This window comes from Saprospiraceae bacterium (assembly GCA_016716185.1).
In the GTDB taxonomy this organism is placed as follows: Bacteria; Bacteroidota; Bacteroidia; order Chitinophagales; family Saprospiraceae; genus Vicinibacter.
The window spans coordinates 2,887,843-2,931,614 of record JADJWV010000002.1; the positions used below are offsets into that span (position 1 = coordinate 2,887,843).

Sequence of the window (43,772 nt, forward strand, 5' to 3'; positions counted from 1 at the left end):
TGACAAAATAGTTTTCCGCTTCCTGAGTATGCCCTGTTTTCATAGCAATACTACCTAAGCCTTGCAAAGCAAAAGGCATGGCAAAGGACCGTGGAAACTTAAGCGCATTTTGATAACTTTCCTTGGCCTTTTCAAGTTCGCCCGATTTAAAATACATATTTCCAAGGTTCACCCAGCTTGGAGCGTATTCCGGATATTGTTTCAAAATTTCTTTATATTGATTTAGAGCATTTTCTTTACGTCCGGTTTCCTGATAAACCAATCCAAGACCATTCATGGCATCCAGATCATCAGGTTTTATTCCCAGCACTTTGAGATAATAATATTCTGCTTTTACAAATTCACCTTGAGACTGGAACAACCTGCCTAAGCCAAAATACGCACTTGAATGTAGTGAATCAATAAGTAGTGCTTGTTTATAATAATCGACGGACTTTTCTAATCTGCCGGTCATGGAAAATATATTTGCAAGGTTTATTAAAACTGAAACTTGTTTAGATTTGATTTTTAATGCTTTAAGTAATACTTCCTCGGCTTTATCGAATTGATGTTGCTGGCCATAAACAGATCCAAGATTCACAAGAGCTAAATGAAAAGTAGAGTCTAATTCTAATGCCTTCCATAAACTTGCTTCTGCTTTATCAAATTGCATCAGAACGTTGTAAAGATGTCCAAGACCCTGATGAGTACACGGAAAACAAACATTATCATCTGTTGATGCAATGGCATTCAAAAATTCCTTTTCTGCGCGGACATAATCCTTTTGCTGAAACAAGATCCCTGCCCTTGTATAATGAATAAGGGCTGAGTTAGAATCAACTCTGGCTGCTAAATCCAAAGCTTCTAATGCTTTATCGAATTGTTTTGCTGACACATAAAACCTAGCCAAGGATACATTGGGTTCCACCCAGGAAGGTACCAGCTCCATGGCTTTATTTGTACACCATATGGCTGAGTCAGCCTGATCAGACTCAAAACTGGGTATAAGATAGGCAATGGCGTGTGGCATATCGGTTTGCCATTCGAGTGCTTTGTAAAATGCCATTCGTTTTTTTGTTTTTTCTGATTGCATGACTCCTTCAAAAAACAGCTTTCGTGCCTGGAGCTGCTTAAACATATAATGATCTTCGCCTAATAGCTGAGCTGCTCTTTCAATATAGGTCGGATAGTTTTTATAAATCACTTCTACGCTGTCGCCTTTCAATACTTGCTGGGTCAACCCTGTTTTGAGCATGGTATTCATAACTTGCTGGGCATCCTCCTGAAGGGCCACTGCGTAACCGCGTCGCATTGTGGAATGTAATTTTACCAATTGAGGATGATCTTTCAATTGATTGTAAAAAAATTCAGCGCAATCATCAACAGGCTCGATAAAATGTTTCTTTGCAAGGGTTCTCTTAAATGAGAGATATAGTTTCACAATCGTGGAGTCTGCTTTGGCAAGCACATCTTCTTCTATACCCTTGCTCTCGGTATTTGTCAGAATTTTCATTTTTCCAATTCTACCTTTTTTAACTCTTCCAAAATATCAGGGAAGACACCTGTCATTATTTCGCTTACATTCCCAACAAATAAGGGATTTTGTTTTTGTGGCGCTACTTCTTCGCTCACTTTGTCTTCGAGATAACGGCCCAATTCTTTCAAACTAACCAAATTATCCAAATTTCCGTCTGCCATTCCATACAGGCCATCTATCAGATGGTAACTAAATGCACCCCTCCCTCCTCCCCATTGCTGGCCTTCAATACTGTACTCGTCAGGCTGACAGGACAAGATCTTAATTTCGTTTTGAAATTGTCTGGCAAGGTTTTGACCTGTCAATTGCGCACCATTAATTTCACTGCCGGATAATTTTCCGGACCGACATGCATCTGTGATGAGTACAACTCTGGCTTTTTTTTCAACCGAAAGTGTAGAAATGATATCCTGAAGGTCCCGAACATTTATTGATCCTCCAGCCATATATACCCTTGATGGTGAATCCCAGCCAAGTAAATATCCGGGATTTGAAATTCTTTTTGATTCCACATCACCGTGACCTGAAAAGTAGATATATACCTGATCTCCCTCTCCTGTAACTTCTACAAGCCAATCAAGGGTATTTGCTATCTGAGCACCGGTTGCCGCTTCATTGACCAACATTTTTATGTGATCGTCATCCAGTGATCCTCCTGCTTTAGAACGAAAAAAATTGGCAAAGGCTTCCGCATCCTTGTCGGCATAACGCAAGTCGGGAATATTTGGATCTTGGTAATCGGAGATTCCAATAACCACAGCCCACGTATTTGAAGCTGGCCGATTGTCGCTGGATGACAGTGGAGATACACCTTTGGATTGGCTAGCCGCTGTTTCATACATAGTCCACAAAACAACCAGTGTTAAAAGATACTTAAACATATTTAATAATTTTTCATGTAACATTCACATCTAAAGAATAGTAAATTTCAAAACCCAATTTCAGTTTAAGAACTCATAAAATTTTATTAAGAAAAATAAGGATGCAAAGATGCAAAAAATTTAGGATTAAATTGCAAAAGGACTAAGAGATTAACTGTTTATAATTGTTCTTTTTTTGCAAAGTTACCACCTGAATCGTGGCCGATTACAATTTATGAGCGAACCGACCCCATCAGTACTGATGGCGCAAGTGAGCTCCGCCGAACTTGATTTTGAGGCTTACGTAAAGTCTATTCTATCAAAACAAATCCAGCCCACTGATATGGATCAAATCCTAAATCCTGCAATTCCTTTTGCGCAGCACGAAATGCTTCCAGAATGGATAACTTTTTTTCGCCGGTTGGCGAACCTTCGGCTTCCAGCCATTTTTTATAAAATGTTGTCATCAATAAGGAAGTTTGCTTATCGGGTACTTGCCACAAACTCATGATCAAATATTTTGCTCCTGCGATTTTGAATGCGCGTTGTAATCCATACACCCCTTCGTTGCCTTGTATATCTCCGAGTCCGGTTTCACATGCAGATAACACCACCAATTCTGTATTGGATAAATTCATTTGAGATATTTCGTAAGCGGTGAGTACTCCATCTTCTCTGCCTTCTGGTGTTTGCTTTCCTTGCCATGCAGCATTTCCACCGGACATGATGAGCCCTGAACGGAGCATCGGGTGATCGGATATTTTAAACACGGGTTCTGTTTGATTACTGACTAGTGACTGCTGACTAATCTTTTTGGGATCCGGAAAGAAGAAGCCATGTGTTGCGATGTGCAAAATTCGAGGAGAAGCAGCATTATTTACACCAATCTGTTTGAATGCCTCCTCCGTTGCGGTGTATCCCTTTTTTAAAGTTGTTTTCATACCCGCAGTCTGCAAAATCTTTTCAATCGCATTCACTTCCTGTTCTGTGCCGACAAGGTAATTCCATGTGCCCCCTCTGAGTGTAGAATCAACCAATTCGAAATATAGTTCGCCTCCGGATTGTGAAACTAGCAAGTGTTCAGTATTCTGGGGGGCGCTGTCTTTTTCAAACTGTATTCCACCAAATAATATAACGTCGTTGTTGGCAATTTTTATTTGAGTGGGAATGACCAACTGTCGGGTGCTGCCCATTTCAACCAGTTCGAAACGGTCTGACAACGTGTTGCCGCCGGCCGTCGGGATGGCGTTGAAATTCAGGCGATGCAAAATTCCTGATGGGGAGAAATAGATTCTTTTCACCCCATTAAGATGCGTTTCCAGCGGTTTCCAGAGCAGGTCGTATAAGTTGGAGAGGTTATGCGCGTGAAGGGGTTTCACACCTCGACTGGCATACAAGTTCGGAACAGTAGGTGAATTGTCAGTTGCTGTGTTACGCTGAAGCAGCGTGGCGGCCTCCTTTTCCTCAAAGAGGGCCACGAAAACAGGTTGGCTGGTGCCCGGCTGGAGTAGCAGGGCAGCATACATGATACTGTCAGTCAAACTATTGCGATGATAGCGGAACCTTACGAACTCCACAACTGCCTCGTTTGATTTGAGTTCTTGCCGGACTTCCTGCCAACGCACCTGTTTTTTTTGCTCGGAATAACCGGTAGCAATGCTGGAGAGTGCTTTTTCAAGTGTATTGGCTTTTTGTGTCAATTTGGCAACAAATTGGCTGTCAGCCTCTTCGATTGGTTTTGATAACTGAGCTGCCAGCATACGTTGACAATTTCGCAGTTCAAGGTAAGTATTTCGGGCCAATGTATCTGACAACGCTATCTGTTTGATCCAGTCGGATGCATACAACAAAATTCCTTTGTAAAACAGACTGTTATCGAAGCATGCAGACTGAATCCGCTTTCCTCCATGTTGAAACGCGAAAGACAAGATCAGATCGTTGTGAATAACATACAGATCGATATATTTTCCCAGTTCCTGTTCTGAAAGATAGGTCAATGCATTTTCCGCCATTAATTTATTGATATCGGAAAGTTCGGCATAAAGTGAGTCCGCCAGCTCTGTTTGTCCAGTCTGTTTATAAAGGTTCGCAATATATTGTAACGTCGTAGAATAATTGGATGAGATCCTGCCCTGTGTTGTTCCAAAGATGCGCAACGAGGTCAAAAGCCCGTTTCAGCACGCTGAAAATCTTCTGTTGACTGATAAAAAAGCGACAGGTTGCACAGCGTTAAAGCATAAAAGGGATGATTTTTTCCATGAACCGCTTCTGTGATTTTCAGCGACTCTAAAAAAAGGGGCAAGGCCTTGTCGAAATTCTTACGGTATGTGTACAGATTTGCAAGGTTTTCTAAAGTGCTCGCATAATCCGATTGATCTTTGCCGGCGTTTTTTTCCAGAATTGCCAAAACCTGTTTATAGAGCAGCACGGCGGTATCGAGTTCATTACGGGCGTAATAGGCAATATTTGCCAGGACATTCAAGGATTTCACATAGGCAGATGTTTCGGTCAACTCATACCTGCGGTAGAATGCCGCTACCTGCTGAATATTGTGCCAAGCGTTTTCATAATTCCCCATGTAAAAATACATCAATCCAAGGTCGTACAGATTGGAAATATATTGTACATGGTCCTTACCCAAGGTACTTTCACTAATTTGAAGTGCTTGCAAGAAAAGAGGTTCAGCTTTTTTATAGTCGGCCATGTTGGCGTAAACGCTTGCGAGCCTATTCAGCGCGTTTGCATATTCAGGAAGATTTGTCTTGTTATGGTTCTCGAGTATGCCTTTCAACTCAAGGTAATATTGTTCTGATATAGTGTACTGTCCGGTTTTGCTATAAAGCAAACCTAGGTTTATCAGGCTGCCCTGATAGTCTGGATGCAGACTGTCTAATAATCTTCTTCGGTGTTCCATCGCTTCTAGCAACAGTGGTTCTGCATCATGTAGTTTTCCGATTTTTAGGTAAAACAAACCCAGATTATTCAGGCTGACACTGTACCCCTGATGATTCGCTCCAAGTGTAATGCGACGCAATTCAAGGGATTCCCTGTAATACTGCTCTGCTTTCAGGTTTTGTCCCATGTCTTCATACAGTATTGCCAGATTGCCCAGTGTCATTGAAAAATCAGGGTGCAACCTCCCCAACACTTTTTCCCTGATCACTTTTGATTCCAGATACCATTTTTCGGCTTCCAGATAATCTCCTTTGGCATAAGAAATCCTTCCACAGTTGTAGCTAGTGCTTCCATACGCTGCGGACTCCTTACCAAGTTTTTCGAGGGTGATTTTTTCAGCTGCGGCATTCACTTCGAGGGCTTTATCAAAATCGTTCTTGGCGGTAAGCGAACGTGAAACTTTGATTAGGCTGTCAATTTGTTTTATTGCAATCGAATCAACCGATTGGGCAGAAACACAAGTTAAGGTTGATACCAGTAAATATAGAAAAGCGTATTTCATAAAGCGAGGCAACTAGTTTGTAAAAATAATTTTTTTAATAATTACAACGCTAAAATGAATATAGCCTGAATCAGGCATGAGGTTGGTTTCTTTGTGTTTATTCCACCAACACAAACCCAGCCCTAATTCAGCATGAGTGTGAGTGTGAGTGTGGGTGTGTGATTATTCGATTAATACAAATCCTGCCCTAATTCAGCATGAGTGTGAGTGTGAGTGTGAGTGTGTAATTATTCGATTAATACAAATCCTGCCCTAATTCAGCATGAGTGTGAGTGTGAGTGTGGGTGTGTGATTACTCGATCAACACAAATCCAGCCCACTGATAAGGATCCAAACCAATCTCCCGCAATTCTTTCTGCGCCGCATGAAATGCATCAGGAATCGACATCTTCTTTTCTCCGGTTGCCGAACCTTCGGCATCCAGCCATTTCTTGTAAAAAGTAGTCATCAACATTGACGTTTGCTTATCCGGCACTTGCCATAAAGACATGATTAAATATTTAACACCCGCGATTTTAAATGCGCGTTGCAATCCGTACACTCCTTCGTTGCCTTGTATATCGCCAAGGCCTGTTTCACAGGCGGAAAGAACGACTAATTCAGTATTCGATAAATTCATTTGCGATATTTCATAGGCCGTAAGTATTCCGTCTTCTCTTCCATCAAAAGTTTGCTTTCCCTGCCAGGCTGCATTGCCGCCCGCCATAATCAATCCAGAGCGTAACATAGGATGATCACTTATTTTAAATACAGACTCCTGACTGCCAACTGGCGACTGTGAACTGCCAACTTTTCCTTTAGGATCTGGAAAAAAATAACCATGGGTGGCGAGATGAATGACTCTTGGTGATAGTTGTCCGCCGGTTCCGAAATTTTTAAACAACTCCTCTGTTGCTGCAGACCCTTTTACTAAAGTTGGCTGAATACTGTATGCACGCATCATTTTTTCAATTGCATTTACTTCCCGCTCTGTACCAGACAGATAATTCCAACTGCCTCCGCGGGTAGTACCCTGAGCTCCATTGAATTCGACATCTGACTTTGATCGGCTCGCCAACATAGAGCCCGTCATAACTTCTGTACTATCCTGGTTCATAGTTGATTCCACCCAATAAGATTGCATTGTTATGCTTAAAATTCCATTGATCTATCACCACTTTCTGTCTGGAGCTGGTCATTTGAAACAATTGATAGCGATCCGCTAACGTTTCAGTATCGGACACAGGAATCGCCGCAAAACTGATGCGATGCAGCAATCCCGATGGTGAAAAAAATATGGATTTCACATCTGACAATTCGCGCTCCAAGGGCTTCCAAATAATTTCATAGAGAGATCTACGTTCAGGCTCTAATGCACTCGCTCCTCTGTCCGAAAGGGTGTATAATTGATTCACGTAATTGGCCTTACGCCCTTCGTTCGATTTCATCAAAGAATCGAGAGCCGCTTCCTCAAATAAGCGAATAGTTTTAGGAGTTGTAAGATCCGGTTTTAGCACCAAAGCTGCATAAAAATGATCGCCAACTGATTTTCGATCCAAATTTTCGAATCGAACAAATTCAATTACGGCTTCTCCCGGGTTTAAAGCTTTTTGTACATCCTTCCATTTAACCTGGCTTAATGCGCTTTCAAATCCATCAATCTGTCTTGCCAGCTTTTTTTCAAGATCGTTTATTTGTATTTCCAGCATTGAAATCTCCGTAACATTCTGCTCCTGAAGAGGAACACTATATTTTTGGATGAGTAACCGTTCCATGGATTTAAGATTTTCAAACATCTCGGAAGTTTCCGGATGACCTAAGGCCAATCTCCTTGTCTGATTCACCGCATACAATAAAAATCCTTTGTAAAACAAACTATTGTCAAAAATGACCTGATCCGTTAATGGGTTTGATGTTTGAATGGCATAAGACAAGAGTTTAGATTGTTTAACATCAAAATTGATCAGATATTTTTGCAATTCACGTTCAGAAAGATGATGAAGGGATTTCAATAAAATTTGACGGTCAATTTCCGAAGATTCTTCAAAACAAAACGCGGCTTTATCTCCCCGTTTCATTTCTGCATGATGAACTCCAAGGCTTAACATGATATGAGAATAATAATCAGTTTTTCGACCGAGGTACTTTAAACAAAGTTCTTTGTACTCATTTAAAACCAATTCCACTTTTTCGTTCTCCCCTTTCTGTTGGTAGAGATCCGCCATAAAAGCGAGGTTCGCGAGCAATGTAGTAGGGCTGGATTGAGTGTTCTTACGCAATATTTGATCGGCATGAACTATCAATTCTTCAGCAGATTTTAAATTGTCCTTTTCCAAATATAAAGAAGCCAGCTTTGTCAACAGACCGGCATAGTGCTCACTCTCAAGTCCAAACAATTTCTCCGTGATCCGTAGTGCCCTTTTCCAGGTGAATTCCGCCCGTTCCGCTTCTTCTTTTAGTTTATATATTTCCGCCACATTTGCTAATGTGAATGTATACTCGGGATTCATGGTATCTCCGGATTCCTGAAAACGATTCAATTGCTGCTCCCAACCCGATTCTGCCTTCTCATAAGAACCTATTAAAAAATAAAAAGCAGAAAGATTGTTGAGGCAATTTATATAATACGGGTGATCGAAATTCTTCAGACTATCTTCGAAAATCGTTTTAGCCTCAAGCCATAGTGGCTCTGACAAATCATTCTTTCCCATATCAGAATACAATCCTCCGAGATTGATAAGTGCCCCACAATATTCCGGATTATTTTTCCCAAGTAAAATTTCGCGAAGAGCCAATGTTTTTAAATAAAGTCCTTCTGCCTTCTCATACTTTCCTCCAAAAAAATAAGTTATAGCCAGGTTATTGAGCGTACTGGTATAACTCATACTTAAGGTATCTCCATTCTTTTCATGAAGGGCCTTTTTCTCAAGATGAAGTATTTCTGCTTTATCCAGATTTCCTGCGGTGGTATGGACATAAGCAAGATTATTAAGTATAGTCATACATTGTTGATGTTCTTTTCCTTTCGAGGTCGTACACAAATCAAGCGCCTCGAGAAAGGTATGTTCCGCATTTTCATAATCATGGGTTTTAAAATAAATATTTCCTAAATGTTGCAAACTATAAATAAGCCTGTTTGATCTAGGGCCAAATTTTTCGAGTATAAGTTGATGCGCCTCTTTTTGTTTGGCGAATGCTCTGTTGCGATCGTCATTTTTTAAATAAAATTTTGAGGAGTCGATAAGGGATGTTACCCGACTTTCAATCTGAATTGAATCCAAATTTTGTGAAAACAAGCAGCATTCAAACAAAAAACAAGCAACGAATAGAATATTCCGCATGATAAATACTTATGGTCGTATGGAAATTGACAACTATTTTTCTGGCCAACCAGGGTTGAGGTCAAAATTAAAAAATAATTTAAAGCGCTCATATAACTTTTCATAAATGAATAGATCATACACAACGGATTCATCATTCTTTTATCACAAATCCTACGCGAATTATGCCCCATAAATACTGGTCGAGAATTTAAGCACAAAGAAAGGCAAACAAAGCTGCTTTCGATTTGAGCAAGGAGAAAGCCACACAAAATGGCTTTCGACACAGCGAACCGAGAATCCAGCATGAGAGTGGGTGTGGGTGTGAGCAAGGAGAAAGCCACACGAAGTGGCTTTCGACGCAAGGAACCGACCCCATCAGTACTGATGGGGCAAGCGAGCTCCGCCGAGCTTGATTTTGAGGCTTACGTAAAGTCTATTCGATAATAACAAACCCCACCCGAATTCAGCCCCATCAGTACTGATGGGGCAAGCGAGCTCCGCCGAACTTGATTTTGAGGCTTACTTGAAGTCTATTCGATCAAAACAATTCCAGCCCGAATCCGGCATGTGTGTGGGTGTGAGTGTGTGATTATTCAATTAATACAAATCCAGCCCATTGGTATGGGTCAAAACCCATGTCGCGTAATTCTTTCTGTGCGGCACGAAATGCTTCCGGAATGGTCATCTTATGTTCTAACCATTTCTTATAAAAAGTGGTCATCAATAATGATGTTTGCTTGTCGGGCACCTGCCACAAACTCATGATGATGTATTTGGCTCCGGCGATTTTAAAAGCACGCTGCAAACCATACACGCCTTCGTTGCCCTGGATGTCTCCAAGACCTGTTTCGCATGCCGATAATACAACGAGCTCCGTATTACTTAAATTCATTTGGCTGATCTCGTAAGCGGTTAACACTCCATCTTCGCCGGAAACTAACGAACGCTCGCTATGCCATCCGGCATTACCACCAGCTAAAATTAACCCGGATCTCAACATGGAATGCTCACTCATTTTGAATGGTGATTCATGGCTTCCCATTGATGACAGCAAATAATCATTTCTTCTTTTCACGTCAGGATAAAAATATCCGTGTGTAGCCAGATGAATGATATGGGGAGAATGCGCACCCATTTCACCCAACTTCTTAAATTGATGTTCAGATCCACTGGTATCGATTTTTAAATCAGGAATTAATCCTGCACTTTTTAGAATGTTTTCAATTGCCATGACTTCGCGTTCGCTTCCTGGTAAATAATTCCAAAAACTTTCGTATGAAGTCTTTTGGTTTGTGTTGATATCTTGTTTCGATCTCAAAGCCAGATTTTGTTTCCAATCTGTTGAAAACGTATCGGGATCGTAACGAATTCCTCCAAACAATACTGCCGTTAGACTTTCCTCTTTTACGGATTGGAAAAACCAATTGTCTGCTGCTGTTTAAACGTATCAAATCAAACCGATCTCCCAGACTTTCCTGATCAGTTATGGGTAGTGCATCCATATTGATCCGATGTAATAAACCTACCGGAGAATAATATATTTTCTTAATGTCCTGAAGATGATGCTCCATCGGTTTCCACAAGATGTCATATAAACTTATTGGTCGCTGATCATTTGCACGAGCACCCCTGTCTGTCAGATTATACAATCGATTCACATAATCTGCTTTCTTTTCTGAATGAGTATTTAACAGATTCAAGATCATTGTTTCATTAAAAGAGGCACAAATTTCGGAAATGAATTGCCGGGTAAAAGAATCAACGCTGCGTAAAACGAACTATCAGAATTTTCGTTCGCTTGATTAAATTCATATTGAATAAATTCGAGTGCGGCTTCGTTTGGTTTTAATTTCTGCTGCACATGCTGCCACTTGATCTGTTTGGTTACATTTCCATAATCTTTCATAGATCTGGCTAATTCCTTTTCTCTAAGTTCAATCTGACTTTCAATTTGAGCAATCTGGTTGGAGTCCCGCTCTGCAAGAGGTTGCAAATAAAGGTCGCCGAGGGATCTGTGCATAGCTCTGAGTTCGGATATCGATTCGGAATAGGTTCCATCTGAATCGGATAATTTTCTTAAATGAGCGGCAGCTTGCATCAGAAAACCTTTCTGAAATATAATATTGTCAAAACTTACAGCATTTATGTGTTCCGAGGGTGCGATCTGATTAAAACAAAATTGATCGTTTACACTTTTAGAAAAAATATTCATATAATTAGCTAACTCCCGTTCTGACAAGTGATATACAGCTTTGCCCAATAGTTTAGAATCCAATATTGATATTTCCGCATATACTGCTTCAGCTTTTTCAGTTTTATTTGTTTTTGTATAAAGTTCAGCGATCATACGGAGAGTCTGAACATAATCAGGGTGTTCATTTCCCAATACTTTTCTTCTGATCATCTGCGTTTTTAATAAGCTGGCCTCACATTTTTCAAACTCGCCCATTGCCAGATAGAGCGTCGAAAGGGTATATAAACTATTTGCAAATTGTGGGTGTTCGGGACCCAATTTCTTTTCTTCAATACTTTGAGCTTCTAAGAATAATAATTCGGCCCGTTGATATTTATTTTGCCGAGCAAGTGCTAAAGCCAGATTATTAAGGCTTGCCGCATAATCCGGATGATCAGACCAAGAGCTTTTTTAAAAAGTGTCGTCACTTCCTCCAGGAGAGATTCAGCCTTTTCCAGTTGCCCGGTATGAGAATATAACAAAGCCATATTGTGAAGGCTTTGAACATATTCCGGATGTTCTTTCCCAAAAACCTGGAGTCTGATTTGTCCAGACTCTTGATAAAGACTCTCTGCATTTACAAAATTAGCCATAGCCTCATATAATATAGCCAAATTGTTCAGACTTTGAGCATACTCCAGATGTTGCTTCCCAAAGACTTGTTCTCTGATCTGAATAGCTTCCCTGTATAATTTTTCAGCTTCTTCATAATTACCCAGATGTTTGTGCAAAACTGCCAGATTGTTAATACAGGAAGCGTAGTATGGGTGATTTGTACCGAACAATTTTACCCAAATAGATTTTGACTCCTGATACAGGATTTGTGCTTTTTCCAAATGGCCCATCGAAAAATACAGAGCCGCCATATTGTTCAGAGTTGAGGCATAATCCGGGTGTTCCTTTCCAAAATAATTTTCCCTAATAGTTTTCGCTTCCAGATGCAATTTTTCAGCTTCTCTATATCTCCCCATTTCCTTATAAATTGCAGCCAGATTATTCAGACTCCACGCATAATCCGGATGTTCTTTCCCCAATACTTTTTCGCGAATGGTTTTAGATCTCAAATACCATTCCTCCGCTTCAATAAACTTTCCCATAAAATCCAAGATCCTGCCCTTATTAAAACAAGAAGCAGCATAACCTGCTGAATGTTCTCCCAAAAAATTGTGTGCCAAAGAATCTGCCTGTTGATGTACGCTCCAGGCATTGTCAAAATCCCCTTTCCCGGTAAATCCCCGGCTCACCTTAATGAGGCTATCTATTTGTTTAACGATGAAGGTGTCCTGCTCTTGTGTGTAAGCCCAAATTGGGGTCGTCAGAAAAATAACTAAAAATTTATTGATCATTATAATTCTTGTAATTGTTTTGTAAATATACTTTGCATCTCAAGACTCTCTGGAACTTGAAAATAAAAGATAAACGAAATTTAAAAGTTTAAGATTTATTCAAATATTTGAATAAAATTAATCATAAGTTTTAATTTTTCACAAAAACGGAGTTTATTCAATTCATACAAAACCGGCCCGAATCCAGCATGAGAGTGGGTGTGGGTGTGAGTGTGCGGATTTAACAGTAGTTTTTTGCATTGTTTAGACATACCAAATTTTCCACAGCGAGCTCCGCCGAGCTTGATTTTGAGGCTTACGTAAAGTCTATTCTATCAAAACAAACCCAGCCCACTGATATGGATCAAATCCTAAGTCCCGCAATTCCTTTTGTGCCGCATGAAATGCATCCGGTATCGACATCTTCTTTTCGCCGGTTGGCGAACCTTCGGCTTCCAGCCATTTCTTGTAAAATGTGATCATCAGCATCGAAGTTTGTTTGTCGGGGACCTGCCACAGACTCATAATAATGTATTTGGCTCCGGCGATTTTAAAAGCACGCTGCAAACCGTACACGCCTTCGTTGCCCTGGATGTCTCCCAGTCCGGTTTCGCAGGCAGAGAGCACAACAAGTTCGGTATTTGATAAATTCATCTGACTGATCTCATAGGCAGTTAACACTCCATCTTCACCTTCACCTAACGGTCGTTTGCCTTGCCATCCAGCATTACCTCCGGATAAAATCAAGCCTGAACGCAACATTGGATGCTCGCTCATTTTAAATATGGGCTCATTATTGCCAACTTCCTTTTGGGCATCCGGAAAGAAATATCCATGTGTCGCTATATGAAGAAAATTAGGTGATGGACTTTGAATTCCCAAAGTTTTGAAATAAGCCTCCGTAGCTTCATTTTTGGTTTTTAATTGTGCTTGCATTCCTACACCTAAAAAAATCTGATGTATGGCTTTTACTTCTTTTTCAGTTCCCGGCAAGGAATTCCAGCTTCCCCCTCTCAGAGTGGAATCTATATTGGCAAATCGATTGGATGTATTGCTATGACTTACAATCAAGTTTTTTGAACTAAACTGCAAAGAATCCAGATCAAATATTAATCCACCCAACAACAAGGCCGTTTGTCCTGTTCGGTTTTTTAACTCAGGGATAACCAATTGACGGGTACTGTTCATACTCCTTAATTGATAGCGGTCAGCCAGCATTTCATTTTCATTGATAGAGATCGCTCCCATTTGAATGCGATGTAAAAGTCCAGTAACAGAAAAATAAATTGTCTTTTCCCCTTCCAATTCTTTTTCAAGGGGTTTCCAGATGAGTTCGTACAAAGACCGACCGCGTTCTTGATTGGTATGCGCACCGCGATTGGCAAGAGTATAAATTTGATTCACGTAATCAGCTTTACGACTAGCTTTACTTTGAAACAGGCTGTCCAGTGAACTTTCTTCAAACAATGGAACAAAAATCGGTTGATTTTCTGTTTTGTTTTTTGCCTTTAAAACAATAGCCGCATACATGATTTTATCGGTTAAATTACCTCTTTCATAATACGGATACTTCACAAATTCTATCGATACCTCGCCCGGCGCCAAGGCCTCTTGAACTGCCTGCCATCCGGTCTGCTGGATGGCCAGATCATATTCCTTCAAATGTCTTGAAATAGCTTTTTCCAATTCATTGGATTGTGCTTCCAAAACATCTACATTTGTTCTGGCAAGAATAGGTTTGGCATATTCAGCTGAAAGCTGGCGACCTATTACTTTGAGTTTATTCAATATTTCACTTATCGTAGAATCCGATTGCGCTAATCGGCTTATATGTAATTTTGCGTTTAATAAAAATCCCTTAAAAAACAACAAACGGTCATAAGCCAAACCTGAAACTGTTGATTGTCTGCCAGTTTTTTCACAATGTTGCTGTAAAAACGATAGCATTTGTGCCTGATGATTCCCATTTTTTATAAGAAATTTATTGAGTTCGCTTTCAGATAGATGGTGCATTGCTTTGATCGCCATTACTTTATCTAGCTCAAGCAACATGTCTGAGTAATCTACTGCTTTAGAATACTTATTCCAATTCCAATACAGGTGAACCAGACTTTTTATACAAGATCCCATTTCCGGATGCTGCTTCCCAAATACTGCTTCAAAAATTCTTTTAACTTCGATTAAATAAGCCTCTGCTTTTTCATATTTTCCTCTTTTAATACTAACCAAAGCAAGATTTTTTAACCCTGTTGCAAAATCCGGATGTTCTATACCCAGAATTTTTTCTCTGATTTTATTGCATTCTAAAAAGAGATTTTCTGCCTCATCCAATTCATTTAGTTGAAGGTGAAAATTTGCAAGACTACTCAAACTGGATGCATAATCCAAATGTTTCTTTCCTAACACTTTTTCCCTTAATATTTTCGATTCCAGGAAAAAAGCTTTCGCTTGCTTGAAATCTCTTTTATCCTGATACAAAAGGGCTAGATTATTAAGACAGCTGGCATAATCCGGATGATGCTTTCCAAGCATTTTCTCCCGAATGGATTTGACTTCAATATATAATTCCTCAGCCCTTTCATAATTGGTCATCTCCCAATAAATGGCCGCCAGATTATTTAGGCTTACATTCAACTCAGCCTGCTCTTTAGAAGACCATTTTCTCAATATTGAAATCGCCTCCTGGTAAAAGGCCTCGGCTTTATCGTAATTGCCCATTACCATGTGTAAATTTGCAAGGTTGTTTAATACACTTGCAAAAGCAGTGCTTTGTGCTCCTGATGTTTGTTTTCTTATTTCCTTGGATTCCAAATATAACTTTTCGGCTTTTTCAAATTGCGCCATTTTGACATACAGGTTTGCCAAATTATTGAGACTTCCACTATAATCAGGATGCCAGGAGCCAAGAACACTTTCGCGAATACTTTTCGCTCGTAAGTAGTACTCCTCCGCTAAATCGAATCTGCCCAGTTCAAGATATATAGCGCCCAAATTATTCAAACTCCATGCATAATCCGGATGGTTTTCTCCCAGCAAACTACCCCGGATATTTTTCGATAAAATATAGCAGGACTCTGCCTCAATGTAATTTCCTTTAAATCGATTTATCCGTCCTTTTTGAAAATATACATTTCCATAAGCGATGGAATGTTTTCCTAAGTATTTTTCAGCATAATCCTCTGCCCTTTTACAATCCTGCAAGGCCTGGTCATACTCCATATGGGAAACATGATCCCTGGTTTTTATTAACAAACTATCTATTCTCTGGACAATGCTTAATGTATCGATAGTCTGACACGCTAATCCGGAACAGAAACAAAATATAATAACCACAAGTGCTTTTGAAATATTCATACTCAATTCTCTTCAACATGTTGAAACCCCTTTCATTTCAGGTTAAATGGAGTTTACATGATCTCCAAATATAATCAAGTAGCCAAAAAACATATTTTCATTTAAAGGCAGCTTTACTCTGATTACTCATCACCGATATATCCTAAAGTAACGCAGGGAGCAATGTTGTTACTGTTTGAGTTATCCGGAAAATCAGGACATCCTGTGATACCACAAGGCATTTCATTAAAGGAAATTATTTGGATATTTCCAACAATTCTCGGGAATATGATCGCTGAAAAATCTGCATTTCTAACTTTATAAAATGCATCCGCAACAATACTTATCCCATAATCTCTTCCAGGGAATATACGCTGATCGTTCACTGGTATATAATACTCCTGATGCTTCGATTTGGATTCAATGTCCAATTCTGTAATTAAACTCTTTGAATACAGATTATAAAACTTCACCCGGAAATGACCAACACGAGGCAATTTAATTCCAATTTTGCTGATGACTCCCGGTTTCAATGGAGTAAATCTGAAGCCATATTCCCATACATTAGTAGCCATTTCGATGGTATCGATTTTTGTCCCTTCCAGTTCCAGCAAACTTAATATCGGATTTTCTTCCACGCTGTGGTAATCCTTTTGGTCACAAGCCCAACTACTGATCAATATAACCAGAAGAAGGATTGATGTGTTTATTTTAATATCACTGCTATATTCCATTAAACGAAATATTAGTTTCTATCATGTTTTATTATTAAGGGGACTTCTATTTATTAAAAAAGTTCGTTTCATTTGTTCAAATGATATTCATTTAAACTTCAAAGGCTACAATGGAGCTTTTGCAAGCAAGGTTTTTCAACAATTTCGATTCGGTTTTCAACAATTTCGTGAATTTATTTGTGATTTTTCAGTTCCAGGGCACACTATGCCCATGCTACTTTTCTTTTTAGTTGGATAATCCGGAATAAATTATATGTTATGTTTGTCAGTCCAATTTGAAAAGAAGATCTTACTTTACCTATGCATCGTAATTTCATTTTTCCAAACATCGTGGTGATACAACCAAATACATGTTCAACTCGTGCACGTGTTCTTGATAAGTTCGTATTTCTGTCTTGCTCCCTGTCGTTTAATGGACGGTTTCTTCTTCCTTTCTGATTTATACAAGGTATCATCCCTTTCTTCCGGATTCGTTCTCGGAAATCCCAGCTTGCCGAATCTCCATATAAGCGTTTTCCTTTATCCCGTTTTTCTATCAATACATCCGTCATTTCACCATCATAAACATTCGCAGGGGTTATTTCATAGTTGGTAATCAGTTTGGTGTTTTTATCGATCTTCACATGATCTTTATAGCCGTAGGCTTTGCGATTATGGTGCTTTACCCAGCGGGCATCGGAATCTTTTTGTCTTCCAATATTTGGGTTGTCCTCCCATTCTTGTGGTATTTGCCCATTCTTTATTAAGTCATTATCCTCTTTACTATTGCGGTTAATTTCGCTTTCTACAATATGAGCATCTACAATACTACCCTTATTTATTATTACCCTATTCTGGTGTAATAGTTGATCCAGTTTTTTGAATAACCTTTTATCCGCCTTCTTTAAACTCAATTCATTCTTGAACGACCAGATTGTTCTTGCGTCAGGAATCTGATCCGTTCCTCGTATTCCTAAAAATAATTTAAAACTTGTCCTGTCTGCTATTTGGAATTCCATTGATTCATCACTTAAATCATATATTCTTTGAACAATTAATAACTTGAACATCATCACTACATCATAAGATGGCCTGCCGGGACCTTCTCCCGTTCTTTTAACAATTTTTTCCAGCTCCTTTCGAAAATATTCAAATCTGATGTAATCGTTAAGCTTAGCTAATGGATCTTTATCAAAAGAACGAAGTTTTTCAACAAGCGCATCCCACTCAAATAGCTCAAGTTGTTGCTTTGGTGTAATGATTTTGGCCATATAGAATTTTTCCCAAAAGATAGGTATTTTTATGAATATTTAGAAGTCCCCTTAACATCTTGTTGCAACTAAGCAACGAAATCTTATTCACTCAAGACAGTACTATAAACTTCAAAATATTTCAGGTATAATAATCAACAGATGCAAATCAAAAGCTGTAAAATATAACAGGATCATCGCATGATACAAGAAACGCTTACCACTGGAATGATATTCTCCAATTTTCTATCCTCATTGAAAGAAGCCCGCATGGCATAATTAAGTATGACATTCCTGCTAAAACGCCAATCCCCCCCAAAAGAAATGAAACTGCTATTACGTAGAACATGACGAGTAAAATTTACAGGTGCAAAGACTTCAGTGAAAAAATTATATCTTGAATTGCCGTAGCGAAAGTTTATTCCGCAATCAAATTGGTATACACTTTCATTTATTAAAATATTTCGCTCACTTGTTAGCCTTGCTATCCCGCTCATAAGTATATTCTTTCCGAATCCTTTACTTCCATTTAACCAAATTCCCCAAGTTGTCCGAACTTTACTTAAATTTTTGAATTTGAGTAAACTGCTATCTCTACTATCATAATCAAATGCTTGCCCAAAAGCTAAATCAATATAGCTGCTGTTCCATTTCTCAGCCTTATACAAATCGACAATCTTCTTCATGCGCTCGATATAGGAATGATCCAAATTGTTGAGTTCAATGTCCAAAGCTTTAATGTCATCTTTTAACTGATATTTTTCCTCTAAATCTTTAGTTTCAGCCATTTTCTTTTTTTGCTGCTTGATTTGATCTTTCAATTTGCTTTTGTCATCATCGTACTCTTTAATGACATTTTTGAAAATATTCTTATCTTCGAGAGGCTCGAATTGCCTGTATAAATTAATTTTAACAGCGTATGCAAAACTGCGTATGCGCCAATTATTTTCCAGATTTACAACAGAGTCTTTTCCTTCCGAATCCATGAAATGAATGGTTTTGGTTTCCAGCTCATTATTTCCGTCAACTGTTCCGAAGGAGAGGTCCAATCCGGACAAAAGTTTCAAAAAGTCAGAACGTTTGTAATAATTCTTTAATTTTCTTGGTGTATTAAAATATATTTCATTGAAAGGTTGGGTTTGGATTGCTAAATTTGGAGTAAGGCCATAACTTTTAAAAGACCAATCCACTTTAAAATTACGAAGATTAGAAGGCTTAGGTACCAAGCTGGGATTGACACCCAATAAATCGAAAGCAGGGGAGACCGGTATGGAAAATTCAGGAGCATAACTGATGTAATTTGCCGTTTGTTCCTCCATCTGACTTTCTGCCTGCGACTGTCCAGTGTTAACTGAAAGGAAGATTGCGAATGCCTGCAACAGTATGACAGGCATTCGCTTCTTATTTTTGAAAGGAATTTTGATTACATCCACCGATAAACTATAAATAGATTTAGTAAACGAATACATAATCAGCTTTTCTTTTGAGTTCCACCCGGCAAAATGGTTTTAATATCCTTTGATTTATTCTTTGGCGGAGCTACAGGCATCGGTACACAATGGTCTTTAAAATCACATGCATAGCGTTTGCAACCAATTGTAAGTTGTTGATTCGTGCATTTGATGCAAATCATGGTATCCAGGTTTAAGGTGTCGCATGATTTGGTGTAGAGTTTTTGTTTGTTTATAGATTGGTTAAAACCGCTTGTAAGAAATGTAATTTGGATAAAAAAAGTAAAGAATAATTGTTTCATTAAATTTAGGGGACTTCTATTTATTAAAAAAGTTCGTTTCATTTGTTCAAATGATATTCATTTAAACTTCAAAGGCTACAATGGAGCTTTTGCAAGCAAGGTTTTTCAACAATTTCGATCCGGTTTTCAACAATTTCGTGAATTTATTTGTGATTTTTCAGTTCCGGGCACACTATGCCCATGCTACTTTTCTTTTTAGTTGGATAATCCGGAATAAATTATATGTTATGTTTGTCAGTCCAATTTGAAAAGAAGATCTTACTTTACCTATGCATCGTAATTTCATTTTTCCAAACATCGTGGTGATACAACCAAATACATGTTCAACTCGTGCACGTGTTCTTGATAAGTTCGTATTTCTGTCTTGCTCCCTGTCGTTTAATGGACGGTTTCTTCTTCCTTTCTGATTTATACAAGGTATCATCCCTTTCTTGGATTCGTTCTCGGAAATCCCAGCTTGCCGAATCTCCATATAAGCGTTTTCCTTTATCCCGTTTTTCTATCAATACATCCGTCATTTCACCATCATAAACATTCGCAGGGGTTATTTCATAGTTGGTAATCAGTTTGGTGTTTTTATCGATCTTCACATGATCTTTATAGCCGTAGGCTTTGCGATTATGGTGCTTTACCCAGCGGGCATCGGAATCTTTTTGTCTTCCAATATTTGGGTTGTCCTCCCATTCTTGTGGTATTTGCCCATTCTTTATTAAGTCATTATCCTCTTTACTATTGCGGTTAATTTCGCTTTCTACAATATGAGCATCTACAATACTACCCTTATTTATTATTACCCTATTCTGGTGTAATAGTTGATCCAGTTTTTTGAATAACCTTTTATCCGCCTTCTTTAAACTCAATTCATTCTTGAACGACCAGATTGTTCTTGCGTCAGGAATCTGATCCGTTCCTCGTATTCCTAAAAATAATTTAAAACTTGTCCAGTCTGCTATTTGGAATTCCATTGATTCATCACTTAAATCATATATTCTTTGAACAATTAATAACTTGAACATCATCACTACATCATAAGATGGCCTGCCGGGACCTTCTCCCGTTCTTTTAACAATTTTTTCCAGCTCCTTTCGAAAATATTCAAATCTGATGTAATCGTTAAGCTTAGCTAATGGATCTTTATCAAAAGAACGAAGTTTTTCAACAAGAGCATCCCACTCAAATAGCTCAAGTTGTTGCTTTGGTGTAATGATTTTGGCCATATAGAATTTTTCCCAAAAGATAGGTATTTTTATGAATATTTAGAAGTCCCCTTTATGATAATTATTATTTTTGAAATCTAATTTAAAATTGTAGAAACTGTAAATCCTGACATCGGCGGAATTTTTGCTGTTGTTTTAATAATTCCTCTGCATTGCAACCAGCATCTGTCCCATTTTTCTTGTTTTCGTAAACAGTCATCGCTTTTGAGATCCCCACTTCTACAAAAAGGTAATTTTGCACACTTTTCGCATGGATCTGGTTTCTTTGGATTTGGGTTAGGTTTTGGCTTAGGTCCAGTAATTCTTGCTAAAATGAACACATCATTTGAACTATGAACTGGAAAAAAGGATAGTTCAGATTCACTTGACATTGCAATGTATGTTCTGTATTGACCGGATTGTAAATAATTTAATTCAATATTTTCATGAATTTCAGATTTTAACCCGCTTATTTTATTAAAATTGTGTGCGTTCGCTATGCATGAATTAATTTGAGAATTGCTAATTGGTAAGAATTGATAATTGTTATTTGACCCTAAATAATAATTTGCACAATTTTTAATCAATTTCTTATCTTGACAAAATGTAAAAATTGAAAACTCTTTTATTATATTATCAGTTTTTTTTAAATATTGATTTTTCCCTTCAACAGTGATAGGGCTTTGACTGAATAATAGTTTTGCAAATGCAAAAAGTATAAAAGTTAGATAATATTGTTTCATATTCTTAGTTTATATTTTAATTGAAATTGGTTTTACAAGAATTCCCTTAAGTTCAATTTGAATTTTTTTAACATATTTATCACATATGGCAGCACAACCTATATAGCTAATATTGCAACCATCCCAGCATTCATTACCAATTTGGGATGCCTTAATACAGTCATCCCAACACATTATTTTAGTTTCATAGCAGTCCCCTCTGCATGCAATGTTTTCTGGCGAAGATGATCTTCCAATAGACTTAATTGGGGCGGTGTATTCTATTATATTTAAATTTTTTCCATGACCAATGAAATATGCAACCGAATTATTTCTATACAGCACAGGAGTGATTGAAGTTTTTCCAATTTTTTCGGTAGAAATATTTTTTATTTGCCCTACACCTTTTGTTTTTATGATTGAGTTTATATCGGTTTGTGTTATTATTGTAGATGTATATTCATTTTCACTACTGTTAAAATAATTTTGACAATTTTTGGACAATTTTAAGTCACTGCAAACTGTAAAGTGTTTTAATTGTGTATTAACATTTGTGGTGCTTTTTACATATAGTTTTTTATTATTAATTATTATGGACTTTTGAGTAATCCCTAATTGTATAGTTAATAAAGAAGTAATTAAAGTACATAGAATATATTTCATTTGATTTAATGATTTATTGATTAAGTAATTGTAATTTATTTTGTCCATTGCCATTAATTGAAATATTAATAATTGCTTTGGGAACCCTTTTGTAACATATATTTCTACCACAAGCCATATAACTGTCTTTGCATTCTTGTTCACAAGTTTTATTTCCATTGCATTTGTCTTTACAGAGTAGCGCAACATCTACGCAATCTTTAATACATTTTTTTCTTTCTTCAGAAAGTTCATTTGCGCTTTTAGCCATAACTTTATTCCTGGGGTCAACAGGTTTACTGGTATAACTTTCGATTTTGAGAATATTGTTTGACATTGAAAAATAACTTATTTCATTACCATTTTGGATATAATAATCAGTCTCTAATCCCATTTTTTCCTTTTGTATGCCTTTTATGCTATTAAGATTTTTTACTTGTAGAAGGGATTTTAATGAGTTGTTCCCCAAATTGAATTGAGCGCATTGACCTCCGTCGTCGCATGTATAGGTTTTGCAATTCTTTTTAAATAATTTGTCTTCGCACAATGAGAATGATGTGATTCCAGATGTTACTCGTTCTTTCGATTTAACATACAACCCATTTTTTATTTCAATTTCTTTCTTTTGTGCAAAAGTTCCTAGAAATATTATAAATACTAAGAATGTACTAATTTTAAATTTTTTATTTTTCATATAATTTATTTGTTGCAAAGGTGAATTAATTATTAATTTGATAAAATAGCTAAATAGTATGAAATTTATATACACAAAATTGACTTACTGATTAGCAAATGTTCTCATGTTAAAATTAGATTTCATGTATGCTTTTAAACAGTGTATCGCACCATAAAATCTTGTATTAGTTCCAGATTCACATACACAGCTTACAAATGGATGGATTGAATGTGTTTCAAAATATGGTTTAGTAGTGCATTCTCTAAGAATTTTACAACATCTATAATCTAACAATATATGTTTTCTTACTAACTGCCCGTTTTCTCGCTTTAATCCAATATAAGATTTGTATTTAGTACTATTAGGATACAAGAATTCATAATCTGGCAATAAAACAAATGAGCTGGAGATTGAATCGTATTTATAAAATTTGGCAATTACATTTTCTGGTTCAGGGTTAATTGGTTTATCTTCTGATATAATCGTGCTTGATAAAGTAATTAGTGAAAATACGGTTAAATAAATAATAGGATTTGTCATTTAACTAAATTTTAGTCAAATGTATTTTGGTATAAGGTAGTTTAAAATCGCTATTACGTATGAAATAAGTAAAGATTGATTGCTAATATTTATTATGAAACTTGTTCAATGCCTCTGTCCGAGTATGTACATGCAGTTTTTCATAAATACTGCGTACCTGGGATCGCACAGTGTGTTCTGAAACGAATCGCTCGGCAGCGATTTCTTTATAAGCTAACCCGCGTTCAAGACGTATTAGGACTTCCCATTCCTGGGGTGTGAGTTTTTCAAAATCCGGATGTTTCTTTTCGTTGGTTTTAAACGAACTGGCAACCATGCGAGAGATTTGCCGGGACATAGGGGAGCCACCCTGGTACATGTCCCGTATTGCTTCTGCTAATTTTTCTGGAGTTGTTCCTTTTAATACATAGCCATTGGCACCTGCTGCTAATGCATCATACACTTCCCGGGAATCCTGGTGGTCGGAATAAACCAAATATTGAATGGTTTCTTTCATAGAGCTGCAATCGCGTATGCATTCAATCCCTGATTTACCTGGTAAACCAATATCCATTAAGACTATGTCCGGATTGACTGTATGAAGATTGTTTTCAAATTCTTCTGCAGAGTTAAATGATCCAATGCATTCTAAATCAGGATAAATGTTGATCAGGCTTGCTGTCAATTTACGGATGTCGGCATCGTCCTCGACAAGTGCTACTTTAATTATATCCTTAAATTGTTTCAAGCTGCAAGATTCAAAAAAATAATGAAAAGTTAAAATACCACATTCGTATGAAAGCAGCAAATTCACTTAATATCCATTCGTAAATTTTAAGGGTCCAAAAAGCTGAATACAGGTACCGGAACCCGGACTGCTGTTTAAGCATAAGCTAGCTGAAATAGACTCAGCTCGTTGCATCATACCACGAAGGCCATTGCTAGTCTTGCCTGCATGTACTGAATCAAATCCTTTGCCATCATCTTTAATTTCAAAATGGTAGGTTTTGTTAGGCAATTCTTCCAGACGAATCCAAACCTGCTTAGCCAGGGCATGTTTTATTATGTTATTCAGGATTTCCTTAAATATTAAAAGCAATTGTCTTTTGATATCAGGATGTACCAAATCATTGGACTTGCTTTTGGGAAGTGTGAAGGAAAGCTGAATCCCGGAATCTTCTAAGTACTGCCTGGCATGTTCCTGAAAATAAGCCTGCATGTCGTCAAAGTGATCAAAATCAGGATTAATCGAAAAGACCAATTCGCGCAATTGAGAGGAAGCTATTTTCGCGTCATCTGCTACATGACGCAATCTGAGTTTTAAATCGTCTTGGGATAAGTTGCTAATTCGAGATGAAACTTGTGCAGATAATGCTATTTTAGTAAGACTTGATCCCACTTCATCATGAATATCCTGGGCAATTTTATTTCGTAGAATCTCTTTGTCCCGATCTTTTTCAATTTCTGAAATCTTAAGCCGGTAGTCGTAAATAAAAATTGAGAATAATAAACTAACAAATATTAAAATTAAAATTCCGTAATACCATGGACTTTTCCAGTAGGGTCTATTGATTTTAAAATCGATCAAATTTTTATGGAAACAAATTGATCCATTTTGGCATATTTTTAATTGAACTTTATAGTTACCATAACCGATTCCGGATAGTCTTAAAATGGGTTCTTTCCCAATTGAAATCCAATTACTGTCTTTGCCAAAAAAACGGAAATAATAAGTATTTAAAAAACCATCCAATAAATTAGGTGTTGCAAATTGAATTTCTAAATTGTTTTGATCATAGCCTAGAGCTGATAATTGGTCAATGGATACATCCTGATTATTTGCTTTAATAGAACGTATAATAAGGGTGGTGTCAGGTATTGGATATTGAAATTCTTTGTGATGCACATAAATGTATCCTTTTGGATTGATTAAATAGTGGAGATTGGGATTTCCGGTAACTTTATGGGTTGTAATGCCATCTGAAGGTAAACCATAATACGAATTGAATTCATAACATTGAAAGGTCTTTGGGTCTATTCTAATTAATTTATTGATGTTTGTTGTCCATAATATCCCATTTTCGTCACAATTAATTGTGTTTATATAATTATCAGTGAGCTTAAATTTATCTTTATAGTCTGTAATTTTTAAATTATCAACATTAAATTTAAATATTCCATAGCCTTGTGTTCCAAACCAAATGGAACCATCGGGATCTAAAGCTGATGATGAAATATTTGGATTGAAATAGGATCCGGGATTTTGATTGGGGTAAATGATTTCAAATTGATTTGCATTCCGTTTCCAATGTAAAAGTCCGGGACCCAAAACAGATCCGAACCATAAATTCATATTTTTATCTTCACGAATTGTATTAAACAATCGAAACAGTTGATTCTTATCAAAGAGTTCTAATGGATAGTGAATTACAGTATTTGAATCTATATTATACTTATAGATACCTCTTCGATTGATGGTCCCAAACCAGATATTATTTTTAGAATCTTTTAATACTGAACTTGAGAATAGTTCAAATGGATAGGCACTTTTGATATCCTTGCTAAAGCTCCAGGATTTATTTAAAATTGGATTGTACCAAAAGCTTACATTTCCACAAATTAACCAGCGAGAACTGTCGATGATAAAGATTTTAGATATCTGTGTCCGTGGTTCATATGGCGAAATGGGCTTGACCAGGCTGCAGGTTTGATTTCTTTTGTCATAAATAATAACACCGGAATACAGATAGGTAGATATAATTAAACTGTCATTCTCTAAAACACTCTTGGGGTATTTTGATTCATTTGGAAAAATATCTTTGCATTCACTATATGAAAACAGTTTATTAATTGTTGTAGACTTTAATAAGCCCTTATCAGTCGCAGCGAAGTAATTTGATTTATATTTTACTAGATTTTTAATAAGGATCTCGGGGGACATCCGGTGAAATACCAGATTGTTGGTTGTCGCATTGTAGATTTGATATTCTTTTCCGGTGCCGCAGGTGATCCCGATTTCATCATCTGAAATTTTACACAAGAAAGGAGTCATTTCATAATATTGAAACGGTTTGTGTTGGATTGGTCTAAAAGTATTTGATTTTAGATTGTAATGTATGATTTGTACATTTTTGCAAAAATCTTCATACAGTATTACCGCAACCGAATCATTTATTTGTTGAAATGAAAGAAACCGGTTATATTCTTTAAAAGGTAATGGTTTTATTTCATGATAAAACTTATTCTGTGGATCTATTTCAAATAAACAGGTTTGATCGTTGTCACCCAGTTCACTCAATCGAGGACCAGTTACCCAAATTTTTCCATTTGGAAATTCCAGGATTCTGTTGGGTTGAATTGGATTGTTATATTTAATGTAATCATTAGGAAAATAGTAAGATTGAATTATCGATAGGTTTTTGTTTACATGGAAGATTCCGCCAGTGGTGACAGCCCAAATGTTCCCTTTGCTTGAAATTAATATATCCTGAGTTCTATTGGTAATATTAAATTTTTCAGGAATGCAAGGGAATATTAAATTTTGTATTTGAAATGTTCGTGTATTGATTTTTGAAATGCCTTTGTCTGTCCCGACTATTATATAACTACTGTCTAATTGATTCAAACAAAATACTTTAGATCCGAGTATTTTCCGCGGACCAATACCCGTTGGGATCGTATAAAAGGTTTGGCCATTGTAAACTTGTAATGCGGTAGAACCAATCCAAAGAAATCCATCTCGATCAATTAATATTACCGATAAATTACTAGTATTAAGACCGTGTTCTAGCCCAAGTATGTTATAATTTGAAAAAATAGACTGGCTGTGGCCAACTTTAATGAATATGGTAAATATAATTAAACCAAAAATATATTTGATAATACTCATCCAAATTTAAATGAAATTTTTTTGCGAAGATAGAAAATGGAAATTGAACTTGATGTAATTAATATTTAGTTCCTGTGTGTGAATTTAAAAAAGGAGAAAGCCACGCGAAGTGGCTTTCGATGTGAGCAAGGAGAAAGCCACACGAAGTGGCTTTCGACGCAGCGAACTGAAAAATCAAGCGAGCTCCGCCGAGCTTGATTTTGAGGCTTACGTGAAGTCTATTCTATCAAAACAAATCCTGCCCGAATCCGGCATGTGTGTGGGTGTGGGTGTGAGCAAGGAGAAAGCCACACGAAGTGGCTTTCGACGCAGCGAACTGAAAAATCAAGCGAGCTCCGCCGAGCTTGATTTTGAGGCTTACGTGAAGTCTATTCTATCAAAACAAATCCTGCCCGAATCCGGCATGTGTGTGGGTGTGGGTGTGAGCAAGGAGAAAGCCACACGAAGTGGCTTTCGACGCAGCGAACTGACCCCATCAGTACTGATGGGGCAAGCGAGCTCCCGCCGAGCTTGATTTTGAGGCTTACGTAAAGTCTATCCGATAATAACAAACCCCACCCGAATTCAGCCCCATCAGTACTGATGGATCAAGCGAGCTCCGCCGAGCTTGAATATGAGGCTATCGCTATCTGATAATCACCTTTATAATAATTACTATTTGCAATATTTGATAAATTTTTTACATACAAGGAATCTTTCAATTCCGGATATTTATCAATCAATTTCAATGTTTCTGTGGATATAGCCTCTGCCTCATCATAATTGCTTTTGGTATTACAAATAAATGCCAGGTGGGTGTTGATACAGGCTAAAAATGGTACATCCTTACCCATATGTTTAATCACCAGATTTTTTGCTCCCGTAGCCGCAACTTCTGCTTCGTTAAGTTTGCTTTCATTCAAGTATTTTACAGAAAGAGTGAATAAGCCATCAGCCTGAAACAGGATGGTAGCTGAATCCATTTCCTGGGCTCTAAGTCCAAATAAAATAATAAAATACAAAGGAACCATGTACTTTATAGGGCTCATAATAAATATTAAATTGCAATTAAAAATAAAATAATGCTCAGCGCGCATGCAGAAATAATTATATAATTGAATCAAACAATATATTTAGTGCTCTCCAATTGCATAACTGAGCTTTGATTTGATTCCAAAGATATAAGTGTTTATACATTCCAAAAATTATAATTAACATTGAAGTCTCAAAATAATCGACTACTGTAAAAATCTGATTAATTTCAGTCGTTTAAGGTCTCCAGACCGAGATCAACACGCATCAAAACTGGATAACATAAATTAATTTGACAAATTATTTATTGCCTATTTCATTTCTTATTTGCAATAAATAATTATTGAATTCTATCCAATTGCTTTTTCTTCTCAACATTTTAAATTCAATGTCTTTTTCCACAATCGCAACATCAAATCCATTGATAAAGTATTTACCAATCTTATCTCGAGATAATTCGTGATCTCCCGATAACCAATCCAGATAGGCCAAATAGATACACGAAACTTTATCCTTTGGTTTATCCCTATAGACTTTTGAGAAATAATCATATGCAGACGGAATGTTGTTTCTACAAAATTCATTTTGGGCTTTTCTCCTGAGAGATGTGTACTTGAACTTTCCTGCCTGATCCATCAATAAAGTAATGCTGTCAACCAGATTATATTTTTCCGTTAGAAGGTAATTTTTGCAAAGATCATTCCACAGACCTATGGTATCGCCGGTAATTTTAAATTCACTAATACTGAGCAGCTCCGCTTCATTGAATTTCCCCATATACATATAATTCCAATTCATGGCGATCTTCCATTGTGGGTTATTGGGTTCTAGTAAAATGGCTTTTTTCATAAATGAATCGGATCTTTCATTCTCATAGATGATCATGTTAACCATTGCCAGATTATAATAAAAAATGGGCCTGGTGTTATCTAATTCGATTGCTTTTAAGAATGCTGCTTCTGCTTCCTTTTCTTTACCTCTAAGATTGTAATAAATATTTCCAAGCGTTCCATACCAGCAGGCATACGTTTCTCCTCCCCTTTTCAAATATAGATTCATTTGTTCGGCAGCCTCAAGGTATTTTCCTTCCTCAATTAAAAGCCAGGCATTGAAATGGGAAATATGAGGATGGAGTGAATCTATTGCTGCAGCTTGCTTCATCCAGCTTTCACCCAAATTTTTCAAATCAGGATTGGTGATGAGTTCTCCTACAACACCCGTATAAGGTAAAATCCATTCGGGTGCCAGTTGATGACAGATATTCTGGTAATAATTTGCTGAATCAACCATCTGCCTGTAAACAAATATTCTTTGCATGAAATAATATACCACCGGATTTTCGGGTTCAAGCTCCCTTGCCAAACTTAAAAAATACAAAGCACTATCCAGGGAGACTGCGTTATCTTTTTCAAAAGAAAAAGCAATTCCCTGACACAACAGTTCTCTTGCTAATAGTAAACGGTACATATAATGGCTGCTACCCAGTAATTCCTTAGCTCGCTTCAAATAAGCTGCATTGGGCAGGAATGACTTGAATCCCTGGCATTCAATTATTTTCACATCCGCTTTGAGCAGATGATTCACATATTGTTGAACTTCATCCTGCAATGCAGCAGCATAATTTCTTTTTATAGTAAGGTGCAATTTTGAAATTTGAGAGTTTGCAGTCAATAATCCATAATAATATTCGGCACAGTCAGCATCCGGCTGAAAGAATTTTTTTTCTTTGATTCGCAAATTAAATTTTTGATAAAATTCCTGCGTATTTGAATCTGCCTGGCTGATTATATCTGAATCGAGGCCTCTCATATCGACTGCAGACAAATAAGGTAACTGCTGCTTATTTGCTTTAAATAAAGAATCAGCTTTTTCATAACTCGTTTTACAAATTTTTTCACTTTTGTTACCGACAATCACCTGGATTCTGGCTCAGTGGCGATGCCTCTACAGGTATCCGATCATCCAGGTAACGACCAATTTCATTAAGGGTAAGCCAATTGTCGGCATTATGGTCTGCCAGTCCGTACATAGCATTTATCAAATGATAAGAAAACACGCCTCTTCCACCTCCCCATTGTTCTCCTTCTATTGAAAATTCATTTGGCTGGCAAGATAAAATTTTAACTTCATTTGAAAATTGTCGGGCGAGGTTAGCATTTGTCGTTTGTGAACCATCTACGGCATGTCCGGCTAATTTTCCTGACCGGCAGGCATCCGCAATGATTAATACCTTTGATTTGTTTTTTGTAGATAGAGTCGTAATGACTTCTTGCAGCATGTGTACCTGAAATGCTCCGCCAGCCATATAGACTCTGGATGGGGAATCCCAACATAGTAAAAATCCGGGTTGTGTCAAACTTTTTTCTCTACATCTCCATGCCCGGAAAAATAAATAATAGCCTGGTCTCCTTCTTTACATACCTCCCATAACCAATCCAATGCATTGGCAAATTGGGCCATGGTTGCATTTTCATTGATCAATACTTTTAAATGATCATTATCCAGATTACCACCTGCATCACTCCTCAAATAATTAGCAAAAGCCTCTGCGTCTTTATCAGCAAAACGCAAATCAGGAATGCCGGGGTCCTGGTAGTCGGAGATGCCGATGACGACAGCGTAGGCCTCACCCCGGCCCCCGCCACTCTGTGGAGAGGGGGTTTTGATTTGGGCCCCTTTGGTTTGGGCTAACAAGCCAGAGCTTAAAATGGAACAATAAGAAATGATCAGATAAATTTTGCGGATGCTATTTCTCAAGCTGATCATCGCTTTTCAACTTTTCAGAATGACATTAAACAGTCTAGTGCTTTACTATTTTTCTGACCAGATGCAAATGCTCACCTTTCAATTCAACCAAATAAATTCCTGCCTGAAATGAAGATGCATCTATATTCAAATTAAATAATTCATGAGCATTCAACAATCCGGAATCGAATAATTGAATACCCATGGCATTGTAGATGGAACAACTCACCGGTCCTGAAAATCCTTTTAACGTAAGTTGAGCATTTTCATATACGGGATTGGGGCTGACCAATAGCTCTTGCAATCCTTCCGTTTGTCCTGTGCCAACAATCTGCGCAATATTTAAAGACACCCTGGCTTCAGAACAATCACCATCCACATCGCAAAGTTTATAAGTGAATTCATCTGTTCCATAATAATTTGGATCAGGAGAATAGGTATAATGGCCATCTCCATTAAAAGTTACGGTACCGTGTTGCGCAAGTCCACGATTCAATTCAAGCAACCATTCATTTCCTCCATCACCACTCATCAAGTCATTGCCACTCACGTCGCCAAAATAAATTTGCGCCTGTTGCAATGAAACTACATCGTCATAGCTCACAGGCAAATCATTTATAGGATTTATTTGGATATAAACCCTTGCTGATACACAGTCGTTATTTATATCGCACAGGGTATAAGTGAATAAATCGGCTCCATAATAGTTTTCCTTTGGAGTATACTGTATGCTTCCTTGAAGATCCATAGTAACTGTTCCATGTGCTGCACCTCCGTTCAACCCATTCAAATTCCATCGATTCCCTCCATCACCACTTGGATTGTCGTTTGTGCTTACTGCACTTAGTAATGACTCATCTTCATTAAACGTAAATACATCATCCTCACTTATTGGAAGATCATTCACCGAATGCACCTGGAGTGAAACTACCGCTTCAACACAATCATTATTCCGATCGCAAAGGATGTATACAAATTCATCAGGGCCATAATAATTGGCCTGAGGTAAATATCGGAAGTATCCCGATTCATGACTGATTACTTGACCATGGGAAGCGCCTCCATTAACGCCTTTAAGTTGAAGACGATTATTTCCATCAGCACTGAGTGAATCATTATCCAATAAATTACCAAATTTCAGAGTCTTCATTCAATTCAAATTGATCGTCGAATGCAATGGGCAAGGCCGATGAGGCCAAAATGTTTATAGTCACTGTGGCCATCGAACAATCACAAAAGTTATCGCAAAGTTTATAAACAAACTGGTCAGTTCCGCAATAATCCAGGTCGGGTTTGTAAACAAAGCTTCCATCGCTGTTCATCACCACCTTTCCATTTTGAGCCCCTCCATTCAATCCACTAAGTCTCCAAAAATTATTTCCATCTCCACTCCGCGTATCATTGGGTATCACCGTTGCCATTAAAACTTCGTTCTTCAATATGGTGAAATCATCATTAACGGCTTCAGGAGAATCATTAAATGGTTTTACCCTTACATAGGCCGTAGCCATAGAACAATCCTGATTGCCATCACACAATTCGTATTGAAACTGATCCAAACCATGAAAATCAAGACGAGGTATATATCTGAAATCTCCATTGGTGTTTAATACGACGGTACCGCCCATTGCGCCGCCATGAATACCTACAAGTCTCCAGGTATCCACGATATCTCCGCTTGGAGTGTCATTACCAGCTACAGATTCATTTAACTCGATATCTTCCAAGGTGATGAAATGATCTTCTACAGCAACCTGAAAATCGTTGACTGGTCTGATAAACAATGAAACTGTGGCCTGAGAGCAGTCCATGTTTTTATCGCATATTTCATACGTGAATTCGTCAGTACCATTGTAATTAGGATCCGGTTTGTATATAAAAGCTCCATCCGTGGTCATACTTACTCTCGCATGCCGTGCACCACCATCGGGTCCGATCAACTTATAATCATTGGTTCCATCACCACTTAAAGTATCATTGAGACTTACATTTCCCAGGTATACCATATCCTCATCGAGGCTATAATTATCGTCAGTAGCAACCGGCTTGTCATTTCCAGAAAAGATCCTGATCGTGACTACCGCAGTTGCACAATCCGAATCCTTATCGCACAGGGTATAGCTGAATTCATCATTTCCGAAATAATCGGGTTCAGCTGTGTAAATAAATTTTCCTGTGCTATCCATGGTCACCGTACCATGCATAGCCCCACCATTTTGACCAATAAGCTTCCAAAAATTACTTCCATCCCCACTGGAGGTATCGTTTAAACCTGGCATCGGCAGCCAGCTCTTCATCCTCCTGAATTGTAAAATCATCATGGGTAGCTATAGGTAGATCATTTATTGAATTTACGATGATGGTTATTTTCCAATGGCACAATCCATGTCTCTATCGCACAGTTCATAAAGAAATTCATCCATACCATGAAAGTTTGGATTGGGATTGTAATAGAATTTACCATCTTCTTCCATCCGGACTGTCCCGTTCGAAGCTCCTCCATTAATGCCTTTCAGTTTAAAAATATTAGGGATATCCAAACTAAGAGCATCGTTGGTATAGGCAAAAGCGATCAGCTCGTGATCTTCATTGACATCAAATTGATCGTTGGTAGCGACCGGCAAAGAATTGGATTTTGTTCGCTTCCCTTGAGCAAAGAACGTGCCCCACCGATACCCCTGGACCAACAAAGATGACATTCCTTGAGATTTCATTTTTGTTTGATCAAGAGAGATCACCGATGATTTAGATGGTTTGCCGGGAGAACTTGTAAAACCATCGTCAAAACTCACTTTATCATCCAATACAGAATAATTTGGAAACCCAAATCCTTTTGTTTTTTCCTGTATATATTGAAATTCACCTTTTTCAACATCACATGCAACTACTGCATTTTCCAATGGAGTATTAGGATTGATATAATCACTTATATAAAAATCCATGACCATAACCGTTTGTGAATTTTTTGAAAAGCCTGGATTTTTAAAATGATACAGCCTTTTTGCTCCAGGGCTGGCAAGCGGTGCTTTAAGAAGTTTTTCAATGGCACCGTCACCAAATTTATCCTCACTGAGGTTCCAAAATCTTAAAAATCCAATATCCCATTGATTGTACTTATATCCGCTATTATGCGTATGCTCATTATAACAATCGTACATCAGATATCTTCCACTGTGATCAAACACAATATTGCTAATTTCCGCAACTCTGGATTTTTTGACGTTTACATCAAAAACCGGATTTGTCAAAAGAAATTTGCGTTCGACATTCGCAATCAAATCCAGAATCACAACAGCATTGTTGTCTTTGACTTGTTTTTCCAAAATAGCCAAAAACCTTCCATCCTTAGATACCGCAACATTTCTATAATTGGGCTGCTCTTTTTTACGACCAAAGGGTCCCAGGCTTTGGTGGAAGGATTAAAAGTCAATTTATAAATCTTATTGTCGCTGGCTACAAAGTACATGGCTGATCCATCATCAAGTACACTGGGCCTGCTCAATAAACTCAGATCACTGATTTTTGACAAATTAATCTTCGAAGATTCACTTATATATAAACCTTCATTTTTATTTTTATTGAAATTAAATTTTGAACACAAGACATATTCTGTCCCCTGATTTGGAGTCAGATCACTTGCCTGAAAATCAAAAATACCACCACCCGGTTCCGAACTGGCAACAATTCCAACAGCTTCGAATGCTTCTGAAGCCTTTTGCCTGATTCCCGGATCAAGTGGATGCAGATCACTACAGGAATGTTCTATTGCAGCTCTCAGGTCTTTAAAGTTTGCTTGTCTGGTCATGTAAAAAGTCATGGCATGATAATAGACTTTTTCTGCAACTTGTTTTGCTGCTTCTTCGGTTCCCACCATGGGAATCAATCCCTGTACAAACTTGTAAAATGCAAAATTAGGAATTCCACTATTCAAATGAACTCCTCCGGCATCTCCGGCACCCATATATTGATTCTTCACGTGATCTGGCTGCCACAGCCAATGCGTATTGGTAAGTCCTTGTTGAGGATTGGCCATATTTCTTTGTAGGCCTGTAGGAAAATCCGGATGACCCGAAATTATAATATCCTCACCCAATCCCCAATCATCCCGATCGACCATGACTCCAAAAATATCGGCAAACGATTCATTGATGGCACCTGATTCCCCATCGTATTCCAGTCCCTAAGTGGAGTCAATAATACCATGGGTAATTTCATGAGCATTTACATCCATGGCTCCGGCGAAATCCATATATCCCTTGCTTATGTTACCATTACCATAGTGAACGGTATTGTCGGCCCAAAAAGCACCTTCGTAATTGGATCCAAAGCTGATCAGCGACCGAACCTACCTCCATTCCCATTTATAGAATTTCTGTTGTGCGTGTTGAGAAAATAATCGTAAACAAGACCAGCATGATAATGCGCAGCGACTCCCGCTTTCGGAAAAGTATTGGTACTGCTGGAAATTTGCACAGCAGCTTTAGGATCGCTTCCATTTCGGGCATCTTGTGTCCAAATCACACCTGCAGGATTATTCAGTGTAAAATTTCTAATTAAACATAGGTTTGGAAGCATCAATCAGGTAAACGTCAGCACCTTCTCTCCAAACATTGATGGTTCGGTCGACATCCTGAAGGTCTTTCGCGGTAGTGGTTTCGCCACTGAGTATATCTTCGGCATGTGCTTCGCATTGGGGGTATCCATGAGTTTCATTATGATCTCTGGATCTGCAAAAACCACAATAATTTTTGATACTTTTTAAAACGGTATTGGCTTCCGCATCTACATAAACGACCCATGGAAAAACCCCATCTTTAACTAGTTTGAGCCGATAAACCAAATTCCATTGGTTCATGCTGCCATTTTTCCAGTATCCTAATTCGCTGGATTTCAAATCATAGCTTGAAGTCGAATTTGAATTCTGCAAAGTTCCTTCACTTGAATTATTTAAATACTCCTTACCTGTTTGAAAGGCCCGGCTCTCGTCGATGAAGGGTATCCTTTTCTGGTCTGGTAATTCCGCTTTGCCATGCGCTAAAACGCTTTGATCTTTATACACATGCAATAAATATTGCCCGGTGAAAACAGGTAATCCAAAATAGGTTTGATCAAATTTTAAATGTTGATTCTGTTGACCATCCGTTTGGTGTTCGGAAAGTTCGAATCCAACACCGGATTCTGTACCATAGCCAATAAAGAGAGGTAATTGGTTCGATAATTCCTTCCAATGTTCATCAGATTTTAAATCATTCAACACCGAAAATTGAAAACGACCTGGTATCCCTTCAGGATTTACCTCAAGTGCTTTGTAGTGATGAATCAGTCTGAGAACATTGGTTTCAGACAAAGCAGTGTGTCTATCCAAAATAACCTGGGTTGCTTGTGTTGAAGCCTTCCTATTTGACGGATGGATTTACCTGTCCAAAACTGAAGGTTAATAATGAATAAAAAAAGATGATGGAAGCAAATAACCTCATAAGATTTAGTTGATAAGTTTGATAGAAAGCCTAAGGTAAAGAAAATTAAAGATAGTAAAAATTTAGTGAATAGATTTGTCATATCTTATTGATATTTAAAACTATATATATATAAATAAAATAAACTTTATTCCTGACTTTGTCTTAACATAGAGCCTACAAATCGGAATTTATACCAATGAACTTTGGTTGTGCTCAGGATACTCCTTTAGCCCAGAATATAAATCCGATGATGCTTTACTAATAAAGGAAGCTTGGATCCTGTTAGTCGGAAATGCCGATGACGACGGCGTAGGCCTCACCCCGGCCCCCGCCACTGTGCGGAGAGGGGGTTTTGATTTGGGCCCCTTTGGTTTGTGCAACGATACTAACGTATGTTAGTATCGCGAATAGAGTGATGATTGATTTCATGAAGCTTATTCTTTATTTTGGTCCGGGAAGTATTTTTTCATCAAGACGTTCCAATTATCTTTTTGATCTTTTAAATGATCCAGATCATGATCATTTTGAATGTTGTCATAATTATTAAATCCTTTTTGGATGGCCTGTTCCAATTGTTGGAAAGCTTCATCAGTTTTGTTCAACATACTGAGTGCACATGCTAAATTGAAGTTGGCCATAAAATTTCCAGGGTTTAACTCAATCACTCTGCGGTTTGCCATCGCGGACTCTTCATATCGCTTCAATTGATTATAGGCCAGTCCCAGTTGAAAATGAGTTTCTGAATTATTCGGATTTACTTCTATGGCCTTATTGAATTGTCTCGCGGCATCATCAATACGCTGCGTAAAGATGTATATTTTCCCCAAAGCAATCAACAATTCTACAGCTTTCGGGTTATTTCGAATACCTGTCAACAAAATGTTTTCAGCATCCTGAATACGATGGGTATTTAAATACACTTCACTTAAAACTCCATAAGACCAGTGATTCAGAGAATCCAGCTGAAGGGATATCCGACAGAGGCTGTCAGCATTTTGCAAACGATTCATTCTTAGATTTACAAAAGCTAATACCTGATAGGCTCTTGAATCATTAGGATATCTTTGTATCCATTGTTTGCCATTGTTTCTGATTCTGGAAGCCTGTTTAACTGAAGATAGAGAGAAGTAAGATTTATAAGTAGAGGATCTAATGTCGTATCCAGTTGAAACGCGGTGGAATAATGTTTTTCAGCTTCGACAAAATTACCAGAACGGGCATAGGTCACTCCCAATGCATTGTGTATACAAGGCTTGCAATATCCCAATTTGCTGTTATTTAAAATTTTCAAAATTTCATAGCTGCTGAATCAAATTTTTGATTGTTGGCAAAATATTCTCCCCCATTTGTACAATAAATAGGTTGCATTTGAATCAATTTTGTTCGCTTGTGCCATGGAATTTAATTTTTTCGGACTCATTTTTCATGTAAACATCATTCAGCGCGGTATAAGCCAATACCCAGGATGGCGTTGTATTGATTGCTAAATTCAAATAATGTTCCGCCGAGTCAAGCTGTTTTAGTGACATTCCGTATAAAGCACCTAAATTCAAATAGACAAAAGACAAATCAGTCTGCCAATTGAGTGCCTCCCAATAATAATTTATCATTATAGAAACCACATTCTTATCCGAAATGGTTAAGGTGCCTAATTTTGTATTCAATGCCCCTATTGAAACTGTTTTCCAAAATAGTGTTGCCGTGCTTTCAACGACTTGTACATATAATGTTGGGAACCCAGAAGTGCAGACGCTCTTTCCAAATATTTCGGGTAGGTTCCGTACTCCTGACTCTTCTGCTTCTGATTGATAATGAGATTCGCTTCAATGTCAGATTTTAATAATGCATTTATAACTTGTTGGGCATCATCCTGTAAAGCTGCTGCATAATTGCGCTTCATGGTGGCATACAATCGTTCTAGTTTAGGTTCATTGATCAATTGTTGATAATACGCCTCTGCACATGCTTCTGCAGGTTCTAAAAATATTTTTCTTTTAATGTTTTCTTGAAAAGTGCATACACTCCTTTTGTAGTAGTATCCAATTTAGATAAAACATCTTCTTCAATTCCCTGGATTCGATGGCACTCAACATCTGCATTTGATTTGTTTTGCCGGATTTTAGCGCAGCCAGTAAGGTTTCATCAACACCAGCCAATCGTTCATTCCTGTTACCCACAGTCATGGGCACCTGGCTGACGGGAGCGACTTCTTTGGATACATGATCCTCCAGGTATCTTCCAACTTCCTGCAACGAAATCCATAAATCATTGTTGTTATCTGCCATGCCATACAAGGCCTCGAGTAGGTGATACGAGAAAGCACCGCGCCCTCCGCCCCACTGTTCGCCTTCGATGCTGTATTCATTCGGCTGACAAGACATGATCTTGATCTCATTTCCAAATTGTTTTGCGAGATTGGCTGCGGTGGCCTGAGATCCTCCAACCGAGCTACCCGCAAGTGTACCCGAACGGCAGGCATCGGTGATCACAATAACTTTGGCTTTATTTTGTATCGAAAGTGTGGACACTACTTCCTGCAACATTGGCAAAGCAAAGGCACCACCCGCCATATATACACTTGCAGGTGCATCCCAGCACAAAAGAAATCCGGGTTGTGTCAAACTTTTTTCGACATCTCCGTGTCCTGAAAAATAAATAATGGCCTGATCTCCTTCTTTGCAAACTTCCCACAACCAGTCCAAAGCATTGGCAAATTGCGCCATGGTGGCATCTTTATTGATCAGAACTTTTAAATGGTCGGGATCGAGTTTGCCGCCGCATTGGATCGAAATAACCGCAAAGGCTTCTGCATCTTTATCTGCAAAGCGAAGATCGGGTATACCGATCCTGGTAATCGGAGATGCCGACGACGACGGCGTAGGCGTTTTTAGTGATAGTTGCTGGTTGATAGTTGATAGCGGTGAGCACCCTTTGATTTGGTGTATATGCAAGAAACGGCAACATTAAAATGAATATGTCTTTCATAATTATGTTCTATTAGCCTTCCAATTTATTGGGGAAGTATCTTATTTGAAATTTAATAGAAATTCAGAAACGTTTTTATGTATAATTCCTTTGTAAGTGTTGGAATTTTGGGAGCATCCAGGCTGAGTACATATTTGGGAAATTGGTCTTTAATATCCAGTAAGTTGCCAAACCCACGGTTACGTGTTTCTTATCCAGGATTAAATAACAGACCAGAATGTATCCTGCCTTCACCATTTTTAGTCGCAATAAATCAACTTCTTTTGGTGGTTTGAAGACGCCCATTTTAATATCTAGTTACATATTCCTTAATTGGTTATAAACTACATTTTCCAATAATTTTTGAATCTCATTTATTCTAAATCCTATGATGGAATTTCCGCAATCCCATCTATTTAAAGTAATACTTTTCCTCAATTTAAAAATCTTCTACTTTTATATCCTATCTTGTACCTTATGAATAAAAAATGACTGTTGAATAAAATCAAGATAATCCGCACGGTGTTCGGAGATATGGTAAGTTTCTGGGATTTTAAAAAAATCAGCTATTTTCTTCGTGAGATACGATGCTTCTAAATTATCAGCAAGATACCTGATTAAATTTTCGAGAAAAGCAACATTGCGAATGTTGTACCGTTTAATGACATCCTTATAAAGAATCGCGGCATAAATATTGGATAAATAATCGTACACTATATGCTCCCTGAAGAGGCAGGTGGATTAAAATTCGGAAATGCCTCCCAAATCTCGAAGGTTCATAAACTTTCTGAAACTATCGTTTAGATCATGAAATCCGCAGAAATTCAACATAAGATGAATTGTTTACCTGGATTTCCGACATACCTTCCGCTTTTAATAAGGTAGCCAGTTCACGCGACAACAAATTGGCGTTGCTACCCGTAATGTAAATATCAAAATGACTATTCGAATACAACTGAAGGGCTCTCAAATTCCTGAATGTCCTGTGTTTTACATCAATGAAAATTGCATTTTTCCAGGCTTTTATCAGGAATTGTTGATCTGTACTTGATTAAATCTTATAATTCTGATTTGATCGAAATCATCTTTTCTTTATCAATATAAATAATATTGATGTTGGCGTCAGATTTTTGCATTTTATCAATCAGCTGAAGCTTGGCGATATAACTTTTACCAAATTCCGACGTTGTCCAGTTAATACCTTGATGATTGGTTTAGCCTATAAATGGCGTTATCCTGTCGAGATAAATGGGTCTTTCAATATTTGAATATTTGTCCATAGTTTTAACTATAATGCAAATATAATTATATAAGTTGTAATGTTTTCATCATAATGAATGTTTTTTGTTGGCTCAACCATTTGGTATTTTTCTTATAAATTATTCATATTCAGTTTATTAATTCGACTGGCAGGAGCACCATTTGCCTTCCCATTCATGCTTATGTAAGGGGGTATAACCAGGCAATGTGTCAAGAATGCTTTTACCGGCAATCACATCAACAACCAAGCAAAGAAGGGATGCGAGTTGCTGGTTGCCTGCCTGACCGGTAGACAGGTTCGTTGCTGGTTGTGTGACGCGCCTTTTTGTTGGGCTGAAAGACACCGGAATAGCAAACAAGTAAAGACAATTTTCTCATCAGTTTTATTTCCGCTGGTTATCCTTTGCCCGGTATCCGGGTAACAACGTCGTAATACTTCGGAAAATGCTCACACCAGAGCCCCGACCATCCGTTTCGCGGATGGGGTTGAGGAGAGGGTCGCAGAGAGAGATTTGCCATTAATCCAACTAAGATGGCTTTGATTTGTAGAGCGATTGCCTTTTCCAAACACGGGTTGACGCTTTTTCAGCGGCTCGTTTGTGCATAAGCATGCCTGTTGACAGGCCACCACGGTTCGTTGCAGGTATATGACCGAATCAGCGCCATAAGCGCGCCTTCTCCGTTGACCAAAGCCAATGATGGGACGACGGGAGCTCTCACATTTTTGAAATCATCTTTCGTTCTCTTCGTAATAGCAAATACTGCCTGTTCTGAATGAACGGAAGCCACCAATGGACGCAGCTGTCCAACATTTCCCATCAACCTCACGGCGTTACCGGCCGAGAAATTTTGTGCCGTTTCTTTGGTTCAATTCAAAAGCCTTATCAGCATGGCCGTGGTCATCCATGCGCTTCAAATCTGACAGTTGAAGAGCCTTATCCCCTTCACTTTCGCTTGGCTGCTTTTCGCCTGCGGCGTGTCGTTTTTGAAGTAAAGCTAATTTCGCCAATAAAGCCTTCAAATCATCGACTCTATCATGACTTTCACTGACGCTGATGGCAAGGTTAAATTCAATAAGTCACCGAGCACGCAGGAGAGGTTGGCATAAATGCTTATCCTTCTACCGGATGAGAAAGCTCTCTTCCTATTGGCAGATAGTATTATTTTGCTCGTTCATATTCTCCTTCAATTCTCCCAGAGGCATTTCCAAATGTCAACTACATTCATAGGCTTTTATGGAACCTTTGGGTCTTTCCATTTCGATAAAAACTTGCTAACATATAACTGGTTCCAGTACCTTGCCGAATCGGGCTTACAATTTGCTCATTGCCCCCAAATCCAATTATAGGGTTTAAAAAGCTAGAATCGTTGATATTTTTATGATAATAAATTGTTTTCTTGCCTTAAACTCGATACTTTAAGTGCCTGTATAAAACCAAGCCTTCTTGGTGAGGATTCACACCTTTTAAAATCATTGTCATACTTTTCCTCGATTTGAATGGATACAGTATGTCCATTTCTATACTCAACAATAAAACCACTGCTGTCCATTTTCCAACGACTTCCCCAGCCACTTTCTTTTCGGATGTAAGCCCAGCGTTTATGCTGTCCGGTTAATTTTTTCCTTGAAAAAAGTCATCGCCTTAAAGTATTCGCTAACTTTTAAATCGTGGTAGGCATAGTGCTTTTCACCCAGAATTTCATTTGCCCGTTGGAAATAACCGGGTGATTGGTCATATCGAACGGTTTGCCCGCGCGACTGCTCAGGACATCAGATTTATCTTTAACTTGCTTTGTTGATGATGGTCTGCCCTCTTGGCGGCGAGCGCCGCTGCCAACTTCCGCTTCATAATTGAGAGCGAAGGAGCTTCCCTGTCGTTGGAGCAGGCTTCTGAAATAGTCATCGGCTGCTTCGTCGGTGGGTTGAAGCAGGTGCCCGCTGTCTAATGCCACCAGGAACTGGGCGTACAGCCGCCGCTTTGCATCGTGTCGGCTAAAACAGCAAAGGCTTTCCCACACCCTTGTTTTTAACGATCTAACATTCATGAAGGACGCTGCTGTTTTCCTGTTTGGCCTTCCACATAGCCAGTGCGTTGTTATTTGACGCTAGTCAGCCGCGAGTGTATGGGGCCGTTTAAATGGCACTTGGCTCTAGAGAAGCGCTGCCTCGAAAAATCCACGGTCTTCAAATTGTGGCGCATGATTCCGGTCAACGGTAGGGATCCGTTGCCATCGGCGAAGACCGTACAATGCATCTTCCAAATGGTAGGAAAAGCAGCCACGGCCCCACGCCCACTGCTCACCTTCAGGGGAATGCTCCTCTGGTTGGCAGCTCATTATCTTGATTTCGTTGGCAAACTGCTGCGAAAGCTGCATCATGATCACCTTCGTGCCGTTCACGATACATGCCGCCAACTTTCCGCATGGCAGGCATCGGTGATAACGATGACACTGATTCTCGGACGGGGTGCTGAGGATGAAACTTGTAGGTAGTTCAGCGAGAAGGCACCGGCGCCATAAACTGCAGGCGAGAGTCGCCGAGCCGAGCAAGATGGCTTAGGTTAAACTTCGTGACCCGCTCCACGTCACCATGTCCACGCACTGAAATAGATGAAGGCTCCCGATCACCGGGCTTACTGGCACTCAGCAGGCCAGATCCCAGCGACACAATCATCTGGGCATTGGTGGCAGCTGCGTTTTCAAGCAAAGACGATATTGGAGTCAGGCAGTTCACTGACCACTCCACGGTGACGCAGCCACTGAATAAACGCCCGTGCGTCCCGGTCGGCGTATTTCAAATGCAGGAATAACGGGGTCTGATAGTCGGAGATGCCAAGGCTGACGGCGTAGGTTTTAGATAACAGTTGCTGGTTGTTAGATGTTAGTTCTGTTACCCGCTTTGGATTTGAGCAAGAACTAACATATGTTGGTACTAATAAAATGATGC

The 43,772-nt window shown here is 38.4% G+C and carries 44 protein-coding genes (1 of these 44 running past the window's edge); 1 reads left to right on the plus strand and 43 read right to left on the minus strand.

Annotated features, from left to right (window positions below; genetic code table 11):
- The 23 genes from IPM34_13020 to IPM34_13130 form a co-directional block, all read right to left on the minus strand.
- Positions 1–1,492, minus strand: the 5' portion of a protein-coding gene (locus tag IPM34_13020) for a tetratricopeptide repeat protein (protein ID MBK8956458.1). Its footprint begins 344 nt before the window's first position; 1,492 of the gene's 1,836 nt are visible here — the first part of the coding sequence; the start codon lies at positions 1,490–1,492; its stop codon lies beyond the left edge, outside the window.
- Positions 1,489–2,397, minus strand: a complete 909-nt coding sequence (locus IPM34_13025; protein ID MBK8956459.1) for a caspase family protein — start codon at positions 2,395–2,397, stop codon at positions 1,489–1,491. The genes IPM34_13020 and IPM34_13025 overlap by 4 nt, the downstream gene beginning before the upstream one ends.
- A 290-nt stretch (positions 2,398–2,687) precedes the next feature.
- The gene (locus tag IPM34_13030; protein MBK8956460.1) at positions 2,688–4,541 is read right to left on the minus strand and encodes a CHAT domain-containing protein; all 1,854 of its coding nucleotides are present in this window, start codon (positions 4,539–4,541) and stop codon (positions 2,688–2,690) included.
- Entirely contained in the window at positions 4,538–5,833 is a 1,296-nt protein-coding gene (locus IPM34_13035) for a tetratricopeptide repeat protein (protein ID MBK8956461.1), read from the minus strand. Before IPM34_13035 ends, IPM34_13030 begins: the two co-directional genes overlap by 4 nt.
- Before the next feature lie 292 nt (positions 5,834–6,125).
- Positions 6,126–6,929, minus strand: coding sequence for a CHAT domain-containing protein (locus tag IPM34_13040; protein MBK8956462.1), 804 nt, complete (start codon positions 6,927–6,929; stop codon positions 6,126–6,128).
- Positions 6,916–9,093: a tetratricopeptide repeat protein gene (locus IPM34_13045; protein MBK8956463.1), complete on the minus strand. Its 2,178-nt coding sequence runs from the start codon at positions 9,091–9,093 to the stop codon at positions 6,916–6,918. The genes IPM34_13040 and IPM34_13045 overlap by 14 nt, the downstream gene beginning before the upstream one ends.
- Positions 9,094–9,724: 631 nt before the next feature.
- Positions 9,725–10,453: a CHAT domain-containing protein gene (locus IPM34_13050; protein MBK8956464.1), complete on the minus strand. Its 729-nt coding sequence runs from the start codon at positions 10,451–10,453 to the stop codon at positions 9,725–9,727.
- Complete coding sequence (locus IPM34_13055) at positions 10,356–10,835, minus strand: hypothetical protein (GenBank protein MBK8956465.1); 480 nt, start codon at positions 10,833–10,835, stop codon at positions 10,356–10,358. Before IPM34_13055 ends, IPM34_13050 begins: the two co-directional genes overlap by 98 nt.
- A 2-nt stretch (positions 10,836–10,837) precedes the next feature.
- Positions 10,838–11,647, minus strand: a complete 810-nt coding sequence (locus IPM34_13060) for a tetratricopeptide repeat protein (protein ID MBK8956466.1) — start codon at positions 11,645–11,647, stop codon at positions 10,838–10,840.
- Positions 11,648–11,721: 74 nt separating this feature from the next.
- Entirely contained in the window at positions 11,722–12,714 is a 993-nt protein-coding gene (locus IPM34_13065; GenBank protein ID MBK8956467.1) for a tetratricopeptide repeat-containing protein, read from the minus strand.
- A 306-nt stretch (positions 12,715–13,020) separates the two neighbouring features.
- Positions 13,021–16,047 (minus strand): CHAT domain-containing protein, encoded by a 3,027-nt coding sequence (locus IPM34_13070; GenBank protein MBK8956468.1) that lies wholly within the window; start codon positions 16,045–16,047, stop codon positions 13,021–13,023.
- A 122-nt stretch (positions 16,048–16,169) separates the two neighbouring features.
- Positions 16,170–16,760 (minus strand): hypothetical protein, encoded by a 591-nt coding sequence (locus IPM34_13075; GenBank protein MBK8956469.1) that lies wholly within the window; start codon positions 16,758–16,760, stop codon positions 16,170–16,172.
- 203 nt (positions 16,761–16,963) lie between these two features.
- On the minus strand, positions 16,964–18,010 hold the full coding sequence (locus tag IPM34_13080; GenBank protein MBK8956470.1) for an IS5 family transposase: 1,047 nt from the start codon (positions 18,008–18,010) through the stop codon (positions 16,964–16,966).
- A gap of 173 nt (positions 18,011–18,183) precedes the next feature.
- Positions 18,184–19,233, minus strand: coding sequence for a hypothetical protein (locus IPM34_13085; GenBank protein MBK8956471.1), 1,050 nt, complete (start codon positions 19,231–19,233; stop codon positions 18,184–18,186).
- A gap of 227 nt (positions 19,234–19,460) precedes the next feature.
- Positions 19,461–19,742, minus strand: coding sequence for a hypothetical protein (locus IPM34_13090; protein ID MBK8956472.1), 282 nt, complete (start codon positions 19,740–19,742; stop codon positions 19,461–19,463).
- A gap of 172 nt (positions 19,743–19,914) precedes the next feature.
- The gene (locus IPM34_13095; GenBank protein ID MBK8956473.1) at positions 19,915–20,166 is read right to left on the minus strand and encodes a transposase; all 252 of its coding nucleotides are present in this window, start codon (positions 20,164–20,166) and stop codon (positions 19,915–19,917) included.
- The gene (locus tag IPM34_13100) at positions 20,066–20,959 is read right to left on the minus strand and encodes an IS5 family transposase (GenBank protein MBK8956474.1); all 894 of its coding nucleotides are present in this window, start codon (positions 20,957–20,959) and stop codon (positions 20,066–20,068) included. Before IPM34_13100 ends, IPM34_13095 begins: the two co-directional genes overlap by 101 nt.
- A gap of 77 nt (positions 20,960–21,036) precedes the next feature.
- The gene (locus IPM34_13105; GenBank protein MBK8956475.1) at positions 21,037–21,681 is read right to left on the minus strand and encodes a hypothetical protein; all 645 of its coding nucleotides are present in this window, start codon (positions 21,679–21,681) and stop codon (positions 21,037–21,039) included.
- A gap of 9 nt (positions 21,682–21,690) precedes the next feature.
- Positions 21,691–22,371: a hypothetical protein gene (locus tag IPM34_13110; protein ID MBK8956476.1), complete on the minus strand. Its 681-nt coding sequence runs from the start codon at positions 22,369–22,371 to the stop codon at positions 21,691–21,693.
- Positions 22,337–22,996, minus strand: coding sequence for a hypothetical protein (locus IPM34_13115; protein MBK8956477.1), 660 nt, complete (start codon positions 22,994–22,996; stop codon positions 22,337–22,339). The genes IPM34_13110 and IPM34_13115 overlap by 35 nt, the downstream gene beginning before the upstream one ends.
- 84 nt (positions 22,997–23,080) lie before the next feature.
- Positions 23,081–23,518 carry a hypothetical protein gene (locus IPM34_13120; GenBank protein ID MBK8956478.1) on the minus strand — a complete coding sequence of 146 codons (438 nt, stop codon included), beginning with the start codon at positions 23,516–23,518 and terminating at the stop codon, positions 23,081–23,083.
- Between the two features lie 82 nt (positions 23,519–23,600).
- Complete coding sequence (locus IPM34_13125; GenBank protein ID MBK8956479.1) at positions 23,601–24,245, minus strand: response regulator transcription factor; 645 nt, start codon at positions 24,243–24,245, stop codon at positions 23,601–23,603.
- A 66-nt stretch (positions 24,246–24,311) separates the two neighbouring features.
- A complete protein-coding gene (locus IPM34_13130; protein MBK8956480.1) occupies positions 24,312–27,386 on the minus strand; it encodes a hypothetical protein in 3,075 nt (1,024 codons plus the stop codon).
- Positions 27,387–27,507: 121 nt separating this feature from the next.
- Here IPM34_13130 and IPM34_13135 point away from each other — a divergent pair, with 121 nt between their 5' ends.
- Positions 27,508–27,900: a hypothetical protein gene (locus IPM34_13135; GenBank protein MBK8956481.1), complete on the plus strand. Its 393-nt coding sequence runs from the start codon at positions 27,508–27,510 to the stop codon at positions 27,898–27,900.
- A gap of 73 nt (positions 27,901–27,973) precedes the next feature.
- Here the strand turns inward: IPM34_13135 and IPM34_13140 are convergent, their stop codons facing one another.
- The 20 genes from IPM34_13140 to IPM34_13235 form a co-directional block, all read right to left on the minus strand.
- The gene (locus IPM34_13140; protein MBK8956482.1) at positions 27,974–28,414 is read right to left on the minus strand and encodes a tetratricopeptide repeat protein; all 441 of its coding nucleotides are present in this window, start codon (positions 28,412–28,414) and stop codon (positions 27,974–27,976) included.
- 283 nt (positions 28,415–28,697) lie between these two features.
- The gene (locus IPM34_13145; GenBank protein MBK8956483.1) at positions 28,698–30,314 is read right to left on the minus strand and encodes a hypothetical protein; all 1,617 of its coding nucleotides are present in this window, start codon (positions 30,312–30,314) and stop codon (positions 28,698–28,700) included.
- Complete coding sequence (locus IPM34_13150; protein ID MBK8956484.1) at positions 30,301–30,702, minus strand: hypothetical protein; 402 nt, start codon at positions 30,700–30,702, stop codon at positions 30,301–30,303. The genes IPM34_13145 and IPM34_13150 overlap by 14 nt, the downstream gene beginning before the upstream one ends.
- 47 nt (positions 30,703–30,749) lie before the next feature.
- Entirely contained in the window at positions 30,750–31,163 is a 414-nt protein-coding gene (locus IPM34_13155; protein MBK8956485.1) for a caspase family protein, read from the minus strand.
- Positions 31,164–31,197: 34 nt separating this feature from the next.
- A complete protein-coding gene (locus IPM34_13160; protein MBK8956486.1) occupies positions 31,198–32,292 on the minus strand; it encodes a tandem-95 repeat protein in 1,095 nt (364 codons plus the stop codon).
- Positions 32,270–33,439: a tandem-95 repeat protein gene (locus tag IPM34_13165; GenBank protein MBK8956487.1), complete on the minus strand. Its 1,170-nt coding sequence runs from the start codon at positions 33,437–33,439 to the stop codon at positions 32,270–32,272. Before IPM34_13165 ends, IPM34_13160 begins: the two co-directional genes overlap by 23 nt.
- Positions 33,440–33,505: 66 nt before the next feature.
- Complete coding sequence (locus IPM34_13170) at positions 33,506–34,465, minus strand: hypothetical protein (protein ID MBK8956488.1); 960 nt, start codon at positions 34,463–34,465, stop codon at positions 33,506–33,508.
- Entirely contained in the window at positions 34,429–35,319 is an 891-nt protein-coding gene (locus IPM34_13175) for a M4 family metallopeptidase (GenBank protein MBK8956489.1), read from the minus strand. Before IPM34_13175 ends, IPM34_13170 begins: the two co-directional genes overlap by 37 nt.
- A gap of 3 nt (positions 35,320–35,322) precedes the next feature.
- Positions 35,323–35,478 (minus strand): hypothetical protein, encoded by a 156-nt coding sequence (locus tag IPM34_13180; protein MBK8956490.1) that lies wholly within the window; start codon positions 35,476–35,478, stop codon positions 35,323–35,325.
- A complete protein-coding gene (locus IPM34_13185; protein ID MBK8956491.1) occupies positions 35,475–35,663 on the minus strand; it encodes a hypothetical protein in 189 nt (62 codons plus the stop codon). Before IPM34_13185 ends, IPM34_13180 begins: the two co-directional genes overlap by 4 nt.
- Before the next feature lie 28 nt (positions 35,664–35,691).
- The gene (locus IPM34_13190) at positions 35,692–36,507 is read right to left on the minus strand and encodes a hypothetical protein (GenBank protein MBK8956492.1); all 816 of its coding nucleotides are present in this window, start codon (positions 36,505–36,507) and stop codon (positions 35,692–35,694) included.
- A gap of 528 nt (positions 36,508–37,035) precedes the next feature.
- The gene (locus tag IPM34_13195) at positions 37,036–37,611 is read right to left on the minus strand and encodes a tetratricopeptide repeat protein (protein MBK8956493.1); all 576 of its coding nucleotides are present in this window, start codon (positions 37,609–37,611) and stop codon (positions 37,036–37,038) included.
- A 17-nt stretch (positions 37,612–37,628) separates the two neighbouring features.
- Entirely contained in the window at positions 37,629–37,892 is a 264-nt protein-coding gene (locus tag IPM34_13200; protein MBK8956494.1) for a tetratricopeptide repeat protein, read from the minus strand.
- A gap of 82 nt (positions 37,893–37,974) precedes the next feature.
- The gene (locus tag IPM34_13205) at positions 37,975–38,265 is read right to left on the minus strand and encodes a hypothetical protein (GenBank protein MBK8956495.1); all 291 of its coding nucleotides are present in this window, start codon (positions 38,263–38,265) and stop codon (positions 37,975–37,977) included.
- A 5-nt stretch (positions 38,266–38,270) separates the two neighbouring features.
- Positions 38,271–38,501, minus strand: a complete 231-nt coding sequence (locus tag IPM34_13210; protein MBK8956496.1) for a hypothetical protein — start codon at positions 38,499–38,501, stop codon at positions 38,271–38,273.
- A gap of 94 nt (positions 38,502–38,595) precedes the next feature.
- Positions 38,596–39,552 carry a caspase family protein gene (locus IPM34_13215; protein MBK8956497.1) on the minus strand — a complete coding sequence of 319 codons (957 nt, stop codon included), beginning with the start codon at positions 39,550–39,552 and terminating at the stop codon, positions 38,596–38,598.
- Between the two features lie 818 nt (positions 39,553–40,370).
- Positions 40,371–40,535: a hypothetical protein gene (locus IPM34_13220; protein ID MBK8956498.1), complete on the minus strand. Its 165-nt coding sequence runs from the start codon at positions 40,533–40,535 to the stop codon at positions 40,371–40,373.
- An 875-nt stretch (positions 40,536–41,410) separates the two neighbouring features.
- Positions 41,411–41,644 carry a hypothetical protein gene (locus tag IPM34_13225; protein MBK8956499.1) on the minus strand — a complete coding sequence of 78 codons (234 nt, stop codon included), beginning with the start codon at positions 41,642–41,644 and terminating at the stop codon, positions 41,411–41,413.
- 13 nt (positions 41,645–41,657) lie between these two features.
- On the minus strand, positions 41,658–41,846 hold the full coding sequence (locus IPM34_13230) for a hypothetical protein (GenBank protein ID MBK8956500.1): 189 nt from the start codon (positions 41,844–41,846) through the stop codon (positions 41,658–41,660).
- Positions 41,847–42,487: 641 nt separating this feature from the next.
- Positions 42,488–42,871, minus strand: coding sequence for a hypothetical protein (locus IPM34_13235; protein ID MBK8956501.1), 384 nt, complete (start codon positions 42,869–42,871; stop codon positions 42,488–42,490).
- Positions 42,872–43,772 lie beyond the last annotated feature (901 nt).

Coding starts and splice junctions, on each gene's coding strand:
- IPM34_13025 (MBK8956459.1), bottom strand. CDS start 2,397: ATGTTTAAGTATCTTTTAACACTGGTTGTTTTGTGGACTATGTATGAA.
- IPM34_13035 (MBK8956461.1), bottom strand. CDS start 5,833: ATGAAATACGCTTTTCTATATTTACTGGTATCAACCTTAACTTGTGTT.
- IPM34_13040 (MBK8956462.1), bottom strand. CDS start 6,929: ATGAACCAGGATAGTACAGAAGTTATGACGGGCTCTATGTTGGCGAGC.
- IPM34_13065 (MBK8956467.1), bottom strand. CDS start 12,714: ATGATCAATAAATTTTTAGTTATTTTTCTGACGACCCCAATTTGGGCT.
- IPM34_13070 (MBK8956468.1), bottom strand. CDS start 16,047: ATGAATATTTCAAAAGCACTTGTGGTTATTATATTTTGTTTCTGTTCC.
- IPM34_13075 (MBK8956469.1), bottom strand. CDS start 16,760: ATGGAATATAGCAGTGATATTAAAATAAACACATCAATCCTTCTTCTG.
- IPM34_13080 (MBK8956470.1), bottom strand. CDS start 18,010: ATGGCCAAAATCATTACACCAAAGCAACAACTTGAGCTATTTGAGTGG.
- IPM34_13090 (MBK8956472.1), bottom strand. CDS start 19,742: ATGAAACAATTATTCTTTACTTTTTTTATCCAAATTACATTTCTTACA.
- IPM34_13095 (MBK8956473.1), bottom strand. CDS start 20,166: ATGATACCTTGTATAAATCAGAAAGGAAGAAGAAACCGTCCATTAAAC.
- IPM34_13100 (MBK8956474.1), bottom strand. CDS start 20,959: ATGGCCAAAATCATTACACCAAAGCAACAACTTGAGCTATTTGAGTGG.
- IPM34_13105 (MBK8956475.1), bottom strand. CDS start 21,681: ATGAAACAATATTATCTAACTTTTATACTTTTTGCATTTGCAAAACTA.
- IPM34_13110 (MBK8956476.1), bottom strand. CDS start 22,371: ATGGACAAAATAAATTACAATTACTTAATCAATAAATCATTAAATCAA.
- IPM34_13115 (MBK8956477.1), bottom strand. CDS start 22,996: ATGAAAAATAAAAAATTTAAAATTAGTACATTCTTAGTATTTATAATA.
- IPM34_13120 (MBK8956478.1), bottom strand. CDS start 23,518: ATGACAAATCCTATTATTTATTTAACCGTATTTTCACTAATTACTTTA.
- IPM34_13130 (MBK8956480.1), bottom strand. CDS start 27,386: ATGAGTATTATCAAATATATTTTTGGTTTAATTATATTTACCATATTC.
- IPM34_13140 (MBK8956482.1), bottom strand. CDS start 28,414: ATGAGCCCTATAAAGTACATGGTTCCTTTGTATTTTATTATTTTATTT.
- IPM34_13150 (MBK8956484.1), bottom strand. CDS start 30,702: ATGGCTGGCGGAGCATTTCAGGTACACATGCTGCAAGAAGTCATTACG.
- IPM34_13155 (MBK8956485.1), bottom strand. CDS start 31,163: ATGATCAGCTTGAGAAATAGCATCCGCAAAATTTATCTGATCATTTCT.
- IPM34_13160 (MBK8956486.1), bottom strand. CDS start 32,292: ATGAAGACTCTGAAATTTGGTAATTTATTGGATAATGATTCACTCAGT.
- IPM34_13165 (MBK8956487.1), bottom strand. CDS start 33,439: ATGAAGAGCTGGCTGCCGATGCCAGGTTTAAACGATACCTCCAGTGGG.
- IPM34_13195 (MBK8956493.1), bottom strand. CDS start 37,611: ATGAATCGTTTGCAAAATGCTGACAGCCTCTGTCGGATATCCCTTCAG.
- IPM34_13210 (MBK8956496.1), bottom strand. CDS start 38,501: ATGAAGCGCAATTATGCAGCAGCTTTACAGGATGATGCCCAACAAGTT.
- IPM34_13225 (MBK8956499.1), bottom strand. CDS start 41,644: ATGGGAAATGTTGGACAGCTGCGTCCATTGGTGGCTTCCGTTCATTCA.
- IPM34_13235 (MBK8956501.1), bottom strand. CDS start 42,871: ATGAATGTTAGATCGTTAAAAACAAGGGTGTGGGAAAGCCTTTGCTGT.